This is a genomic window from Pseudomonas monteilii NBRC 103158 = DSM 14164, from assembly GCF_000730605.1.
Taxonomy (GTDB): Bacteria; Pseudomonadota; Gammaproteobacteria; order Pseudomonadales; family Pseudomonadaceae; genus Aquipseudomonas; species Aquipseudomonas monteilii.
In genome coordinates, this window is record NZ_BBIS01000044.1 from 1 (window position 1) to 55,709 (window position 55,709).

Here is a 55,709-nt window from a genome sequence, read left to right on the forward strand (position 1 = left end):
TCGTTAGCGGTCATTCATACCTGACTGCGTTCCCCCCAGACGTATGCATCAATCATCTTCTGACCATAAATAGGTATGAAGCCACTGCAAATTAATGCGACATGCCTGAGGGCTCTTGCGCGGCGTTACGTTGGGATCGAATTTGCTGCCATGCAATAGCTCCAATTGGAGGCTCACATTCTCTGGAAGGTTCGGCAGGCACACCGGCAGCGCCCGGCCCACCTGTCTTCAAATTCGCTGTGGTTGATAGTTTGCCAGGTACCTTCATGCGGGATCAGCAAGATCTGAGTATATTACTGACCAGGCTCAGCGAATCCACATTAAGCACGAGATTCATAAGCAACACCGTTCTCATGAGCATGGATACGACGCCCATACTCGTTAATGGTACGCCTACTCAGCTCGTCTAGGATCAAACCAGGCATAGCTGGTTCAAAGCTCGAAGTCAGGAAAAACTCCTCCTTTTGACTCCAAATAACCTGGCCATCCCAGTCTCCAGCTGTCACAACTACTGTTTTTTCCACCCTGAATCCAGCCCCTCCTTCTCGCGCAAATATTTCACACTTGAAAAACGCCATCTCCCCTTCGCGCTCGTAATTCTCAGTAACGCAAGACGTCCCACAAGCGAGAAGCCCTTCTGCATCACCTTCTGCTACTCCATCAAGCTCACCTACACTCACTTGAATAAGCGAATGATCAAATTGGTCAGAATCCCACATATACGCCTCAGCTAATAATTAAAAATTCACCCAATTAATCCATACAAATAAGCACCGGTCAAGAACATTCAAATAAAGCAGCCCTGCTCAATCGCTACTGTCAATTACATTTACATCAAATAATATATTGTTCAACCAATTACTCAGCCTATAACCATGACACGTCGACCTCACAGATAGGTCAGCCATTAATGGTGACTCCAGCCACCCAAATCCTATAATTTATTTGGCAGAGATGTAGCGAACTGTGGGTTTCAAGGTAGGATTAGCTATAGCCATCAATCGCCAGGTGAACTCATGGAATGGTCTCTCCCAAAAGCTGGCTTTCTCAGCACTGACGTTGAAGACGCTGTACCTGCCATTTTGCAAGCAAACGATGAGCTTTTCGGTTTCGCCAGAGACGTAAACCACCTCATAATGGCGATTGCTCAAGAGGCGGTGAATACCGTGCACACTAGCTCAATGAGTGAGGAAGCTGTTCTGGTACGGCTACTTATGCGAGCAGCAGGCTTTTATCAGGGGGCACTGCTGATGGCTGAGCGCGGCATGTTTGTCGAGTGCCGTGCTATGGCTCGATCAGTGATTGAAGTCAGCCTCGCTGTTTCAGCAATGGACGGCAACAAAGGCAAGTTCATACAGATGCTCAGGGATGACCATTTGAAGAGCCGGCGCAATCGATACCAAACCCTTCATACTCAAAGCACGGACCCAGAGGCACGTAAGGCCCTTCAGACGGCGATAGGCCAGCTCGAAAAGTCGCTCAGTCTCATCAGTCCGAAGGAGTTAGCGGCGCTTGGTCCTCTGGAGGCCTCTTACTTCGTTTATCAGGTTCTGTCTGACAACGCCGGTCACGTTTCCGCCTCATCCCTGGATCACTACATAGAACCCCAAGAGGGCCGACAATATTGGGATTATAAGGTTGGCGCAGGAACCCCAGACGAAGTTGCCACCTCACTCTACTACTGCCTATACGGTGTAATTCCCGTAGTCGTAGGTGTGGCCGATCTCCTCGGCCTTGAGCAATTCGCCGCCCAGATACACGAGGTGGTCGACCGTTTCGACAAAACCCCCGCCCCATTACTGGCATAACGCTAAAACCTTGGCTTGCCTTGAGGATGGCCTGCGGGCGGACGGATCGTCCCACCCGAAATTCGGATGCTGCCCAGGGAAGGCCGGAGTTTCCGGCAGCCCTGAGCAGGAAATGCTGGAATCTATAATCACTCTATAATCGTCTATAAAAGCGTATAAATCCCAGATCTCGCGCCCCACAGACGATTAGAGTACAAATGTACTCCGCCGTACTCATGGTCATTCGGAAGCCTCCAGCCGAGTCATCTTCCAAACTCCATCATTGAAGGGCGATGGTGTCTGCGTATTTTCAAGCGGGCTCGATCATCCTCATCGTCAGGATTACCGTGCGACAACGAAGCTCTGGGCCTGTCCCGTGACAACCTCCAAGAAATGATCCAAGTATCGCCTCCTGGCGTCCGCCGTCACGGAACAGGCCCACTATCGACCCCGACGTCACCGAAACAAACATCATCTGCGACCAGACCGAGATTATCGGTGAGATCCTGGCCATCCTCGCTGAAAAGATGCTGAGTTCGCCGCTCCTGCTTGAGATAAGCCAATGTTTTGAAGAAGCAATGCTCACATAGATGTAGTTCATCGCGCTCCCCATCATGGGCAGTGTCACAGGCCCAATGTGCTTGTAAGGTCCCAAACTGATGCGCGCCAATATTCGTGCGCGTGGAGCAACGGCATATATCACACACGACGTCTGTAACGGCCTCGACTTCGACTCTTCCAATTATTTTCATTGCTGACTCCTACAAACGCATCTGACCTTCGCTACCAGCACAAGCCTCCATCACAGATGCTGGCGCGCCGGCCTTCGTCATCCAGCGGTACAAGAATGAGGCTGAAGAGATTTTCCAAGCCATTTCTGACTACTACCAACGCTCGATGGGTCGCCCCTCCGGCACGCTTCACTGACCTGAGAACTGAGCCCCCATCTGGGCCCTTCCGCGGCAAGCGGTATGCGCATTTTTGGGGAATTCTTAGGCGCCAGGACATGGATCGATTTTGTAGTCCATCAGTAGGTCCTCCACTGCACCGCAGAAATGATCAATCAGGAGTCATAAGTTCTTCGCTCCCAATAAAATTCAACTCTATATTCTGAGAGCAAATTACTCAGTGCTCCGCACAACCGTGGTTCCTCCAGCAGCTCTGAGTCGGTGTAGCTCACCGCAACGGCAAGCCTCATCTGCTCGGGAGATAAACCACGAGGATCATAGGGCCAAACTTGAACTTTACTTACACTTGCATCCCTGAAATGGAATGAGTCGACCTCCACATATAGCTCACGCACCACTTCCCAATCGCTCAGCGTGATTGCATATGTTTTCTGAAGTGAGTCAGCGAGATTTGTATGAAGATCGAGGAATGAGTCTCCCGCCAAGATTGCCTCGCTACCTACAAAGTCTTTCAGGTAGACATCGAAAAGCCTTGGAGAGGAAATAAAAGACTTCAGCTCGTGAATTGGAACGCTTTTTCCAGCCTCGTAAAATGAAAAAAGCTGTTGTGCGAGCGCAACAGAGTTTGATGAGCTAGCCATGACCATCTTAGTAGAGACAAGCAAATTCAGCATGTTGCCACCTCGCACCGCGCACTTCGCTTATAAATCAATTTTTGGGGGCCTCGCTCCCAATCCCCATCCGGTTGCGCCGAATAATAGACCCTCTCACTGTTATCAACTGTGTAAATATAATGCCGCTTTTCAGCCAATGAGCCAGAGGTCACTTCATTCATTTCGATTAAGGGAGCCATCGACCAGTCATCAGTCCCATTCATAACCGGAGGAATGACCAATACAATTTTGTAGGTGTATGAGCCGGTAAATTTTTTAGACAAAAACCGCTTCAACTTACCCACATCATCAATCAGAACTTCACCTTTTGACACATCACTACTCCCGGATCTCATGTAGTGCTGTGTAATATAAAACCAAGCTGCCTGAAGTCGTTGGGAGACGTAATCAATTTCGAGCAATTTCTCATCCGGTAGTTCAGAAGAAACCGAGAGGGCTCCTGTATGCGTTTCAAACATTGCTCCACCTATAGATCCATTAAGAAATCCGCTTTAGAGCCTGAGCTTCGCAAGGCTCACATAAGGTCTTAACCCAGTCGGACTGCAACCTTTTTCTAGAACCTGGCTGACCACACCACTCGCATGTCTTAATTGATACTTGCAAAGCCCTGCTTACTAACGAAGAGACATATTCATCCGCACAAATACAGGAAACCCTCAACTCTCCGAATTTTTCTTTCACGTAAGAAAACCGAACCTGCTCGATATTTTGTTCATCAATATATGATTGAATCTCAGAGCACAGCGCGCTCAAAATCTCTGCCCATCCGTCATCGCATCCGATGCCCCACACCGCTGCATCACGACGACGCCCCTCGCTACCGAACAGAAGCGGGTATTTAATAATCAAATCGCGTTCTGCGGCGTCATTCATATTTACGCTCCAAATTTACGGGTACGAGGTGGCTGAGCGGCAGCAAACAAAGGCCCTACCTCACGTAGCTATCTTAAGATATATCTTAGCATCGCCTATCGTTGATTCCAATCTAACGCCATGCTTCGTCTAATGCCAGCTGTTTTCTACAGCAGGCATCAGCATGGGGTTCGAAGCGGCGCTGGGCGCGGTCTTGAGGGAAATGCGGCTTCAGCGAGGCTGGACACAGGCGCATTTTGACGGAGTGGTTTCACCCCAATATCTCAGTGACATCGAGTTCGGAAAGAGGAGCCCATCGCTGGCGGTACTGCGAGGGATATGCGATCACCTGGGTGTCGAGCTGAGCAGCGTGCTTGTCCTTACCGCGCTGTCGCTGGAAGAGTTGAGCGATTCCAAAAGCATCCTTCAGCGCGTTGAGAAGGAGGTGCAGAGTTTTACAACCTGGCGCATTTCTGGTCGGGTCACACCCTAATCCAGCTCGCGCCTACATCTAGTGCCGAACGGTTATTAGGCTAGAGGGGTGGACAACGGCAGTTGACCCAGCAGGCGTGGACACCTCCTAGCCCTTCGGAGCTTCGCCAAATAAATCATCTCTAGCATTGAGCCCAATATTGACTCCGATTACTGCGGCTGCGAGCCCGTCGCAAGTAAGCAGACTCTGCGTACGTGGCTCCCCCTTGAGATTGGCAACCGTCTGAAAATTGTACAAGCGTTCTGCCCACCCCTTATTGATAATATATCTATCCCGAGTGACTACTTTGGCGCTCCTCAAGAAATCCCCTATAGCATAGCTCTGCCCTTTTAATCGCCAGCGCTCTACCACGCCACTTAAATAGCCCGCAACCTCCAGCTGTAGCCCGCAAGAAGGACAGGGAAAGCTGTATATACCTCATCTATCCAGCCACCAAAGACTCCACAATTACGTGCCCATCCTCAACTCTACGAGCTAGACGTCGTAGTTCCGCCAACCCTACTTCGACGCAGAGGCGCACGTCGACATCCGGAAATATAGGATCCTGCTTAGTACTGCACTCCTCAATTCTAAAGCTCCCTCCTAGCAGCCCTAAGTAACTGCACACATCACTTATACACTCCGCCCTAAATGAATACAAAGCCATAACACCATCTCTATTTATTAATTTGAAATTGACCACCCCAACATTATACGCACACTAATTCATCTTAGTTTTGTGCGAGATTAAGTTCCTAGGCACGAACAGTAAAATAAAAAGCTGGCCCATAACACTAAAAGCTGCGGAGCGCTCAATGGGCTTTTTCTTCCAGAGTTAGCTTTTGCACTGAAGGTGCATGACTGGGCTCGATGTCTGGATGTCGCGCTGGCAGTCAGACCGTGACCTTAGGATGGGGGGAGCCTGGTGGGGGACTTGGAGCTAACGGGTGCATCCGTTCATCAGGATCGTTACCTACCTTGAAAAACTGTTAGGAAGCCTACGACCCAGGATTTACGGGGCCTCTATCACTTCTAACTGTTAGCAGGTATCCATAAATGATGTACAGCGGGTCACCAGCATCCAGTTCGACCGGGGCGACCGGCGTGGCGCCGGCCAAGGCCGCCTGCCAGTCCAGGTCGCGGCCTGGTTGCAGTTCAGCTTGTGCCTGCGGCCGTTGCAGCACCAGCACATTGCGCGGCTGGTGCCGGGCCAGTTGCAGGGCACGGTCGACCAGCGGCTTGTAGGCAATTACCCGGTCGAACTCCAGCCCGCAGGATGCCGTGAGCAACAGGGCCGGCCGGGCGTCATCGATACGCAGCGCCAGCTCGTTGGCGGCAAAGCCACCGAACACCACCGAGTGCACCGCACCAATGCGCGCGCAGGCCAGCATGGCCATGGCCGCCTGCGGCACCATGGGCATGTAGATGATCACACCATCGCCCTTGTTTACCCCTAGCTGGCGCAGCAAGCCGGCCAGGCGCGCCACTTCGTCGCGCAACTGGTTGTAGGTATAGGCCTGCTGCACGTCCGTCACCGGCGAGTCGTAAATCAGTGCCAGCTGCTCGCCACGGCCCTGCTCGATCTGGTGATCGAGGGCCAGGTAGCAACTGTTCAGGCGGCCATCGGCGAACCAGCGGTGGGTACCGTCGGCGTTGCCTTGAAGGGTAAGGGCAGGCTTGCGGTGCCAGGCCAGGTGCGCGGCCTGTTCCGCCCAGAATGCGGCAGGGTCGGAAATGGAATGGGCGTAGCTGTGCTGATAGCTCATAGCGAAAGGAACCCGGTACTTGTTGTTATTGAAGGGCGAACCTTGAGTATGGACCGCTACAACGGCGCCGCCATGGGACTAAAGTCACAACCGACCTGCAAATTTGCAGACAACGCTAAAGCGCCCCATAACGGTGCAAAGCCTCTAGAATAGGCCACCCTTCAGCCACCGAGCAGCCCATGGACATCGAACAGGCCCGAACCTTTCTGGAAATCGTGCGTTGCGGCAGCCTGGTCGCCGCCGCCGAACGCCTGTTCGTGTCACAGACGGCCATTACCGCCCGGGTGCAGCGCCTGGAGCAGCAATTGGGCTGCCAGCTGTTCGTGCGCAGCCGCAACGGTGCCAGCCTGACCAGCGACGGCGAGGCCTTTGTCAGTTATGCCAACCAGCTGGTGCAAACCTGGGAAGCAGCGCGGCGCGACCTGCCGCTGCCTGAAGGCTGCCAGCAAGTGCTGCATGTAGGGGCAGAAGTCAGCCTGGGTAACCCGATGTTGCTTGACTGGGTCACTGCCCTGCACCGTGAACTGGCCAGCCACGCCATACGCAGCGAAGTGAGCGACGGCGAGTCGCTGCTGCGCAAGGTCGAGATGGGCCTGCTGGACGCTGCGCTGGTGTACCAGCCGACCTACGGGCCGGGCTTGCAGGTGGAACAGTTGATGGAAGAGAAACTGATCCGCGTGCGCCGCGTCGACCAACCCGAACCGTATATCTACATCGACTGGGGCGAGGCCTTCCGCCGTCGGCACGATGCCGCCCTGCCCGATTGCGCGCGCCCGGCGTTAAGCTTCAACCTCGGCCCGTTGGCTTTGCAGTTCATTCTCGACCAGGGTGGCAGCGGTTACTTCCGCACGCGGGTGGTGCAGGCATACCTGGACAGCGGTGTGTTCGAGCGGGTACCGCAGGCCCCGGAGTTCACTTACCCAACCTTCCTGGTGTATCCACGTGAACGCGACAGCGAAGCCCTTCAACAGGCCTTCGCCATCTTGCGCCGGCTGGTGGCTGCAGGCGCCAGCGACTGGTCACAGCGCTGGGACCCGGTTATCTGAAGCCTCGGCTTTGCTGAGCAACTGGCGCTTGAGGCCGGCAATCAGGTCAGTCTGGGTAATCACCCCCACCAGCTGGTCGGCGTCGAGCACCGGCAGGCAGTGCAAGCCTTGTTCGCACAACAGCGGCAGCAGGCGCTCCAACGGGTGCTGGCTGCTGACACTCACCACCCGCCGGCTCATCACCTGCTCCATGCGCACCGCCTTGCGGCCAAACAGCCCGCGCCAGTTGAAACGGCCGCGCTGCATGGCCGGGCCAACCAGGTCGCTGAGGCTGACGATGCCCACCAGCTTGCCATGCTGTAATACCGGCAGGGTTTTCAGGTGGTGGCTGGCGAGCATTTTCCAGGCCTGCTCAAGGGTGGTATCGGGCGTGGCGAACTGCACGTCGCGGGACATCACCGAGGCCGCCGTAATACCGCCGAGACTGCGCTGCAGGGCGTGTTGCTCGGTGGCGAGGATGATGCGTTCCAGCTCGTCACGGGTGACGTCGACGAACTCGCCCAGCTCTTCCAGGGCCTGGTCCAAGTCTTCACTGCGGATGCCAACCCGCTCGCCGGGCAGCGGGTCATGGGTGTGGTGCAGGTCTTTGCGCGGCACCGCGCCTTTCGGGTAGCGCACGCCCGTCAGGCGGTTGTAGACAATCGCCACTGTTACCAGGATCAACGCATTGAGCAGCACCGGCTCCAGCAGGTGGTCGCCCATGGCGGTCAGCCCTGAGTCAGCCAGCACTGCACTCACCGCCACCCCGCCACCCGGCGGGTGCAGGCAGCGCAGCAGGCACATCACCAGCAGCGAGATGCCCAGGGCGGCAGCGGCTACCCACAGCTCGGGGCCGAAGCCTTCGCGCATGGCCAGGCCGACCGCGCCCGCCAGGGCATAGCTACCCAGCACCGGCCAGGGTTGGGCCAGTGGGCCGGAATGCACGGCAAACACCAGCACAGCCGAGGCGGCAAGCGGGCCAAGCAGATGCAGGGCGATACCGGGGCCATAGGCGATGCTGGTCAGCCAGCCGGCAAGGAACAGGCCGAGCAACGCACCGATAGCGGCACGCAGCCATTCTTTTGGGGGAATATTCAGGGGCGCCGGCAACAGCCGCTGCAGACGACTTTCGGAACGCGAGGCAGGCATTTGAGTAGTCGGAATCTTTGGTTTTTCTGATTAAAAAGAAAGCCCAGCCGAGGTGGCCTGGGCCTCGTATTGCGCGTGCAATAGCACAAGGGGCTCCGTCCGTGGAGAGATGAAAACCGCAGGGTTTCGTGAACGGGATTTTGCCGGGCGGGGGGAGATTGGGCTAATTCAAAAAAATGCGGCTGTACTGCAATTTTTTTGCAGTACTGATATTTCTCAAGCGAGCCACTGAACCCGCTCCCACAAGAGATTGCAGTCCCGGCACTACCGAGTCTTGCGCGGCAACTCGATACTCACCCGCAGCCCGCCCAGAGGGCTTTCCAGCAGCGACAATTGCCCGCCCCAGGCCTCGACGATATCGCGCACGATGCCCAACCCCAGGCCGTGCCCGTCCACCTGCTCATCCAGCCGCGAACCACGCTCCAGCACCTGCTGCCGCTGACCCTCGGGAATCCCCGGGCCGTCATCATCGATCCATACCTGATAGCCCTCGGCATTCGACCCAATGCCGAGGCGCACTTCGCTGTCGGCCCACTTGCAGGCGTTGTCCAGCAGGTTGCCCAACAACTCCAGGAAGTCCTCACGGTCCCATGGCAACAGCAACCCGGGGGGCACATCGCTGGCCAGCAGCAACCCTTCTCCATGGATCATGCCCAACGTGCTCAGCAACCCCGGCAGTTCGGCCTCGCAATCGAATTGCGCACCGGGCAAGGCATCACCCGCCAACCGCGCGCGATTCAGTTCGCGCGCCAACCGCTGCTGAATCTGCTCCAGCTGCTCACGCATCTGCGCCCGCACCTCGGGCAAGTCCTTCAGGCGCTCACTGGACGCCAGGCTCAGCAGCACCGCCAACGGTGTCTTCAGTGCATGCCCCAGGTTACCCAAGGCATTGCGCGAACGGCGCAGGCTGTCTTCGGTATGGCTAAGCAAGTGGTTGATCTGTCCCACCAACGGGGCCAGCTCGCTGGGCACCTCGGCATCCAGTTGTGACCGCTGGCCCTGCTGCAGTTGGGCGATCTGCTGGCGCGCCCGCTCCAACGGCCGTAGCGAGCGCGTTACGGTCATGCGCTGCAGCACCAACACCAAAATCAGTGCCACCAGGCCCATGCCAAGGCCGATCTGCTGCATGCGCCGAAAGCCCTCACGCACCGGTGAGTAATCCTGTGCGACGCTGATCGAGATGTCTTGTCCCAGGCGACGGTAGTCAGCGCGCAGGGCTAGCAGTTGCTGCCCTTCCGGACCGAGCTCATGGCTGTCGGAAAGGCCTGGCGCAGCAGGCTTGGGCATGTCCAGGTCCCACAGCGAGCGTGAACGCCAGGTGCCTTTGTCGAAATCGATACGGAAGTAATAACCGGAAAAAGGCCGCTGATACGCCGCCGAGATGCGCCGCTCATCCAGCTGCAGGCCGGATGGCCCGCGCACCAGTGCCACCAGCAGGTTCTCGCTTTCCTTGCGCAGGCCGTTTTCCAGGTAACGCTGCAGGCCGGCTTCGAACAACCACAAGGTCAGTTGCGCCAGGACCACGCCGACTACCACCAGCACCGCGACCAGGCCAAGGCTCAAACGCGCCTGGATCGACTTCACTCGGTGCTCCCCGCGTAGATATAGCCTTGCCCGCGTCGGGTCTCGATCACGCTGCGGCCCAGCTTGCGGCGCAAGTGGTTGACGTGTACTTCCAGCACGTTCGAATCCCGCTCGGTCTCACCGTCGTAGAGGTGCTCGGCCAGGTGGCTCTTGGACAGGATCTGCTGCGGGTGCAGCATGAAGTAGCGCAGCAGGCGGAACTCGGCGGCGGTCAGTTGCACATCCACGCCATCACGGCTCACGCACTGGCGGCTTTCATCCAGGTGCAGGCCGGCAGCTTCCAGGGTTGGCTGATTGGCCAGGCCGCGCGCACGGCGCAGCAGCGACTGGATGCGCAGTTGCAACTCTTCCGGGTGGAACGGTTTGCTCAGGTAGTCATCAGCCCCGGCTTTCAGCCCTTCGATACGCTCGGCCCACGAGCCACGGGCGGTAAGGATCAATACCGGAGTGGCCAGACCAGCGGCACGCCACCGGGCAAGCACGTCCAGGCCCGGCAAGCCCGGCAAGCCAAGGTCGAGGATGATCAGGTCGTAGGGCTCGCTCTGGCCCTGGTACACCGCATCACGGCCGTCAGCCAGCCAGTCCACGGCATAACCCTGGCGCTGCAGGCCGGTGGTCAGCTCGTCGGCCAGTGGTACATTGTCCTCGACAAGCAACAGGCGCATTCAGTCGTCTTCCTCGTCTTTGAGCAGGGCGCCGGTGCTGGCATCGAGCTTGATCTCGCGCACCACACCGTCCGCCGTCAGCAGTTCGACTTCATATTCGTAGCGATCGTCGTCCTCTTCCAGCTCGGCCTCCAGCAAACGCGCCCCGGGGTAACGCCCCAGGGCGGCTTCCAGCAATTGCTCGAGCGGCAGGATGACGCCCTTCTGGCGCAGCTTCAGGGCTTCGTCCTGGTCAAGGTCGCGGGCGGCGGCCAGCGAACACACGGCCAGCAGCGCCAGCGCGAGGCAGCGCGCTGGCCGCGGTAAGTGAATCATCAGTTGTCCCGCTCGTCCTTCAGCACTTCACCGGTCTTGGCGTCCAGCGCCACGTCCCATTCTACGTTCTGCGTGTCACGCAGTTCGACCTTGTAGATGTAGCGACCGTACTCGTCTTCCAGCTCCGAATCGGTGACGGTGGCGCCCGGGTGCTTGGCCACGGCGGTGGCTTTCAGCTCGTCGAGCGACTTGATGGTCTTGGCGTTGACCAGTTTGACCACTTCGTCAGGCTGTACGTCCTTGGCGAAGGCGGCATTGGCGCCCAGGGCAAGGGCGGCGGCGGTGAACAGGGCAGTCAAGGTTTTCATCGTGCTTCTCTCCTGAGAACTGTGCAAGTTGTCTACGGGGTTAAGATTAACCACCGGTCCTTAATTCAACCTGAAAAAAGCTGGCAGCATGATAGCGCAGGTCAAGACCGCACCACCGGGCGGTTGCATGAACACCTGCAAGCCTTGTAACGGGCATGCTGGTAGACTGCGCGCATTATTGATTCACACAGAGTTATGACAGCGTGGAAATCTTCAAGGAATTTACATTCGAATCGGCTCACCGCCTGCCCCACGTCCCTGAAGGGCACAAATGCGGCCGCCTGCATGGCCATTCGTTCAAGGTCGGCCTGCACCTGACCGGCCCGCTGGACCCGCACACTGGCTGGATTCGAGACTTCGCCGAGGTCAAGGCGATCTTCAAGCCAATCTATGACCAGCTGGACCACAACTACCTGAACGACATCCCGGGCCTTGAAAACCCCACCAGCGAAGTGATCGCCAAGTGGATCTGGGACCAGGTCAAGCCGCTGATGCCAGAGCTGTCGAAGGTGCGCATCCACGAAACCTGCACCAGCGGGTGTGAATACACCGGCGACTGATTCGCCCGGCTCACTGCCCCTGCGTGCTGCCCATGGCATCGCGCAGGAAGCTGGGGGCGATGTAGCGCTGGTAATGCGCTTCTGAAAGCAGGAAGAATTCGCGGTCGATGGCATCGCGCAGTTGCGGCAGTTCCCAGTCGCGGAACTCCGGCAGCAAGACCATGCCGTAGGCCTCAAGGTCCCGGATCATCCGCGCCCCACGGGCAATCAGCTGGTACGCCCAGCAATACGCCGACTGCTGCTCGACAAACCGGATGGAGCGCTGTTCCAGCTGCTGGCGCAGCAAGCCTTTGTCGAACACCTCCAGCTTGGCCATCATCACCTGCACCAGCAACTGCTCAAGGCGCAGCCATACCGCGCGCTTCTGCGCGTCGTCGTAGCCGTTCCAGTTGATCACTTCGTGGTGGAAGCGCTTGCAGCCACGGCACACCGTGTCTCCGTACACCGTGGAGCACAGGCCGACGCAAGGGGTCTTGATGGACTTGTTGGACATGAAAAACAACAGCTTGGCGGTGGAACACGGCCCCATGTTAGCCCTTTGTCTAACCAGGGTCACTCGTTAAAGTCATCTTCTGCGCCTTACCTTCGGGCTTTTTTTGCCGTAGAATCATCCCGCCTTTTCAAAGGCAACAATGTCCGTTGGAAGCTGTTTTCAAAGCGTCACGAGCACAGTTAATCCGGTAGAACGGCGTTGGCCCGGGCCATGCACCCCTCGCATGCCCGCGCCAGCCCTCATCAGCTCCCCGTTCTGCAGGCGTAAAACTTTGAAAGCAGCTTCTGTAAGGATTCTTTGCGACCCTGGCTGGGCGGCCCACAAAGCCGTAGCAGCGCATGGGTGCATGGAATGCTGGATGAGCGTCCCGGACCCCCTTTAGGGACCACTGATGAGGGAAATAACTGTGCTTGAAGCCTACCGCAAACACATCGAAGAGCGTGCCGCCCTGGGTATCGTGCCCCAGCCGCTGAACGCCGAACAAACTGCAGGCCTGGTCGAGCTGCTGAAAAACCCGCCGGCCGGCGAAGAAGCCTTCCTCGTAGACCTGATCACCAACCGCGTACCGCCAGGGGTCGACGAAGCTGCCTACGTCAAGGCTGCTTTCCTCTCCGCCGTCGCCAAGGGCGAAGCCAAGTCGCCACTGATCGACCGCAAGCACGCCACCGAACTGCTGGGCACCATGCAGGGCGGCTACAACATCGAAACGCTGGTCGCACTGCTGGATGACGCCGAACTGGGCGCCGTCGCGGCCGAACAGCTCAAGCACACCCTGCTGATGTTCGATGCCTTCCACGACGTGGCCGAAAAAGCCAAGGCGGGCAACGTCCACGCCAAGGCCGTGCTGGAGTCCTGGGCTGCCGGCGAGTGGTTCACCTCGCGCCCGGCCATCGCCGACAAGTACACCCTGACCGTGTTCAAGGTGCCTGGCGAGACCAACACCGACGACCTGTCCCCTGCCCCGGACGCCTGGTCGCGCCCTGACATCCCGCTGCACGCCCTGGCCATGCTGAAAATGGCCCGTGACGGCATCGAGCCGTCGCAGCCAGGTTCGGTCGGCCCGCTGGCCCAGATCGAAGCCGTCAAGGCCAAAGGCTTCCCGGTTGCCTACGTCGGTGACGTGGTCGGTACCGGTTCGTCGCGTAAATCCGCCACCAACTCGGTGCTGTGGTTCTTCGGTGACGACATCCCGTACGTGCCGAACAAGCGCGCCGGTGGCTTCTGCTTCGGCACCAAGATCGCCCCGATCTTCTACAACACCATGGAAGACGCCGGCGCCCTGCCGATCGAATTCGACTGCACCAACCTGGCCATGGGCGACGTCATCGACGTGTACCCGTTCAAAGGCGAAGTGCGCCGTCACGGCAGCGACGAGCTGGTTACCGAATTCGCGCTGAAAACCGAAGTATTGCTGGATGAAGTCCGCGCTGGCGGCCGTATCCCGCTGATCGTCGGCCGTGGCCTGACCGAAAAAGCCCGCGCCGAGCTGGGCCAGGGCCCATCGGACCTGTTCAAGAAGCCAGAGCAGCCAGCCGACACCGGCAAGGGCTTCACCCTGGCGCAGAAGATGGTCGGCCGTGCCTGTGGCCTGCCAGAAGGCCAGGGCGTGCGCCCAGGTGCCTACTGCGAGCCGAAGATGACCACCGTCGGTTCCCAGGACACCACTGGCCCGATGACCCGTGACGAGCTGAAAGACCTGGCCTGCCTGGGCTTCTCCGCTGACCTGGTCATGCAGTCGTTCTGTCACACCGCGGCTTATCCGAAGCCGATCGACGTCACCACCCACCACACCCTGCCAGACTTCATCCGCACCCGTGGCGGCGTGTCGCTGCGCCCGGGCGACGGCATCATCCACAGCTGGCTGAACCGCATGCTGATGCCTGACACCGTGGGTACCGGTGGCGACTCGCACACCCGCTTCCCGATCGGCATCTCGTTCCCGGCCGGTTCCGGCCTGGTAGCCTTCGCCGCTGCCACCGGCGTCATGCCGCTGGACATGCCAGAATCGATCCTGGTGCGCTTCAAGGGCAAACTGCAACCTGGCATCACCTTGCGTGACCTGGTGCATGCGATCCCTTACTACGCCATCCAGAAGGGCCTGCTGACCGTCGAGAAGAAAGGCAAGAAAAACGCCTTCTCCGGCCGCATCCTGGAAATCGAAGGCCTGGACGAACTGACCGTCGAGCAAGCCTTCGAGCTGTCCGACGCCTCGGCTGAGCGTTCTGCTGCCGGTTGCACCATCAAGCTGCCAGAGAAGGCCATCGCCGAGTACCTGCAGTCCAACATTACCCTGCTGCGCTGGATGATCGGCGAAGGCTACGGCGATGCCCGCACCCTGGAGCGCCGCGCCCAGGCCATGGAAGCCTGGCTGGCCAAGCCTGAGCTGCTGTCGGCCGACGCCGATGCCGAATACGCCGAAATCATCGAAATCGACCTGGCCGACGTGAAAGAGCCTGTGCTCTGCGCGCCGAACGACCCGGACGATGCCCGCCTGCTGTCTTCGGTACAGGGCGAGAAGATCGACGAAGTGTTCATCGGTTCGTGCATGACCAACATCGGTCACTTCCGCGCTGCCGGCAAGCTGCTGGAAAAGGTCAAGGGCGGTATTCCGACCCGTCTGTGGCTGGCCCCGCCAACCAAGATGGACGCCCACCAGCTGACCGAAGAAGGCTACTACGGCATCTACGGCAAGGCCGGTGCGCGCATGGAAATGCCAGGCTGCTCGCTGTGCATGGGTAACCAGGCACGTGTGCAGACCGGCTCGACCGTGGTCTCCACCTCGACCCGTAACTTCCCGAACCGTCTGGGCGACGCCACCAACGTGTACCTGGCATCGGCCGAGCTGGCTGCTGTCGCTTCGATCATCGGCAAGCTGCCGACCGTCGAAGAGTACATGCAGTACGCGAAAGACATCGACAGCATGGCTGCCGACGTATACCGCTACCTGAGCTTCGATCAGATCGCCGAGTTCCGCGAAGCGGCAGCCAACGCCAAGATCCCGGTGGTTCAGGCGTAAGCTGAGTTACACGCTGTAAAAGAAAGCCCCGGCAGCGATGCCGGGGCTTTTCATTTGCCTGCTCTCACCTGCTCAGATCACGAACAAATCCACAAACCGGTGCACCGCCATCCCTTCCAGCGTTTGCTGGTCCTTGCACACCTCCAGTACCTCCCCACACCGCTGGCGCGCAAACCGCGTTGCCAGGTTGGCCCTGAACTTGGCCTCCAGCAGGGGTATGCCCTCCCCTCGCCGCCGCCGGTGCCCGATAGGGTATTCCACCACCACCTGCTCGGTACTGCTGCCATCCTTGAAGAACACCTGCAGCGCATTGGCGATGGAGCGCTTGTCCGGCTCCAAGTACTCGCGGCTGAAGCGCGGGTCTTCCACCACTTCCATCTTCTCGCGCAGGCGGTCGATGCTGGGGTGGTTGGCATGGAAGGTGTCTTCATAGTGCTCCGCCACCAGATGCCCGAAGATCAACGGCACTGCCACCATGTACTGCAGACAGTGGTCACGGTCAGCGGCATTGGCCAGCGGGCCGCTCTTGGAAATGATGCGGATTGCCGACTCCTGGGTGGTGATGACGATGCGGTCGATTTCATGCAGGCGGTTACGTACCCGAGGGTGCAGGGTAACTGCCGCTTCGCAGGCAGTCTGGGCGTGAAATTCGGCAGGAAAGCTGACCTTGAACAGCACGTTTTCCATCACGTAGCTGCCCAAGGCCTGAGGCAGACGCAGTTCGTACTGCCCGGCGGGCTTGAGCGCCAGATCCTTGTTGGTATGGCTGAACGATACGTCGTAGAAGCCCCATTGTGGCGCCGTGAGCACACCCGGCACGCCCATCTCACCGCGCAGGGCGATATCGGCCAGGCGCACGCCACGGCTGGACGCATCACCTGCGGCCCAGGACTTGCGTGAGCCAGCATTGGGCGCGTGCCGATAGGTACGCAGGGCCTGGCCATCGACGAAGGCATGGGACAACGCCGAGAGCATCTGTTCGCGGTTGGCGCCCATCAACCTGGCGCACACGGCAGTCGAGGCCACTTTTACTAAAATGACGTGATCGAGACCGACGCGGTTGAACGAGTTTTCCAGTGCCAGCACGCCCTGGATCTCATGGGCCATGACCATGGCTTCGAGCACATCACGCATCAGCAGCGGTTTTTCACCTGCGGCCACGCGCTTCTGCGACAGGTGATCGGCAACGGCCAGGATACCGCCCAGGTTGTCCGAGGGGTGAGCCCATTCGGCCGCGAGCCAGGTGTCGTTGTAATCCAGCCAGCGCACGGTGCAGCCGATGTCCCAGGCCGCCTTGACCGGGTCGAGCCGGTAGGCGGTACCGGGGACGCGGGCAGCATTGGGCACCAGCGTGCCCTCCACCTGAGGGCCGAGCAGTTTGGTACATTCGGGAAAGCGCAGGGCCAGCAGGCCGCAGCCCAGGGTGTCCATCAGGCAGTTGCGTGCGGTGTCGAGGGCTTCGGCGGAATCGACCCGGTAGCCGAGGGCGTAGTCGGCCAGGGTTTGCAGCACCCGGTCGTAGTCCGGGCGGTCGTTCAGGTCAACGTTGGCGCTCATATCCAGCTCCCTTCAGAATTGCCGGGGCTGCTATGCAGCCCCAACTAACTAAAGCCGAGCGCCAGTGGTGCGTTAGAAGCTATCGCCAGGCACGCGAACCCAGCCCTCCATCAGCACGCGAGCACTGCGGCTCATGATTGCCTTGGTCACTGTCCACTCACCATTCACCTGACGCGCCTCGGCCCCGACCCGCAAGGTGCCCGAGGGGTGGCCGAAACGCACGGCGCTACGCTCACCCCCGCCAGCCGCGAGGTTGACCAGCGTGCCCGGAATGGCCGCCGCAGTGCCAATCGCCACCGCAGCCGTCCCCATCATCGCATGGTGCAGCTTACCCATGGACAAAGCGCGCACCAGCAGGTCGATATCACCCGCTTGCACCGCCTTGCCACTGGACGCAGTGTAGGTGCTCGGCGGCGCAACGAACGCCACTTTTGGCGTGTGCTGACGTCCGGCTGCCTGGTCGACGTTTTCAATCAGGCCCATGCGCACGGCACCGTATGCACGAATGGTCTCGAAACGCAGCAGCGCCTGAGGGTCCCCGTTGATGGCGTCCTGCAGTTCTGCGCCGGTATAACCGATATCGGCCGCATTGACGAAGATGGTCGGAATGCCGGCATTGATCAGGGTGGCCTTGAACGTACCCACGCCCGGCACCTCCAGCTCATCGATCAGGTTACCGGTCGGGAACATCGAACCGCCGTCACCGTCTTCGTCGGCTGCCGGGTCGAGAAACTCCAGCTGCACCTCGGCCGCCGGGAAGGTCACCCCGTCCAGCTCGAAATCGCCGGTTTCCTGCACTTCACCTTCGGTGATCGGCACATGGGCGATGATGGTCTTGCCGATGTTGGCCTGCCAGATGCGCACCGTGGCGATGCCGTTGCGTGGAATGCGCGCCGCGTCCACCAGGCCACTGCTGATGGCGAACGAACCGACCGCCGCAGACAGGTTGCCGCAGTTGCCGCTCCAGTCGACAAACGCCTTGTCGATACTGACCTGGCCGAACAGGTAGTCCACATCATGCCCGGGCTTGATGCTTTGCGACAGGATCACGGTCTTGCTGGTGCTGGAGGTGGCACCGCCCATGCCGTCGATCTGCTTGCCGTAAGGGTCGGGGCTACCGATTACCCGCAACAGCAGCGCATCGCGGGCCGGCCCCGGGATTTGCGCCTGCTCGGGCAGGTCTTGCAGGCGGAAGAACACACCCTTGCTGGTGCCGCCACGGATGTAGGTGGCGGGGATTTTCACTTGCGGTACATGTGCCATGTTCAAGTCCTGTTCAAGCGGTTGCTTCGAGGAAGTCCTGGGCAAAACGCTGCAGCACACCGCCCGCCTCGTAGATCGACACTTCCTCGGCGGTGTCCAGGCGGCAGGTCACCGGCACTTCCAGGCGCTCGCCATTGGCGCGGGTAACCACCAACGTCAGGGTCGCCCGGGGCGTACGCGCGCCCAGCACGTCATACGTCTCGCTACCGTCCAGGCCCAGGGTCTTGCGGTCGGTGCCCGGCTTGAACTCCAGCGGCAGCACCCCCATGCCCACCAGGTTGGTGCGGTGAATGCGCTCGAAACCTTCGGCCACGATCGCCTCGACACCCGCCAACCGTACACCCTTGGCCGCCCAGTCACGGGACGAACCCTGGCCGTAGTCGGCGCCGGCCACGATGATCAGCGGCTGCTTGCGCTGCATGTAGGTTTCGATGGCTTCCCACATGCGGGTGACCTTGCCTTCCGGTTCGATACGCGCCAGCGACCCCTGCTTCACGCTGCCGTCTTCCTTGCGCACCATTTCGTTGAACAGCTTGGGGTTGGCGAAGGTGGCACGCTGGGCGGTCAGGTGGTCGCCACGGTGTGTGGCGTAGGAGTTGAAGTCTTCTTCCGGCAGGCCCATTTTCGCCAGGTACTCACCGGCGGCACTGTCCAACATGATGGCGTTGGACGGCGACAGGTGGTCGGTGGTGATGTTGTCCGGCAACACCGCCAGCGGGCGCATGCCGCGCAGGGTGCGCTCACCGGCCAGGGCACCTTCCCAATAGGGCGGGCGGCGGATGTAGGTGCTCATCGGGCGCCAGTCGTACAGCGGCGCCACCTTCGGCCCACGGTCTTCCTCGATGGCGAACATCGGGATGTACACCTTGCGGAACTGCTCTGGCTTGACCGCAGCACGCACCACGGCGTCGATCTCTTCATCGCTCGGCCAGATGTCCTTGAGGCGGATTTCCTTGCCATCGACCACACCCAGCACATCCTTCTCGATGTCGAAGCGGATGGTACCGGCAATGGCATAGGCCACCACCAGTGGCGGGGACGCCAGGAAGGCCTGCTTGGCATACGGGTGGATACGCCCATCGAAGTTGCGGTTACCCGAAAGCACGGCGGTGGCGTACAGGTCGCGGTCGATGATTTCTTGCTGGATTACCGGGTCCAGGGCGCCGGACATGCCGTTGCAAGTGGTGCAGGCGAAGGCGACGATACCAAAGCCCAGTTGCTCCAGCTCCTTCTCCAGCCCCGCCTCTTCCAGGTACAACTGCACGGCCTTGGAGCCCGGTGCCAGCGACGACTTGACCCAAGGTTTGCGGGCCAGGCCCAGCTTGTTGGCATTGCGCGCCAGCAGGCCTGCGGCAATCACGTTGCGCGGGTTGCTGGTGTTGGTGCAGCTGGTGATGGCGGCGATGATCACCGCGCCGTCAGGCATTTGCCCTGGCACGTCTTCCCAATTGCCGGCAATGCCCTTGGCAGCCAGGTCACTGGTGGCCACGCGCGCGTGTGGGTTGGACGGCCCGGCCATGTTGCGCACCACGCTCGACAGGTCGAAGCTCAGGGTGCGCTCGTAGACGGCGCCGCCCAGGCTGTCGGCCCACAGGCCGGCGGCCTTGGCGTAGGTCTCAACCAGCTTGACCTGCTGCTCTTCGCGGCCGGTCAGGCGCAGGTAGTCGATGGTCTGCTGGTCGATGGCGAACATGGCTGCGGTGGCACCGTATTCCGGGGCCATGTTGGAAATGGTGGCGCGGTCGCCCAAGGTCAGGGCGCGGGCACCCTCACCGTGAAACTCCAGATACGCGCCGACCACCTTCTGCTTGCGCAGGAATTCGGTCAGGGCCAGCACCAGGTCGGTGGCGGTGATGTTCGGTGCCAGCTTGCCAGTCAGCTCGACGCCGACGATTTCCGGCAGGCGCATCCACGAGGCGCGGCCGAGCATCACGTTTTCCGCTTCCAGGCCGCCCACGCCGATGGCGATCACGCCCAGGGCATCGACATGCGGGGTGTGGCTGTCGGTGCCGACGCAGGTGTCCGGGTAGGCCACGCCACGGTCGTTGTGAATCACTGGCGACATCTTCTCCAGGTTGATCTGGTGCATGATGCCGTTGCCCGGCTGGATCACGTCGACGTTCTTGAACGCCTTCTTGGTCCAGTTGATGAAGTGGAAGCGGTCTTCGTTGCGGCGGTCTTCGATGGCACGGTTCTTTTCGAACGCCTGCGGATCGAAGCCACCGCACTCGACGGCCAGCGAGTGGTCGACGATCAGCTGCACCGGCACCACCGGGTTGACCGCAGCCGGGTCACCGCCTTTGTCGGCAATGGCATCACGCAGGCCAGCAAGGTCGACCAGCGCGGTCTGGCCAAGGATGTCGTGGCACACCACGCGGGCCGGGAACCAGGGGAAATCGAGGTCGCGCTTGCGCTCGATCAGCTGGCTCAGCGAGGCATCGAGGGTGGCCGGGTCGCAGCGGCGCACCAGGTTTTCGGCGAGCACGCGGGAGGTGTATGGCAGGCCGTCGTAGGCGCCGGGCTTGATCGCCTCGACCGCCGCACGGGCATCGAAGAAGTCCAGGTCGGTGCCTGGCAGGTGCTTGCGGAATGCAGTGTTCATCATGGAATCAGGCTCGGTCACAGGAGTCGGAAGGCGCCTGCGCCCCGGTGAGGGGCGGGGTGCCTTTCTTTTCTAATCAGCGCTGTTCGATCGGCACGAACTGGCGCTGCTCGACGCCGACATACTCGGCACTCGGGCGGATGATGCGGTTGTTGGCGCGCTGTTCGAAGACGTGCGCCGCCCAGCCGGTCAGGCGCGAGCAGACGAAGATCGGGGTGAACAGCTTGGTCGGGATACCCATGAAGTGATACGCCGAGGCATGGTAGAAGTCGGCATTGGGGAACAGGCGTTTCTGCTCCCACATGGTCTTGTCGATGGCTTCGGAAACCGGGTACAGCACCTTGTCACCCACTTCGTCGGCCAACTGCTTCGACCAGCCCTTGATCACCTCGTTGCGCGGGTCGGACTCTTTGTAGATCGCGTGGCCAAAGCCCATGATCTTGTCCTTGCGCTCCAGCATGCGCAGCAGCTCGGCGGTGGCGTCCTGCGGGCTCTGGAAACGCTCGATCAGCTCCATCGCCGCCTCGTTGGCACCGCCGTGCAGTGGGCCGCGCAGCGAGCCGATGGCAGCGGTGACGCAGGAGTACAGGTCGGACAGGGTCGAGGCACAGACCCGGGCAGTGAAGGTCGAGGCATTGAACTCGTGCTCGGCGTAGAGGATCAGCGACACGTTCATCACCTTGACGTGCAGCTCGCTCGGCTTCTTGCCATGCAGCAGGTGCAGGAAGTGGCCACCGAGGGTGTCTTCGTCGCTGGTGCAATCGATGCGCACACCCTCATGGGTGAAGCGGTACCAGTAGCACATCACGGCCGGGAACAGTGCCAGCAAGCGGTCAGTCTTGTCGCGCTGGGCCTCGAAGGTCAGCTCGGGCTCCAGGGTGCCCAGCACGGAACAACCCGTGCGCATCACGTCCATCGGGTGAGCGTCACGCGGGATGCGCTCCAGCACCTCCTTCAGTGCTTGCGGCAGGTCACGCAGGCCCTTGAGCTTGCGCTTGTAGTCGGTCAGTTCGGCCTGGGTTGGCAGCTCACCGTACAGCAGCAGGTAGGCGACCTCTTCGAATTCGGCACCGGCCGCCAGGTCACGCACGTCGTAACCCCGGTAGGTCAGCCCGGCACAGGCCTGGCCCACGGTCGACAGTGCGGTCTGACCAGCCACTTGGCCGCGCAGGCCTGCGCCACTGAGTACTTTTGCTTCGGCCATGGTGATTCTCCTTTCTTGAATTTGTTATGGATGCTTTCTGGCTAATTCAGGGTGTTGCTCAGCCCTTCTTCTGGGCAAACAGCGCATCGAGGCTCTGCTCGAAGGCGTGGTAACCAATGGCATCGTAGAGCTCCATGCGGGTCTGCATGGTGTCGATCACGTTCTTCTGCGTGCCGTCGCGGCGCAGTGCGGTGTACACGTTCTCGGCTGCCTTGTTCATGGCACGGAACGCCGACAGCGGGTACAGCACCAGCGACACGTCGACCGAGGCCAGCTCTTCGGTGGTGTACAGCGGCGTGGCGCCGAACTCGGTGATGTTGGCCAGGATCGGTGCCTTCACCCGGTCAGCGAACGTCTTGTACATCTGCAGTTCGGTAATGGCTTCCGGGAAGATCATGTCGGCGCCAGCCTCGATACAGGCCTCGGCACGGTCCAGGGCAGCGTTCAGGCCTTCGACGGCCAGGGCATCGGTACGCGCCATGATCACGAAGCTGTCATCAGTGCGGGCATCGACGGCGGCCTTGATGCGGTCGACCATTTCCTGCTGGCTGACGATTTCCTTGTTCGGGCGGTGACCACAGCGCTTGGCGCCCACCTGATCCTCGATATGGATGGCGGCAGCACCGAACTTGCTCATCGAACGCACGGTACGGGCAACGTTGAAAGCCGAGGCCCCGAAGCCGGTGTCGACATCCACCAGCAGCGGCAGGTCGCACACGTCGGTGATGCGGCGCACGTCGGTGAGCACGTCGTCGAGGCCACTGATGCCCAGGTCCGGCAGGCCCAAGGAGCCGGCGGCCACGCCGCCACCGGACAGGTAGATGGCCTTGAAGCCGGCGCGCTTGGCCAGCAGGGCATGGTTGGCGTTGATGGTGCCAACCACCTGCAGCGGGTGTTCAGCGGCAACGGCGTCGCGGAAACGCTGACCGGGGGTGCTCTTCACAGTCATTTCTCACCTCGTGGGCTGTTGTTGTGGGCGTCCAGGTAGTGACGCTCGATATTGCGCTTGGACGCGCCGATGTGGCGGCGCATCAGGAGTTCGGCCAGTTCGCCGTCACGGTCGGCGATGGCATCGAGAATGCGGTGGTGCTCGGAAAAAGCCTGGCGTGGGCGGTTGGGCGTGGCCGAGAACTGGATGCGGTACATGCGCACCAATTGGTACAGCTCGCCACACAGCATCTTGACCAGGGTCTGGTTGCCGCTGCCCTGGATGATCCGGTAATGGAAGTCGTAGTCGCCTTCCTGCTGGTAATAACCCAGGCCGGCCTGGAACGCTGCATCGCGCTCGTGGGTGTCAAGCACCCGGCGCAGCTCGTCGATGTCTGCTTGGCTCATGCGCTCGGCGGCCAGCCGGCAGGCCATGCCTTCGAGCGATTCACGGATTTCGTACAGCTCGATCAGCTCGGCGTGGTTGAGTGACACAACCCGCGCCCCCACATGCGGCACGCGCACCAGCAGACGCTGGCCTTCGAGGCGGTGAATGGCCTCGCGCAGCGGCCCGCGGCTGATGCCATAGGTGCGCGCCAGCTCCGGCTCGGAGATCTTGCTGCCGGGGGCGATTTCACCTTTGACGATGGCCGCCTGGATGCGCCGGAAGACGTTTTCGGAAAGGGTTTCCGTTTCGTCTGCCTGCACCGGGCTGGGGGTGGAAAGGTCCTGCATATTGTCGACACCTTGAAAAACTCTTCGCCAGAAATTAACGAACAGAGCCCTCCAAGTCAAAGACAAAATGAATATTGTCGACAATCGTCTAAGAACGAACTATCACCCTCTCGATGCTGTCAGATCGCGCACCGCTGGCGTCAAGACGTCGGCGTGATAGAATGCCGCGCCTCCGATGGGGTATGGATAGCCTGTCTGTCATCCATTCATGCTTGTTGACAGATAAACGAGGAAGCTTGCGCAGTCGTTGCCAGTCGCCTTGCCCTTAACATAGCCCGAACCTTGCACTGCACCGCGCCAGGATTATGAGACTTACACCCGTTTTATTGCTGCTATGCCTCACCCTGCTACCGGCCCTTGGCCAGGCGGCGGGCAAGACCGTGTATGGTCTCAACGAATACGCCCGCCTGGGCGACCTGGACCTGGAAGTGGCCGCCAAGCTCGACACCGGTGCCAAGACCGCATCGCTCAGCGCCCGCGACATCAAGCGTTTCAAGCGCAACGGCGAAAGCTGGGTGCGCTTCTACCTGGCCATCGATGCGGCGCACTCGCACCCGATCGAACGTCCACTGGCACGCGTGAGCAAGATCAAGCGCCGGGCCGGCGACTATGATGCCGAATCGGGCAAGGCCTATACCGCCCGCCCGGTCATCGAACTCGAAATCTGCATGGGCCAGGCCATGCGCACCATCGAAGTCAACCTCACCGACCGCAGCGCGTTCCAGTTCCCGCTGCTGATCGGCTCCGAGGCGCTCAAGCACTTCGACGCGCTGGTCGACCCAAGCCTTAAATATGCGGCCGGCAAACCTGCCTGTGCCACCGACGCTCCCAAAGCAGAGTAATCCCGATGCGCTCTCTTACCCTCCATCTGAAAGTCCTGATCACCGTGCTGGTGCTGCTGGGCGTGGCGGTCACGGCTTATCAGATCTTCTTCCTCGGCATCCCGGTGACCGAGGATGAAACCGACGACCTGTGGAACATCGACGCCAAGGTCGAGTTCGTGGCCAGCACCAAGGACCCGGTCAAGGTGCAGATGTTCGTGCCACCGCTGAACCGCGACTACGTCAGCCTTAACGAGAGTTTCATCTCCAACAACTACGGGGTCAGCGTCAACCGCGCCGACGGCAACCGCAAGGTTACCTGGTCGGCCCGCCGCGCCAGCGGCAACCAGACCCTGTACTACCGTCTGGTGCTGACCAAGCGTTACAGCAACGAGAAGACCACCGTCAAAGGCCCGACCTTCCGTGACAGCCTGGCGATCGAAGGCCCCGAGAAGATTGCCGCCGAAGCCCTCATGGCGCCGATTCGCCAGCACTCCGCCGACGTCGAGACCTTCGTCAGCGAGACCATCAAGCGGGTCAACAACCTCAACGACGACAACGTCAAGCTGCTACTGGCCGGCGATACCTCGCCGATGAAAAAGGCCCAGATCATCGACCTGCTGCTGTCGATTGCCCATGTGCCTATGGAGAAGGTGCACACCATCCGCCTGGTGGCCGATACCCCGCAAACCCCGGAGCTGTGGCTGCGCAGCTTCAACGGTAACGACTGGCTGTACTTCAACCCGGACACCGGCGAGCAGGGCCTGCCCAGCGACCGCCTGCTGTGGTGGACCGGTGACGACAACCTGATCACCGTCGATGGCGGCAAGAAGGCCAACGTCACCTTCAGCATGAACAACAGCGAGATGAACGCCATCCGCTTGGCCAAGCTGACCGACGAGAACACCGACGCCGACTTCCTCGAGTACTCGCTGTACGGCTTGCCGCTGCAGACCCAGCAAACCTTCATGATCATGGTGATGATCCCGATCGGCGTGCTGGTGATCCTGGTATTGCGCAACCTGATCGGCCTGCAGACCCTTGGCACCTTCACCCCGGTACTGATCGCCCTGGCCTTCCGCGAGACCCAGCTGGGCTTCGGCATCGTGCTGTTCACGGTCATCACGGCCTTGGGCCTGTCGCTACGCTCGTACCTGGAACACCTCAAGCTGCAGATGCTGCCGCGCCTGTCGGTGGTACTCACCTTTGTCGTGGTACTGATCGCCGCCATCAGCCTGTTCAGCCACAAGCTGGGCCTTGAGCGCGGGCTGTCGGTGGCACTGTTCCCGATGGTGATCCTGACCATGACCATCGAACGCCTGTCCATTACCTGGGAAGAACGTGGCGGTGGCCATGCCATGAAAGTGGCCATCGGCACCCTGTTCGCCGCGTCGCTTGCGCACCTGCTGATGATGGTGCCGGAACTGGTGTACTTCGTGTTCACCTTCCCTGCCGTGCTGTTGATCCTGGTGGGCTTCATGCTGGCGATGGGCCGCTACCGCGGTTACCGCCTGACCGAGCTTGTGCGCTTCAAGGCATTCCTGAAGAAGGCTGACGCCTGATGTTTGGCCTGATCAAGACGTGGAAAGCCCTGGAGGCCCGGGGCATCATGGGTATCAACCGGCGCAACGCGGACTACGTGTTGAAGTACAACAAGCGCCACCTGTACCCGATTGTCGACGACAAGATCATCACCAAGGAGCGTGCCCTGGCGGCCGGCATCCATGTGCCGGAAATGTACGGCATCATCGAGACCGAAAAAGAGATCGAAAAGCTCGACCAGATCATTGGTGGGCGCAGCGACTTCGTCATCAAGCCGGCGCAGGGTGCCGGCGGTGATGGCATCCTGGTCATCGCTGACCGCTTCGAGGACCGCTACCGCACAGTGTCGGGGAAGATCATCAGCCATGAGGAAATCGAGCACCAGATTTCGAGCATCCTCACCGGCCTGTACTCGCTGGGCGGCCACCGCGACCGGGCGCTGATCGAGTACCGGGTTACCCCCGACCAGATCTTCAAGAGCATCAGCTACGAAGGCGTGCCGGACATCCGCATCATCGTGCTGATGGGCTACCCGGTCATGGCCATGCTGCGCCTGCCGACCCGCCAGTCTGGCGGCAAGGCCAACCTGCACCAGGGCGCCATCGGCGTGGGTGTCGACCTGGCCACCGGCGTGACCCTGCGCGGCACCTGGCTGAACAACATCATCAGCAAGCACCCGGACACCACCAATGCGGTGGACGGCGTGCAACTGCCGAACTGGGATGGTTTCATGAAGCTGGCGGCCGGCTGCTATGAGCTGTGCGGCCTGGGCTACATTGGCGTGGACATGGTGCTGGACCAGGACAAAGGCCCGCTGATTCTGGAACTCAACGCCCGCCCGGGCCTGAACATCCAGATTGCCAACGACTGCGGCCTGACCCAGCGCACCCATGCCATTGAGGCGCACATTGAAGCGCTGGCAAAAGATGGTATTACTGAAGATGCCGAACAGCGCGTTCGGGTAGCACAAGGGTTGTTCGGGCACGTGCCCAACCGCTGAAATATTGGGGCTGCTTTGCAGCCCCTGCATAAAACACAATGTTGAATGTCGCGCCCAGTGCTAGGCGCTTTTCCTACACAGGTCTACAATCGCCCTCCTCGCTTTTACATCGCCGTCCACACTGATGCCGACCTGTACGCTGCACCCCCTGCCCTACCAGCCCGACCCTGCTGCCTATTTCGCCCGCCTGCGCCAGGCTCCCGGCGCGATCCTGCTCGACAGTGCCCGCCCAGGCGCCGAACGCGGTCGCTTCGACCTGCTCAGCGCCTGGCCGCTGCAACAGCTGCAAGCGCAGCCCGATGAAGACGGCCGCGCCTTCCTCCAACGCCTGCGTGCCGGCCTGGCGCAACTGGGCCACGCAGGCTTGCCCAAGGGCGTTGAACTGCCCTTTGCCGGTGGCCTGATCGGCTACCTGAGCTACGACTTCGGCCGCCGGCTGGAACACCTGCCAAGCCTGGCTGTGGACGACCTCGGCCTGCCTGACGCGCAACTGGGCCTGTACGCCTGGGCACTGGTCAGCGACCACCTGCACGGTACCAGCCAGTTGGTGTTCCACCCGAGCCTGGCAAGCGACGAGCGAGAACGCCTGATCGGCCTGTTCGAAGGCAGTCGCTGCACCGAAACCGGTGACTTCCAGTTGCTCGCCCCAATGGCTGGTGACCTGCAGCCGGAACAGTACAAAGCCGCTTTCGACCAGGTCCAGCGCTACATCCAGGCCGGTGACTGCTACCAGATCAACCTGACTCAACGCTTCCGCGCCCCCTGCCAGGGTGACCCCTGGCGAGCTTACCAGGCCCTGCGCAAGGCATGCCCCACGCCGTTTTCCGGCTACCAGCAATTGGCTGACGGCAGCGCCTTGCTGAGTTTTTCGCCCGAGCGCTTCATCCGTGTCAGCCAGGGCCAGGTGGAAACCCGGCCAATCAAAGGCACCCGTCCGCGCGCCAGCGACCCAGGCGAAGACGCACGCAATGCCGAGGAGCTGCTGCGCAGCCCCAAGGACCGCTCGGAAAACCTGATGATTGTCGACCTGCTGCGCAACGACTTGGGGCGCACCTGCGAAATCGGCTCGGTGAAAGTACCAGAGCTGTTCAGCCTTGAGAGCTACCCCAACGTCCATCACCTGGTCAGCAGTGTCACCGGCCAGCTTGCCAGCGACAAGGATGCCCTGGACCTGATCGGCGACAGCTTCCCCGGCGGCTCAATCACCGGCGCGCCGAAAATTCGCGCCATGCAGATCATCGACGAGCTGGAACCCGCGCGGCGGGCGCTGTACTGCGGCTCGCTGCTGTATGTGGATGTGCGCGGCGAGATGGACAGCTCGATTGCCATTCGCAGCCTGCTGGTCAAAAACGGCCAGGTCAGCTGCTGGGGTGGCGGCGCGGTAGTGGCTGACTCCGAATGGCAGGCCGAATATGAAGAGTCGATCGCCAAAGTGCGGGTGTTGATGCAGACCTTGCAGGGCTTGTGAGTCCGTCTAGCCCGCGTTTTTTTGTTACCATCACCTTACTACGAGCGCACAGCGCCACAGCCAAGATGGAAACCGCCTGATGAGCCAACCCTTCGACGTCGCCGCCCTGGCCGCGACCTATGCCAACAAGTCCCCGCAGGACATCCTCAAGCTTGCCTTCGAGCACTTTGGTGATGACCTGTGGATCTCCTTCAGCGGCGCCGAGGACGTGGTGCTGGTCGACATGGCCTGGAAGCTGAACAAGCAGGTCAAGGTGTTCAGCCTCGACACTGGCCGACTGCACCCGGAGACCTACCGGTTCATCAACCAGGTGCGCGAGCAGTACAACCTGCCAATCGAAATCCTCAGCCCGGACCGCGACAGGCTTGACCCGTTCGTGAAAGAAAAGGGCCTGTTCAGCTTCTACAAGGACGGCCACGGCGAGTGCTGCGGCATCCGCAAGATCGAGCCGCTGCGCCGCAAGCTGGCTACCGTTAGCGCCTGGGCCACCGGCCAGCGCCGCGACCAGAGCCCGGGCACCCGCAGCCAGGTAGCGGCACTGGAAATCGACAGCGCCTTCTCCACACCCGAGCGCACCCTGTACAAGTTCAACCCGCTGGCGCAGATGAGCAGCGAGGAAGTGTGGGGTTATATCCGTATGCTTGAGCTGCCGTACAACAGCCTGCATGAGCGCGGCTTCATCAGCATTGGCTGCGAGCCTTGCACCCGGCCGGTGCTGCCGAACCAGCATGAGCGCGAGGGGCGCTGGTGGTGGGAAGAGTCGACACAGAAGGAATGCGGGTTGCACGCGGGCAACCTGATCAGCAAGGCTTGAAATAACCGGGGCTGTTTTGCAGCCCCGGCATTCTTGAATCAGTGCACCGGCAGTTCGACACCTTCGAACAGCTCTTCCAACTCCTGCTTGTTATGGCACTGAATGGCCTTGGCCATCACTTCGCGGGTCAGGTGCGGAGCGAACTTCTCGATGAAGTCGCACATGAAGCCACGCAGGAAGGTGCCACGGCGGAAGCCGATCTTCGTGATACTGGCCTCGAACAGCTCGCTGGCATCCAGCGCCACCAGGTCGCTATCGAGCTTGGCATCCACAGCCATGCCCGCGACGATACCCACGCCCAGCCCCAGGCGCACATAGGTCTTGATAACGTCAGCGTCGGCCGCGGTGAACACCACTTTCGGCGTGAGGCCGCGGTGGTTGAACGCTTCGTCCAGCTTCGAGCGCCCGGTAAAACCGAACACATAGGTAACGATCGGGTATTCGGCAACCGCTTCCAGAGTGAGTTTCGGCAGCTTGGCCAGCGGGTGACCCTGCGGCACCACCACGCAACGGTTCCACTTGTAGCACGGCATCATGATCAGGTCGCCGAACAGCTCAAGGGCCTCGGTGGCGATGGCGAAGTCTACCGTGCCGTCTGCTGCCATCTCGGCGATCTGCATGGGCGAACCCTGGTGCATATGCAGGGACACTTCCGGATACTGCTTGATGAAGCTGCTGATCACCGGCGGCAAGGCATAGCGCGCCTGGGTGTGGGTGGTGGCGATGGACAGCGTGCCCTTCTTCTCGTTAGAGAACTCCTGGGCAATCTGCTTGATGCTTTCGACTTTGCGCAGGATTTCGCCAGCGGTATTGATGATGCGCTCGCCGGCCGGCGTGACGCGGGTCAGGTGCTTGCCGCTACGCGCAAAGACTTCAACACCCAATTCGTCTTCGAGCAGGCGGATCTGCTTGCTGATACCTGGCTGGGAGGTATACAGGCTCTGCGCCGTCGCGGAGACGTTGAGGTCATGGTGCGCCACTTCCCAGATGTAGCGCAGTTGTTGAAGCTTCATAGGTTCCCCTCGGTTCAGCGATGAGTCCGCGGCAGCAGGCAGCGACGATATATAACTATATTAGTGGTTCTGGAAATAAATCTAGAACTATTTTGTTACATGCCCCCCGGAAACAGCCTACAGTCATCTTCATGCCTTCCTACGCCCCAAGTGCTGCGCCAACGGCACCATGTACACCGGCACCGGCGACAGCTGCAGCAGCCGAACCGCCGTTCGCCCCAGGGGTACATCCACGCCGGCACCGGCGCTGTGGCTGCCGAAAATCAGCAGGTCGACACTCAACCGCTGTGCCTGATCAAGGATTACCTGCGCGGGGTCACCCTGGCGTACCCGCACCGCCTTGATAACCGCGAGGTCGGCCTCCTCACCCAGCTCATCACGAAAGTTTTCCAGCACGCGCTGCTCGATGTTGGCCATCACCGTGTTCACGCCTTGGCTGTGCAACTGGTCGAGCGTCTGCTCATCAAGGTAGCTTTGCAGGAGGGATTCGGCGAACTGCCCCATGGGTTCCACCGCATGGATCACATACAACTCGGCATTGAACGTACGCGCCAGGGCCAGCGCGTGTTGCATCACAAAAGGTGCGTAGACACCGAGGTCGGTGGCGTACAGCATGGAGCGGATCATTCGACCTCCTCGACTGCCGCAGCGGCAGAGCAAGCTTCAGCTTAGCAGCGCGCCGGATGCACGCTTTGCCGTCCGGCGCGCTACTGGCGCGGGCTGAAGCGCCCAGCCGAGGTCAGTGCCGCCCTCAGTGAGGCCGGTGGTTGCTGTCGAGAAAGCTCAGCGCCTGATAGAGCATTTCCATACGCGGCAAGCAGCAGCCTGCCGCACGCGCACGTGCCAGCGGCTCGGCATAGATAGCCTGCAACTCCAGTGGGCGCTTGAACGTATGGTCGTGATACATGCTTGGCCAGTAGTCGGGCATGCGCTCGGTCACCTGGAGCAAGTGCTCGGCATAGCCCTCGGGCAACACGTGGCCACAGGCTGCAGCGCCCTGCACCACCTCGGCCATCAGTGCCTGGATGAGATCACGGCTGTGACTGTCTGCCATCAGCGGCGTGGTGCTGGCCCCCAGCAGCACCGACAGACCATTGTAAGGCACGTTCCACACCAGCTTCTGCCAGCGCGCCGAGTCGAGATTTGGCATGGCCTGCGAATCGATGCCCGCGCGTTTGAACAACGCCACCCCTTCACCGACCAGCGCAGCACCGCCGTCACTTGCCGGCCCACTGTGGTAACCCAGGTTGACAGCCCCGAGTGCCTGATGGCGGATCACACCTGGCGCATGACGGTTGACGCAGATGAAGCACAGGCCGCCCAGCAGATGCATGTCGCTACGCAAGGCAGGGCGCAATTGCTCCTCCACCCCCAGGCCGTTCTGCAGCAGTACGACCTTGGCGCCGGGTGCGGCGGCCTGCACGATCAGAGGTGCGAGCTGATCATTGCTGGTGGCCTTGGCACCGATCAGCAACCAGTCGCAAGGCGGCATGTCGGCGGCACTGGCATAGGCGTGCACCTGCATCTGCAACGCACCATGCACGTCACTGTCCAGGGTCAGCCCTTGCTCACTGACGGCCTGGTACTCGCTGCGCAACAGAAAATGCACATCGAAACCGGCCCGGGCCAGCATCAACCCATAAAAGCCGCCGATGGCGCCACTGCCGATGATACCGATGCGAGGGGTGTGCGGATGCATGCCGATCTCCGAGTATGAAGTCAGCCCTCTTTTTACACAGGTTACGCAGCGCTGGGCAGCCCATTCGCGCTCAACGCACTCGATCAGGGAAAAACCCCACAATGACTGGGCCAAACCCATTGTCGCGCCACCTGTAACGCGCTAAGGTTCGGCTCCCCGCTGCGAATATTCTTGCTGCTGGGCCGCACGGGGATAGCTGGCGGCCGGCACCCGTGACCTGACGAGTAACACGATGGCTGATTTACCGATCGATGACTTGAACGTTGCCTCCAACGAGACCCTGATCACCCCCGATCAGCTCAAGAAGGAAATCCCCCTCAGCGCCAAGGCCCTGCAGACCGTGACTGCCGGCCGTGAAGTGGTGCGCAATATTCTCGACGGCAAGGACCATCGCCTGTTCGTCGTGGTCGGCCCTTGCTCCATCCACGACATCAAGGCCGCCCACGAGTACGCCGAGCGCCTGAAGGTGCTGGCCGAAGAAGTGTCCGATACGCTGTACCTGGTCATGCGCGTGTACTTCGAAAAGCCACGCACAACCGTGGGCTGGAAAGGCCTGATCAACGACCCGTACCTGGATGATTCGTTCAAGATCCAGGACGGCCTGCACATTGGCCGTCAGCTGCTGCTGGACCTGGCCGAGATGGGCCTGCCGACCGCCACCGAGGCGCTCGACCCGATTTCCCCGCAATACCTGCAAGACCTGATCAGCTGGTCGGCCATCGGCGCCCGCACCACCGAATCGCAAACCCACCGCGAGATGGCCTCGGGCCTGTCTTCGGCGGTTGGCTTCAAGAACGGCACCGACGGCGGCCTGACCGTTGCCATCAACGCCTTGCAGTCGGTCTCCAAGCCACACCGCTTCCTCGGCATCAACCAGGAAGGCGGCGTGTCGATCGTCACCACCAAGGGCAACCCTTACGGCCACGTGGTACTTCGCGGCGGCAACGGCAAGCCGAACTACGACTCGGTCAGCGTCGCCCTGTGCGAGCAGGACCTGGCCAAGGCCAAGATCAAGGCCAACATCATGGTCGATTGCAGCCACGCCAACTCCAACAAGGACCCTGCCCTGCAACCGCTGGTGATGGAGAACGTTGCCAACCAGATCCTCGAAGGCAACCAGTCGATCATCGGCCTGATGGTCGAGAGCCACCTGAACTGGGGCTGCCAGTCGATCCCGAAAAACCTGGAAGAGTTGCAGTATGGCGTCTCGATCACCGATGCCTGCATCGACTGGTCGGCTACCGAGAAAACCCTGCGCAGCATGCGTACCAAGCTCAAGGATGTGCTACCGCAGCGTAAGCGCGGCTGAGCATTGCAATAAACAAAACGCCGGGCATTGCCCGGCGTTTTTGTATCTGATGCCTTTCGGCAGCTCAGGCCTTGCTGGAATGCCGCTGCTGGCGCTCCATGTAGCGTTCCACGTACGAGCAGGAAGGAATGACCGTGTAACCCATTTGCTCGGCGTACGCCAAGGCCTGCTCGGTCAACGCGGCGGCAATCCCGCGGCCCCGCAAGGCGTTCGGCACGAAGGTACGATAGATGTCCAGCGTCTGCTTGCCCAGATCCATGTACGTCAGGTAGGCACGATGACCGTCCACGTTGGTCTCGAACTGATGACCGGCCTGGTCATGGTGGATGGTCAGCGCTTCGCTCATCACTACTCCTCGCAGGTCTTCTCGGCAGACCCATACCTTCACCGATGGTGGTTTATCCGGCACAGAATCCTCTATGCCACCTGTTGCCCCTACGACCTCTGGACGATTGCAATCGTTCGGATTCTCTGGCACTCACAAGATAGTAGGCGCCGCAAACGGGATTGCTCAAGGTGGTAGCGGCTAAAAATGGCGAAAATGCCCGGAATGCGACTCTTCCCTGCACGTTCAACAGCCACCGGATGTTGTAGGGCTTAAGACGTCGAAGGACAGTTAAAGTCACCCTTAGTTCAACAAAAAAGTTCCTGTAGTACAACCGCTTGCGAACCCTGCACGTTTTTTTCACACACGCGCCGCAAATCTTGTCGGCACGGCGTCAAGCAACATTTTTTTTGCAGTTCTTGCGCTCAGTCAGTTTACTTACTACAAGTAATGGGTACTATGTACGCCGGCCAGTTTCTCTTTTCCTGAGAGATGGCTATTTAATAGAAAGTCCTTGAAGGGGAACACGATGAACAACGTTCTGAAATTCTCTGCTCTGGCTCTGGCCGCAGTTCTGGCTACCGGTTGCAGCAGCGTATCCAAAGAAACCGAAGCTCGTCTGACTGCGACTGAAGACGCAGCAGCTCGCGCTCAAGCTCGTGCTGACGAAGCCTACCGTAAGGCTGACGACGCACTGGCAGCCGCTCAGAAGGCTCAGCAGACCGCTGACGAAGCCAACGAGCGCGCTCTGCGTATGCTGGACAAAGCCAGCCGCAAGTAATAATCCTCACGGATTGTTATGGAGCCGACCCACTTGTGGGTCGGCTTTTTTATTGCCTGTAAACAAGCCAAACGCGCCCCGCAGATACGAAAAGGCCCGCACTAAGGCGGGCCCGGGTGTGTCGCGAATACCTTACTGCAGTTCGGGCGGTATGCTCGTCACCATCGGCGCATTGCCCTGGTTTTGCACCGGCACGGCAATTTCTACCGGCATGCCATCTTCTGCAGCCACCACGTCACGCACCATGTCCCAGTTCATGCGCAGGTTGTTGGCAAGGTCTTCCCGCTTGAGCAAGGCGTTGATAACCGCAGTGTGTTTGTCGACCACCGACGGGTTACCCTGGTCGTCCAGCGGCGTGTGCGCCTCCAGATAGACCTTGCCGCCACTGATACCGAACTTGTAGGGCTCGTTGATGATGCGTACCGGCGTACCGACCGGCACCATCTTCGACAGTTCCAGCACGTTGTTGTTGAGCATGCGGAAGCAACCGTGGCTGGTACGCATGCCGATGCCGAACTTCTTGTTCGACCCGTGGATCAGATAGCCCGGCACGCCCAAGGTGAACTTGAACGGCCCCAGCGGGTTATCCGGACCTGCTGGCACCACAGCCGGCAGGATGTCGCCGTCTGCGGCGTGTTCTTTACGGATAGAGGCAGGTGGCGTCCAGGTCGGGTTCGGCGTTTTGGCGGTGATCTTGGTGTTGGCGATCGGCGACCCCCACCCCTCACGTCCAATACCCAGCGGGAAGGTATGCACTACGTTCTGCCCTTTCGGGAAGTAATACATACGGTACTCGGCCAGGTTGATGACGATACCTTCACGCGGGCCCGGCGGCAGGATGTAGCGGGTCGGCAGTATGATCTCGGTGCCGGCGCCCGGTAGCCACGGGTCGACGCCCGGGTTGGCGGCGATCATTTCCAGATAGCCGAGGTCGTTGGCGGTGCCGATGTCGGCGAACGTGTCCTCGTATTTGGCCTTGATCGTATGCACCTGGCCGACGATGTCTTCACCGGGCGGTGGCAGTGGCAATTCCAGCGCAGCAGCGGGGCCCGCTACCAGCAGGGCGGCCAGGGACAGGCTACGGGTGACGACAGGAAAGCGCGGCAACATCCGGTAAATCCTTCGAAAGATAGGTCAAGAGGAACGATTGTACACCCGCCTCGATGCAAGCGGGAGGCATTGGCGCCCATGCAAGCGTTTCAGATGATGAAAGGTGCTTGCCGTTCAGCTGGCCTGCAGCTCTGGCCAGACTGGGCGCATGCCGCGCCGCTGGGCATCGAGGATGGCACGGCACAGGTCACACAGGCGGCTGTCACGGTAGATGGCACGCGGCACGGCCGACCAGCGCGGCTGCGCAGGCAGCAGGCCGCCGCACAAGGTGCGGTCTACCGGCACGCCCAGCTCAAGCTGGCGAGCCACCAGGTGAACGCGGATTTCCTGGCAGGCGAACAGGTCGAGCTGCTCATCGGGCTCGATCAGTTGGTAGGCATACAGGGACCAGGCAGGGCGCGGCATCGGGGGCACTCGAAACGGGGGGCGCAACATTAGCCGAAAGCTGGCCCCGTTTAAAGCGTCAGAGCAAGGGTTTTATCGCTGGCCAGGCATTTTCCAGCAAGCGCTGCTGGGCACCCTGGGCCGGGTGGATGCCATCGGCTTGCATCAACTCAGGCACGCCCCCTATTCCTTCGAGGAAAAACGGCACCAATGGCACCTGTTTATCCGCCGCCAGCTGTTCATACACCTTGGCGAATGCGGTGGTATAGCGCACGCCATAATTGGGCGGCAGGCGCATGCCCAGCAGCACCACCTTGGCGCCGGCCTGGCGCGCGCTTTCAATCATCGAGGCAAGATTTTGTTGCAATTGCGCAGGCGGCTGCCCACGCAAGCCATCGTTACCGCCCAGCTCCAGCACCACCAGGCTCGGTTTATGGGCTGCAAGCAGCGCCGGCAGCCGCGCCTGGCCACCTGCACTGGTGTCACCGCTGATCGAGGCGTTGACCACTTTATCGTCGAAACCTTCGTCTTTAAGCCGGGTCTGCAACAAAGAGACCCAACCCTGGCGGCTATCCAGGCCAAAACCGGCGCTGATACTATCGCCAACAATCAGCAGTGTTCCCGCCGCCGCGCTCTGGGCCAGGCAATACAGGGCCAGACCGGCACTCAACCACCACACTCGCATCGGATTCTCCATGGGCCCCAGCATTCTCGTTGCGCAGAACCTTAGCAAAGTGGTCCCCAGCGCGGAAGGTGACCTGACCATCCTTCACGCACTCTCCCTCGACCTGGCCCAAGGCGACAGCCTGGCCATCGTCGGCGCATCGGGCTCCGGCAAGTCGACCCTGCTCGGTTTGCTTGCCGGCCTCGATCAGCCCAGCGCCGGCAAGGTCATCCTCGCCGGCCATGACCTGGGCCCCCTGGATGAAGACCAGCGCGCCCGGGTGCGCGCCGAACATGTGGGCTTCGTGTTCCAGTCGTTCCAACTGCTCGACAGCCTCAACGCCCTGGAAAACGTGATGCTGCCGTTGGAGCTGGACGGTCGCCGGGATGCACGCGAACACGCGCGCACACTGCTGGAACGGGTCGGCCTCGGCAAGCGCCTGAGCCACACGCCCCGTCAACTGTCGGGCGGTGAGCAGCAGCGGGTTGCTATCGCCCGCGCCTTCGCGGCACAACCGGCGGTGCTGTTTGCCGACGAGCCCACAGGCAACCTCGACAGCCACACGGGCGAGCGCATCAGCGATTTACTGTTCGAGCTGAACAAGGAGCGCGGTACCACCCTGGTGCTGGTCACCCATGACGAACGCCTGGCCAGGCGCTGCCGCCGCCAGATCCGCCTGGACGCGGGGCGCCTGGTGGCCCCGGTGGAGGCCTGATGACCCACATGCCGTTGTCCCGCCTGTGCGGGCTGGCCCTGCGCCAGCTGCTGCGCGACATTCGCGCCAGCGAAGTACGCGTGTTGTTCTTTGCCCTGCTGGTGGCCGTGGCGGCCAGCACCGCCATCGGCTATTTCGGCGCCCGCCTCAACGGCGCCATGCAGCTGCGCGCCAGTGAATTCCTGGGCGCCGACCTGGTGCTGCAAGGCAGCGCCCCGGCCCGTGCGCAGCAGATCGATAGCGGCACTGCACTTGGCTTGCGCCATGCACAGGTGGTCGAATTCACCAGCGTGGTAGGCGGCGACAATGGCATCCAGCTGTCCAGCGTCAAGGCCGCCGACGGCGCTTATCCGTTGCGCGGGCAGGTACGCAGTGCGCCGGCCCCTTATGCCGAGGAGATGCCTGGCGGTGGCCCGGCACCGGGTGAAGCCTGGGTCGAACCCCGCCTGCTGGCGGCGCTGGGCCTGGCGATTGGCGACAGCATCGACGTGGGCATGAAAACCCTGCGCATGAGCCGCGTGCTGACCTACGAACCCGACCGCGCCAACAACTTCTACAGCCTTACCCCCCGGGTGATGATGAACCTGGCCGACCTCGAGGCCACCGGCGTCATTCAGCCGGGTAGCCGGGTTACCTACCGCGACCTGTGGCGTGGCGATACCGAGGTACTGGCCCAATACCGCCAGGCCGTGGAAAAAGACCTGGCCGCCAACCAGCGCCTGCGCGACACCCGCGATGGCAACCAGCAGATCGGCGGCGCCCTGGGCAAGGCCGAACGCTACCTGAACATGGCCAGCCTGGTGGCGGTGCTGCTGGCAGGCGTGGCCGTGGCCCTGTCGGCCAGCCGCTATGCCGCACGCCGCCTGGACGCCAGCGCCCTGCTGCGCTGCCTGGGTCTGTCGCGCCGCCAGGCACTGGGCCTGTATTGCCTGCAACTGGCCATGCTCGGCCTGGTCGCCGCCCTGGCCGGTGCCCTGCTCGGCTGGCTGGCCCAGCTGGGCCTGTTCCGCCTGCTGCAGGGGCTGTTGCCAAGCGTGGTGCCTGCCGGTGGCATCGTTCCGGCCCTGGCCGGCATCGGGACCGGGCTGGTGGCACTGGCCGGTTTCGCCCTGCCGCCGATCGCTGCACTGGGCCAGGTGCCCCCGCTGCGGGTGCTGCGCCGCGACCTGCTGCCGATACCGCCCAGCAGTTGGCTGGTGTATGGCGCCGCGCTGTTTGCCTTGGGCCTGATCATGTGGCGCCTGAGCCTTGACCTGCTGCTCACCTTCGCCTTGCTCGGTGGCGGCCTGGTCGCCGCATTGTTGCTCGGCGGCCTGCTGTTGCTCGGTTTGCGCAGCCTGCGCCAGTTGCTGGCCGGCGCACCGCTGACCTGGCGCCTGGGGTTGGGCCAGCTGCTACGCCACCCCACGGCCGCCGCCGGCCAGGCCCTGGCCTTCGGCCTGATCCTGCTGGCCATGGCCCTGGTCGCCCTGCTGCGCGCCGAACTGCTCGACACCTGGCAAGCCCAACTGCCCAAGGATGCACCCAACCATTTCGCCCTGAACATCCTGCCGGATGACCGCGAACCGTTCGCGCAACGCCTGCACCAGGTCAATGCAGCCTCGGCGCCGCTTTACCCGGTTACGCCCGGGCGCCTGGTGCAAATCAACGAGCAGCCGGTGCAGCAAGTTGTCAGCAAAGACTCGGCGGGTGAACGCGCCGTGCAGCGAGACCTTAGCCTGACCTGGGCCGCCGAACTGCCCGAAGGCAATCAACTCACTGCCGGCAGTTGGTGGCAAGCCTTGCCGGCCGACAGCGAAATACCCGGCGTTTCGGTGGAAGCGGAGCTGGCCACCAGCCTGAAACTGCACATGGGCGACCTGCTGACCTTCGACATCGGCGGCCAGCAGCGCCAGGCCCGGGTCAGCAGCCTGCGCAGCGTGCACTGGGACAGCTTCCAGCCAAACTTCTACATGATCTTCCAGCCCGGCACGCTGCAGGGGTTGCCGACCACTTACCTGACCAGTTTCTACCTGGCACCCGGCCACGACCTGGATGTGGTGGCGCTGTCGCGGGCATTTCCGGCGGTGACCATCCTGCAGGTGGACGCCTTGCTCGACCAGCTGCGCAGCATCCTCGCCCAGGTGACCCTGGCGGTGGAGTATGTGCTGTTGTTCGTGCTGGCGGCCGGGCTGGCGGTGCTGTTCGCCGGCTTGCAGGCAACGCTGGACGAACGCATTCGCCAAGGTGCCTTGCTACGTGCGCTAGGGGCAGCGCGGCCATTGCTGGTGAAGGCGAGGCGTATCGAGTTCGGTCTGCTGGGTGCGGCCAGTGGGCTGTTGGCGGCAGTGGGTTGTGAACTGATTACCCTGGTGCTGTATCGCTATGCCTTCGATTTGCAGTGGAGCCCACACCCGTGGCTGCTGGTGTTGCCACTGGCAGGGGCGCTGCTGGTGGGCGGTGCAGGTGTGCTGGGGACGCGGCGGGCGTTGAATGCCAGCCCTTTGGCGGTGTTGCGGGAAACTTGAGTGTTACATGTGCCGGCCTCTTCGCGGGCTCGCCCGCGAAGAGGCCGGCACAAACAACATCAATCTATTGCCCGTACGAGATGCTGTTCACATACCAGGTCGCTTCACCGGTAGGCGTATGCACCAACACCTCATCGCCCTCCTCCTTTTTGAGCAAGGCACGGGCCATGGGCGAATCGATCGAGATGTAGTCGTTGCGCCCGTAGATTTCGTCATAACCGACAATGCGAAACTTCATGGTCTCGCCATCATCATTCTCGATCTCGACCCAGGCGCCGAAAAACACCTTGCCTTCCTGCTGCGGCGAATAAGCCACCACCTTCACATCTTCAAGACGCTTTCGCAGATAACGCACCCTGCGGTCGATTTCGCGCAGCAGCTTCTTGTTGTACTGGTAGTCGGCGTTTTCGCTGCGATCCCCCAGGGATGCCGCCCAGGCAACCTTCTGAGTGATCTCCGGGCGATACACCCGCCACAGGTGGTCCAGCTCTTTCTTCAGCGCGTCGTGGCCTTCCGTGGTAATGATGTTGGTGCTCAACAGCGCACTCCTTAGCGGCGGGTAATCAGGCCTTGGCGCGCGATACGGGTGAGGTGACCAATAACGTCTGCGGCCTCATCCTGCGGCGGAGCCTGGATGACGGCCAGGTCAAAACGGTCATTGCCGTACTGCGCCAGGTGGCAGCCGGTATCTGCGAACTGAATCAGAAATGCGCGCGCCTGGCCCTTGCGTCGAGACAGGCCTTCGAGGTGACGCAAAAGGGTGGGCTGATGCTGGCCGCCGAGCAGAATGCGCGGTGTGCGGGACGCCTGGTTGGCAGGCAATGGGCTTAAACAGACACTGGTACGTGGGCAACTCATGGAGCTTCTCTCCGCCTCGCGAATCCCGCTGGGCAGCGGTGGGAGGCGTCACCGAACCAGCGCTTTAGCGGTATTTCGGATAACCCGGATGGGGGCTTTCCTGCGCCCCGCAAGTAGCTGTTTAAATCGGCGCAGGCGGTATGCTAGAGCTACAAGCGGCAAGATACAAGCCTCAAACCGAAAGTGATCGGCCTGAGGCTTGGATCTTGCCGCATGGGTGGTATCAGCGGGCGATCAGGCGGTCCAGCGAGAAGCGGCCAGCGCCTTCGATCATGACGGCGACAGTGCCCGCCAGCAGGGCCAGGGCGAACTCATAGCCGTTATTGGACATGAACAGGCCGTTGCCGATATGCACCGAGAAGATCGCCACCACCAGGGTCACGGTCAGCGCCAGCGCCGCCGGGCGGGCCAGCAGGCCGATCACCAGGGCCAGGCCGCCGAAGAATTCTGCGCTGCCGGACAGCAAGGCCATCAGGTAACCCGGCGCCAGGCCGATGCTTTCCATCCACTGGCCGGTACCTTCCAGGCCATAACCGCCAAACAGGCCGAAGAGTTTTTGCGCGCCATGCGCCATGAAGATGATGCCAACCAGGATGCGGATCACGCTGAGGCCAGCGCCGGCGCGGGTGGAGAACAGGGCGTTGAGGGTCGTGTTGTTCATGTCGAAGCGTCCTTGAAGCGGAGAAGTTGTGTTGGGATGGGCGCCATCATAATCAATTCAGTAGATATGAAAATCGCAAAAAACCCAACATAACAATCGATAAAATCGATTTCTCAACGCTTCGCTACGCGCTCCAGCACTGCACGCTCGCGGTTGAACGCCAGGAAGTACTTGTTGACGCTATTGACGAAGTTGACCGGCCCCATGCCGACCTGCTCCATGGCGATGCGCTCGGTCTGGAAGAACCACTGGTTGCCATTGAGGCCACGCCGCCGGGCCTCGGCACGCATGGCCTGGACCCGCTCGGGGCCAAGGTTGTAGGCCGCCAGCACAAAGGCCATGCGTTCACGCTCGTTGATCTTGGGGCTGGCAAAGAACTTGCGACGGATCAGCGCCAGGTAACGGGCACTGGCTTGTACATTGCCATCTACCGTGGCGGTGTTGCTCACCCCTACCCGCTGGGCCGCCAAAGGCGTTATCTGCATCAGGCCGTGGGCACCGCCAGTGCCACGCGCGGCCGGGTTGAGGGTGGACTCCTTGAAGGCCAGCGCGGCCAGGTTGAGCCAATCGATCTGCTGCGCCTGGCCATGCTTCTGCAGCACTGCACGCACCGAGGCCAGGCGCTGACGGTCCTTGCTGGCCAACGGGTTGTGCACCCTGTACTGGCGGCGGTAGATGCGCTCGAAGGCGGCATCCTGGTTGTCCGGTGCACGGTAGCCCTGCAGGAAACGATCGACCGTGGCCAGCAATTGCGGTGCATCGCGCCCTACATACCAACGCATGGCCTGCGGAGCCCCCAGGTGCACCCGGGTGTCCAGGCGCAGGCGTGGCATCACCCGCGCCCAGCGCCGGGCAATGGGTTGCTCGACCACCGTCAGGTGATAGATGCCCGCCTGCACCATCTCCAGCACATCCTCTACCGCCAGCGTTGAGTCGACCCATTCCACCTTGATCGGCGGCCGTTTGCGCAGCGCCAGTTGCTGGTTGACCTGCTGGATCAGCGGCCCGGCAGCACTGGCGCTGGTCAAAGCCACGGTGCGCCCGGAAAGCTGTTCGACCTTACTGAAGCTTCGCTCGCCTTTGCGCCCAACCAGCATCAGCGGCACCTGGTCGAGAATTGGCGCACTGCTGCTGACACCGCGCACCGTGCCGGGGTCAAGCAGCTCGCCCGGCGCTGCCAGGTCACCCTCGCCGCGGGCCAGTGCGCCTAGCAGTTGTTCCTTGGCCCGTGGGATGAGCTTGAGTTGAATCTCCTGGCCATCGGCGGCACGGGCATTGAGGTAATGCTCCAGGGCGCGCAGGCGGTAGTATTCGATGCCGACCGGCTCACCTTTGACCTCGCCTGAGCTGTTACGGCTTTGATTGACCAGCACCCGCAACACCTGGCTGGAGCGAATCTGTTGCAGGTCGCGCACCTTGGCTGGTGGGATATTCTGCTGCGGCCCCGGCGCGCGCGCATGGGCGGCACCGGGCAGGGTCAGCCCAATCGTCAGCCCGAGCGTGAACAGGAAGGTGAGCCAGCATCGCAGCATGCAAAACGTGTCCGTGGTCGGTGGGCGGCATCCATGGGTTGCACCGCCAAGTGAGAAATGGCGGTAAAAGACCACGGCAACAGCATGAAGTTCTTGGTTTTTTCAGAAAAACGCGGTTTTTGCTATGCTGGCCGCCCCGCGGCACGAGATAGCACCATGCAACTGATCGATATCGGCGTCAACCTGACCAACAGCAGTTTCCACGACCAGCAGGCAGCCATTGTCGAGCGCGCACGTGAAGCCGGTGTAGCGCAAATGGTGCTGACTGGCACCAGCCTGGCAGTCAGCGAGCAGGCACTGGAGCTGTGCCAGCAGCTGGATAACAGCGGCGCGCACCTGTTCGCCACGGCAGGCGTACACCCTCACGATGCCAAGGCCTGGGATGCCGGTAGTGAGCGCCGTTTGCGCCAACTGCTGAATGAGCAACGCGTGCGTGCGGTGGGCGAATGCGGCCTGGATTTCAACCGCGACTTCTCCCCTCGCCCGCTGCAGGAAAAAGCCCTGGAAGCCCAGCTGGCCCTGGCTGCGGAACTGCGCCTGCCGGTGTTCCTGCATGAGCGCGACGCCAGCGAGCGTTTGCTGGCGATCCTGAAGGATTATCGCGACCACCTGACCGGCGCGGTGGTGCACTGCTTTACCGGCGAACGCGAGGCACTGTTCGCCTACCTGGACATGGACCTGCACATCGGCATTACCGGCTGGATCTGCGACGAACGCCGTGGCACTCATCTGCACCCGCTGGTAGGCAACATTGCCGAAGGCCGGCTGATGCTGGAAAGCGACGCCCCCTACCTGCTGCCACGCAGCCTGCGTCCCAAGCCGAAGAACGGGCGCAACGAGCCGGCGTTTTTGCCAGAGGTGCTGCGTGAAGTCGCCTTGCACCGGGCCGAATCAGCCGAGCATACGGCTGCCCACACCACCGCAACGGCGCGGGCATTTTTCCAGCTTCCGTGAGCCCTGCGTGCGGGCTGTTGATATGTATCAACATCTTGCTGAGTAGATACAGGCACAATGATGGCACCTTGCCAATATTGTTTCCGCTCAACTCAGAGAAGACCTGCCCATGGGTGCCTGGCTTAGCAATGTTTCCCTGAAGTACAAATTCTGGGCCGTCAACGCGGTGGCCTTTGTCACGACCTTGCTGCTGGTGCTCTACGCCGTGCACCTGGAGCAACGCGCCCGCGCCGAGGCAGCGCAGGCCCAGGCGGCCGCACAAGCCCAGCTGATAGCCGCCTGGCCGGCTGGGCAAGCACTGCCCCGCCTTGCCAATGTCATCAGCTGGCCTGCGGGGCAAACGCCGACGTTCGCCGGTGAGGCGCTCGACCCCCTGCGCAACGCCCAAGGCTGGGTCGAACTGCCAGGCGCCTGGGTCCTCGGAGAAAACCCGCTGCGCGGCGCACAGGTACTGCGCAACGGCGACCAGCAAGTGGCCGTGGTGGCACAGTCGCCAAGCCTGCGCCAGGTGTTCTTTGACCGCTTCAGTAACTACGCCGCGTGCGTGCTGATCCTGATGCTGGCCATGCTTGGCGCTTCGCAGTTGCTGATCCGCTTCCTGCTCAGCCAGCTCAACACCTTGAAAGACGTGATGCTGCATGTGGAGAAAACCGGTGACCTGGCTGCCCGCGTGCCGCTGGCCTGCGGCGACGAGGTCGGCCAGATGGCCGGGGCCTTCAATGCGATGCAGGCCACCTACCACCGGGTCGTCAGCACTGTTGCCCACACGGCGGCACAACTGGACTCGGGCGCCGCACGCCTGGCCGCCAGCATGAGCGACGTGCGACACGGCATGCTCGGCCAGCAAAGCGAAACCGACCAGGCCGCCACCGCCATCAATGAAATGTCGGCGACGGTACACCACATCGCCGAGCATGCCGGTGCCACCCGCGACCTGTCGCAAACCGCCGACACGTTGGCCGGCAGTGGCAAAGAGGTGGTCAGCCGGGTACAGGACTCGATTTCCGGGCTTTCCAGCGGCGTGCAGCAAACTGCCGAAATGATTCGCCAACTGGCCGACGACAGCCAGAAGATCAACGGCGTGGTCAGCGTGATCCACAGCATCGCCGAGCAAACCAACCTGCTGGCGCTCAACGCTGCCATCGAAGCAGCCCGTGCTGGCGACCTAGGGCGCGGCTTTGCCGTGGTGGCCGATGAGGTGCGCAACCTGGCCAAGCGTGTGCAAACCTCTACCGACGAAATCACCACCATGGTCTCGGCCCTGCAATCGGGCACCCGCGATGCGGTGGAGTTCATGCAGGAAAGCTCTTACAAAGCCGACGACTGCGTGCGACAAGCCCAGGAGGCCGGCGAAGCGCTGGCCGAGATTACCGATGCAGTGGCGCAGATGCGCGAAAGCAACACCCAGATCGCCGTGGCCGCCGAGCAACAAAGCCAGGTGGCCGAGGAAATGAACCGCGCCGTGGTGAGCATCCGCGATGTCACCGAGCAGACCGTGCAGCAGACGGTGGGCTCGGCCACCACCAGCAGCGAACTGGCGACCCTGGCCGGCGAACTCAGCAAAGCCATTGGCCAGCTCAAGCTATAGTCACCATAGCCAGCCTCGATTGGCCCCCATACGGAGGCCGCACTAAGCTTTGGGCATGACCGTGAGGAAATGCCCATGAGCAAGCGTCTGCCCAACCTGCCCGCCTGGCAATGGCGTGGCTACCACCACAACCACCGCCACCCAACCAACCTCGTGCTGCACCTGATTGCCGTGCCGCTGTTCATTCTGGGTGCGCTGTTGGTTCTGTCCGGCCTGTTCGCCCTGGTTCTGGGGCAGATTGCCGTCGGCGTGATCGCCCTGATTGCGGGGCTTGGTTTGCAGCGCCAGGGGCACCGGTTGGAAGCCGAGCAGCCTGAGCCGTTCGCCAATCGTCAGGACGCGGTGCAGCGATTGCTGACCGAGCAGTTCATTACCTTTCCACGCTTTGTGCTGAGCGGGGCGTGGTGGAAGGCCTGGCGGGAGCGACACAAGCACCGGCATTGATGCCAAGGGGCTGTTTGCGCTCCCAGGATTGATCAGGCAAATACGGTCACGGTCTGCCGGCTCAGGGCCAGCAATTCGCCCTCTGCCGTCCAAAGGGCGGCCGCAGCATGCCCATAGCCATCCCGCGCATGTTCGGTTTCCACGCAATAGCGGCACCAGTCAAAGGTCGACAATTTCGCCGTAGGCTGGATGAACTCGATGGTCCAGGTCAGCGTACTGCCAGCAGCCGGTTGTTTGAGAAACGGCATCAGGCTCGGCGGCCAGGCATCGACCAGCGCCAGCAGGTGTGCTTCATTGACCTGTTCTTCTGCCACATCCCGCAACCGTACCCAACCGCCCATCTTGCGCGACTGATTGCCACTGAACGGCAAACCGCCCAACGCCCAGCGCAAGGCGACATGGCGCATGAACTCGGGTGTGACGCCCTTGATATAGGGCAGTTCGGGTGCGGCGTCTTCAAGCGCTTTCATTTCCATGGCCGGTAATGCCGGTACATCGACGACAGATGGGCGCCCCGCGCCGAAATTGCCTTGCACCAAGGTCACCACCTGGCCATCCTGGACCGCGCGGCCCAGCAAGGTGCTGACAGCCTTGCCTTCGCGCAGCACCTCCACCTCGAAGCGAATGGGCACGTCCGCGGCCGCAGGCGCTACGAAGCTGATGGCCAGCGAGCGTACCGGCCGGCTGTCGGTGAGTTTCAGGCGCATGGCCTCATAGACCATGGCCGCCATCAGCCCGCCAAAGGCAGCGCGGCCCTGGGCCCAGCTGGGCGGGATGCTGACGGCTTCCGAGTTGGCTCGCACAGCGTCGAGCAGTTGAGTGAAATTCATGGGCCGGCTCCTGCCTGCAGAAAGGGTCTGCCCATCCTAGCCAGCAAACCCTGGGCGATCAGCCCGCATATCGGTCATTGTTCGGGCTAACGCCGCTCCAGTGCCTGCGACATGGCATCCAGCGTCACGTCCGACTGGCGCTCGGCTTCGTGCAACTCCCGCTCCCAGTCGGCCTGGCAGGGGGCAAGGTCTGCATGGTCGCGCGCCTGCAGCAGCCACTGCAGGCGGTCATGCCAGCCCCCCAGGTCGCTCTGCGCCTTTTTCAGCAAGCGCTGCAGCTTTTTCCCGGCGTGGTCGAGCTGCGGGTAGGCTTCATCGCCATAGCGCGCACGCTTGATCAGCAAGCGCAGGCGGTGACGGTCGTGAGCCGGATCCTGCAAGGCTTTGTGCAATGTACGCCACTGCTTGACCAGGCGCTTGTCGATGCGCTTGCCCAGTGACCTGGTCAGCCCCTCGCGGCCGGCTGCCCGCAGAAACAACGGAAACGCGTCGACAATCGCCAGCACACGCGCCAGCTGCGGGCTGGTAGCCACACTGGCGAAGGTCCTGTCCCGCCCTTCCAGGCGCCGCTGCCCGACCGCGACGTGGCCGCGCGCGATCAGCTCGGCTGCCAGCACCTCACGATCGCGCAGCGGCGTGGTCAGGGTACCCAAGGCCCTGGCGGCATCCTCCAGCTGTTCCACGCCTGGCAACCCGCGCAGGGGCCTCAGCAGGCTGCGTAGACGGCGCAAGGTAATACGCAGGTCATGCAGCGCCTCGCTGTCGGTATTGGCAGCCAGGCGCTCGCGACACGCCAGCAGACGTACCTGCACGGCCAGCATCTGGGCAACTACATGATCGAGCATGGCAGACATAAGACGCTCCTCGGTCAGCGCCCGGCGCGAGACTCACGAATGTAGAACCGCGCCTTCTCGGCCTTGCGGGTACAGCTTTCGTAGCCTTCGAACTGCTGCTGGGTCTTCGCGCCGGTCAGCAGCGACAAGGCTTTGGAGTAGCTCACGGCACCGGCAAAGCCTTCGGCCTTGGCCAGGTCCAGCTCCTTCCAGGCGGCATCCAGCTGGGTGGCGCAGTTGTCGCGGTAGGCCGTCTTGCCCGCGCAGCCTGCCAAGGCCAGGGCAATCAGTGGAAGGCAGATCCAGGCTTTCATCGGTATGACCTCAATGGTAAAAAAACGGTGGCTGTTCGACGCCCGGGCAACTGAAAAGTGCCCTGCCCAGCCAACTTTGCGTGGCCAGCATTATCACAGTAGCTCAGCGCGATCTACATTGAAGCACAGGCCGCCAAGGGTGCATTGTAGGACCATGGTTGCACGGCCCGAGGAATGTTCATGAGTAAACGCGTGGCACTGGTATTGGGATCGGGCGGCGCCCGAGGATATGCGCACATTGGCGTGATTGAGGAAATCGAGCGCCGGGGCTACGACATCGCCTGCATCGCCGGGTGCTCCATGGGGGCGGTGATTGGCGGCATCTACGCCGCCGGCAAGCTGGAAGACTACCGCAACTGGATCGAGAGCCTCGACTACCTGGATGTACTGCGCCTGGTGGACGTGAGCTTTCGCCTCGGCGCCATTCGTGGTGACAAGGTGTTCGGGCAGATCCGCAAGATCGTCGGCGAGATCAACATCGAACAACTGCGCATCCCCTACACGGCGGTTGCCGCCGACCTCACCAACCAGCAGGAAATCTGGTTTCAGGAGGGTTGCCTGCACCAGGCCATGCGCGCCTCGGCGGCCATCCCCAGCCTGTTCACGCCGGTGATGCAGGGCAATCGCATGCTGGTCGACGGCGGCATCCTCAACCCGCTGCCGATCGTGCCGGTGGTGTCCAGCCACTGCGACCTGATCATCGCGGTCAACCTCAACGCCACCAACCAGAAGCAGTATCAATTGCCAGTGATCGAGCGCCCGGCGGCGTTCAAGATGCGTTTTGACTCCCTGCTGAGCTCATTGGGCTCTCGCTTGCCGTTCCGGCGCAAGCCGGCGGAAGAGCTGATACGCATCGAACAGGAGATCGTTGCCGAAGGGCTGGCGCCGCCGAACCCGTGGCTGGCAGATGCCGCCAACCCGGAAGGCCAGCAACCGGCAGCGGCCCCCGAGCGCGAGGGGGCGCCCAAGTCGGCGACCGGCTCGTTCATCATTGACAACGTGGGGCCGGCTTCGCTGCTGGATTTGATCAACCAGAGCTTCGAAGTGATGCAGACCTCGCTGGCGCAGTACAAGATCGCCGGCTATCCACCGGATGTACTGATCAACGTGCCCAAGCGGGTGTGCCGGTTTTTCGAGTTTTACAAAGCGCCGGAGCTGATTGCTTTGGGGCGGGAGATTGCGCGCGATACGCTAGATAACTATGAGGGTGTAAAGCGCTAGCGCAGAAATGAAACAGGCCGCACAAGGCGGCCTGTTTCTTCATGCAATGATCACCTTAGTAACGGGTGATGTCTGCATTGGCTTCCAGCTGTTTGCGATAAGCCGCAAAGTCCTGCTGGCCAGCGCGCGACGCGAGGTAGCGGCGGATCTGCTGCTTCTCTTCGTCGGTGGCGGTGGCGCCTTCGTTAACACCCTTGAGCTGCAGCACCACCAGGCTACCGTCACGCAGCACTACGCTGCCGTAAACCGGCTTGTCCTTGGCCTGCGGCTTGCCGAGGCGGAACAGTGCCTGCAGTTCGGCCGGGTCAATACCGTCCTCGCCACGGGTAACAGCCTCATAGGCCTTCCAGCCCTGCCCTTCATGCACGCTGCCCGCTGCGATGGAGCCGTCACGCAGGCCGGCAATCAGCTTGTCTGCCTTGGCCTTGAGTTCGGCGGTCGCCTTGTCTTTGGCCAGCTGCTCGCTGATGTTCTTGGCCACGGCCTCCAGCGGCAGTTGCTCCGGCTTGCGGTGCTCCTTGACGCGCAGTACCACGGTGGTTTCCGGGTCGAGCTCGATGGCGGTGCTGTTGGCACCTTCGTCCAGCACTTCTTCGGAGAACGCAGCCTGTACCACCGAACGGTTGGCAGTGATGCCTTCGCCACCCTCGCGGCCGAAGGCTGCGGAGGTGTGCACCTTGAGGTTCAGGTCCTGGGCCGGCTGAGCCAGGTCGGAGGCCTCGTAGGCAGCATCCTGCAGCTGCTTGCTGGCGTCGACGTAACGCTGCTCGACCAACGGGATCTTCAGGTCGCGGGTCAGTTTGTCCTTCAGGCTGGCGAAGCTCGGCACTTCTGGCGCTTGCACGCCCAGCAGCTTGATCAGGTGGTAGCCGAACTCGGTGCGTACCGGGGTCGATACCTGGCCATCCTGCAGCTTGTACAGCGCGTCTTCAAAGGCCGGGTCGTACACGCCCGGGCCGGCGAAGCCGAGGTCACCACCGTTGTTGGCCGAGCCTGGGTCCTGAGAGAACTCCTTGGCCAATGCGGCAAAGTCTTCACCCTTGGCCAGACGCTGCTCAATCTCTTCAGCACGGGCCTTGGCCTGGGCGTCGGTGACTTTATCGTTGACCTCGATGAGGATGTGCGCGGCATGGCGCTGTTCCGCGAGGTTGGCGATTTCTTTCTCGTACTGGGCCTTGAGCTCTTCGTCGGTCACGTTGACCTGGTCGAAGAACGCCGACTTCTTCAGCTCGATGTAGTCGATCACCACCTGGTCAGGCGACATGAACTCCTTGGCGTGCTGGTCGTAGTGCGCCTTGACCTCTTCGTCGCTGACCTTGACCGAGGCCGGGTCGGCCTTGAAGGTCAGGGAAGCGAAGTCGCGGGTCTGCTTCTCCAGGCGGGCGAAAGCATCCACCTGCTGGTCGGTGACGAAGCTGCTGCCGGCCAGGCCGGTGCGCAGCTGGCCAATGAGCATTTCCTCGGCAAGCATGTCACGGAACTGCATGCGGCCGTAGCCCATCTGGCGGATGACCTGGTCGAAACGGTCAGCACTGAACTTGCCGTCCACCTGGAATTCCGGCGTCTGCAGGATCACCTGATCCAGCGCGGCTTCGGAGAAGGCGAACTTGGCATCTTCGGCGCCTTGCAGCAGCAGCTTGCGGCTGATCAGGCCCTTGAGGGCCTCTTCACGCAACAATTTGTCATCCAGCAGCGCCGGGTCGAAATCCTTGCCCAACTGTTGCATCAGCTGACGGCGCTGCATGTCAGCGGCCTGGCTGAGCTCGTTCTGGCTGATGGTCTGGCCGTTCACCTTGGCGGCGTCCTGGCTATGGGTGGCGGCCTGGAAAATGGCTTCAAAGCCGGTCAACGCCATCAACACGACGATAAGGCCGATGATGGTCTTGGCAATCCAACCTTGTGAATTGTCCCTGATATTTTGCAGCATGCGTCCCCCAGAAACGGCTGTACCACTGCGTCGACAACCGCGGAGCGTGGGTAGAATCCTGATAAAAGAAAGGCGCATCCGAGGATGCGCCTTTGCTTAGCAAACGTGTCAGGCGGGAACGTTTGCGCCCCGCCATCACCGTGCTCGGACCAGGCCAGGCCGGGTCCGGCTGAAAGACGACTTAGTTGACGGCGTCTTTCAGGCCTTTGCCTGCCTTGAAACCTGGAACCTTGGCGGCTTCGATCTTGATCGCCTTGCCGGTTTGCGGGTTACGGCCGGTGCGCTCGGCGCGTTCCTTGACCGAGAAGGTACCGAAGCCAACCAGTACCACATCGTCACCTTGCTTCAGGGCGCCGGTGACGGATTCGATGACTGCGTCCAGCGCACGGCCGGCTACAGCTTTCGGGATGTCAGCAGATGCGGCGATAGCGTCAATCAGTTCCGACTTGTTCACTCTAAGTCCCCTTATTTCTCTATTGAGTTTGTTTCTAAGTATGTAATGAAAAGCTTATGAAACGTGCGCTGGGTGGCCTGATGACAATAGCGTGCCGCTTTATAGCAAGGCCCCGAAAAAACTGTCAAGGAAAGCCCCCCAGCCAAAAACTACTAATGCGTGCTGATTCTTTCCTTAGCATCGCCGTCGCGCTTTTCATCTTTCGCGACAATCTCCGGAGCCACATCTGGCAAGGGCTCCGGGGCGTATTGCAGCGCAATTTGCAGGACTTCGTCAATCCATTTGACCGGTTTGATCTGCAGATCCTGTTTGATATTTTCAGGAATCTCCTTCAAATCGCGAACATTCTCCTCGGGAATGATCACCGTCTTGATCCCGCCACGGTGTGCCGCCAGCAGTTTTTCCTTCAACCCGCCAATGGCCAGCACCTGGCCACGCAGGGTGATTTCGCCGGTCATGGCCACATCGGCGCGCACCGGAATCTGCGTCAGCGCCGACACCAGCGCGGTGCACATGCCGATACCGGCACTTGGGCCATCCTTCGGCGTAGCGCCTTCCGGCATGTGGATATGCACGTCATGCTTCTCGTGGAAGTCGGCGGCAATACCCAGGCTGCGAGCGCGGCTACGCACCACGGTCTGTGCGGCAGTGATCGACTCGACCATCACATCGCCCAACGAACCGGTCTTGATCAGCTGGCCCTTGCCGGGGATGACCACGGCTTCGATTGTCAGCAGTTCGCCGCCCACCTGGGTCCATGCCAGGCCGGTGACTTGGCCGATCTGGTCCTGTTGCTCGGCCAGGCCGTAGCGGAACTTGCGCACGCCCAGCAGGTGTTCCAGCTGCTCGCTGGCCACCTTGACCTTGACCTGCTTCTGCCCGGTATGTTCCTTGACCACCTTGCGGCATACCTTGGCAATTTGCCGCTCCAGGCCCCGCACACCGGCTTCGCGGGTGTAGTAGCGGATGATGTCGCGGATCGCCGAAACGTCGACTTCCAGCTCTTCTTTCTTCAAGCCGTTGGCCTTGACCTGCTTGGGCACCAGGTACTTGACCGCGATGTTGATCTTCTCGTCCTCGGTGTAGCCCGGCAGGCGGATGACTTCCATGCGGTCGAGCAACGCCGGCGGGATGTTCATCGAGTTCGAGGTGCACAGGAACATCACGTCCGAGAGGTCGTAATCAACCTCCAGGTAGTGGTCGTTGAAGTTGTGGTTCTGCTCCGGGTCGAGTACTTCCAGCAGCGCCGAGGCCGGGTCGCCACGCATGTCGCTGCCCATTTTGTCGATTTCGTCGAGCAGGAACAGCGGGTTGCGCACGCCCACCTTGGTCATCTTCTGGATGAGACGGCCTGGCATGGAGCCAATGTAGGTGCGGCGGTGACCACGAATTTCGGCTTCGTCACGCACGCCACCCAAGGCCATGCGAACGAACTTGCGGTTGGTAGCGGCCGCGATCGACTCGGCCAGCGAGGTCTTGCCGACACCGGGAGGGCCGACCAGGCACAGCACCGGGCCACGGATTTTCTTGACGCGCTTTTGCACGGCAAGGTATTCGAGGATGCGTTCCTTGACCTCTTCCAGGCCATAGTGGTCGGCATCGAGAATTTCCTCGGCCTTGGCCAGGTCCAGGCGCACTTTGCTCTGGGCCTTCCACGGTACCTGCACGAGCCAGTCGAGGTACGAGCGCACCACGGTGGCTTCGGCCGACATCGGCGACATCTGCTTGAGCTTGTTCAGCTCGGCCTGGGCCTTGGTGAGGGCATCCTTGGGCAGGCCAGCGGCTTCGATGCGCTTTTTCAGCTCTTCGACTTCGTTGTGGCCTTCATCGCCATCGCCGAGTTCTTTCTGAATGGCCTTCATCTGCTCATTCAGGTAGTACTCGCGCTGGCTGCGCTCCATCTGCTTCTTGACCCGGCCGCGAATGCGCTTTTCGACCTGCAGCAGGTCGATTTCGGCATCCAGCAGCGCCAGCACGTGCTCGACACGGGTTGGCAGGTCGACGATTTCGAGAATTTCCTGCTTCTGTTCGATCTTCAGGGCCATGTGGGCGGCCATGGTGTCGACCAGACGCCCTGGCTCTTCGATGCTGTTCAGCGAAGACAGCACTTCGGCAGGGACCTTCTTGCCCAGTTGTACGTATTGCTCGAACTGCGACAGCAACGTGCGCACGAACACTTCCGACTCGCGCTCGGCGGCGTCGGTTTCGTCGATCAGGGAGACTTCGGCACGGATGTGCCCTTCTACTTCGGTGAAACGCTCGACAGCGCCACGCTGCTCGCCTTCGACCAGCACCTTGACGGTGCCATCAGGCAGCTTCAGCAGTTGCAGCACGGTGGCAACGGTACCGACGCGGTACAGGGCGTCCTCGCCCGGGTCGTCGTCGGCCGGGTTCTTCTGGGCCAGCAGAAGGATCTGCTTTTCGCCCGTCATCGCGGCCTCGAGGGCCTCGATGGATTTTTCGCGCCCCACGAACAGCGGGATAACCATGTGCGGGTAAACAACGACATCGCGCAATGGCAAAAGAGGCAAGTCGAGGGTGGTCTTCATGATTTCGCCTCTACAGCGGCCTTATGGCCGGAAACCGGTGGAAATGATGCTTGGACCTAATGTGGGGGTACACTTGGGAAATTACAAGCGCTAGCGCAGGAAAAGCAGAAAGGGGCCCGTAGGCCCCCTCCTTGCTTGCAACCGTGAACCGGCCTTTGCCTGAATCAGGCGTCTGGCGCGGCCTTGGCTTGCGGCTCGCTGTTTTCGTAGATCATCAGCGGCTGCGAGGTACCCTCGATGACGCTCTCATCGATCACCACCTTGCTGACATCCTTCTTGGAAGGGATCTCGTACATGGTGTCGAGCAGCACGCCTTCGAGGATCGAACGCAGGCCACGGGCGCCAGTCTTGCGCTCCAGAGCCTTGCGGGCAACGGCCTTGAGTGCATCACTGCGGAACTCGAGGTCGACGCTTTCCATCTCGAACAGCTTGGCATACTGCTTGGTCAGGGCATTCTTCGGCTCGGTGAGAATCTGCATCAGCGCAGCCTCGTCCAGCTCGTCGAGGGTCGCCAGCACCGGCAGACGGCCGACGAATTCCGGAATCAGGCCAAACTTGACCAGATCGTCCGGCTCGACCTCACGCAGGGACTCGCCAACCTTCTTGCCCTCTTCCTTGCTGCGCACTTCGGCGCCAAAACCGATACCACCTTTGGTGGAGCGGTTCTGGATAACCTTTTCCAGGCCCGAGAACGCACCACCACAGATGAACAGGATGTTGCGGGTATCAACCTGCAGGAATTCCTGTTGCGGGTGTTTACGGCCACCTTGCGGCGGAACCGAAGCCACGGTGCCTTCGATCAGTTTCAACAACGCCTGCTGCACGCCCTCGCCCGAAACGTCACGGGTGATGGACGGGTTGTCCGACTTGCGCGAGATCTTGTCGATCTCGTCGATGTAGACAATGCCCATCTGGGCCTTTTCCACGTCGTAGTCGCACTTCTGCAACAGCTTCTGGATGATGTTCTCGACGTCCTCACCCACATAACCGGCTTCGGTCAGGGTGGTGGCGTCGGCAATGGTGAACGGTACGTTCAACAGGCGTGCCAGGGTTTCGGCGAGCAGGGTCTTGCCCGAGCCGGTCGGCCCGATGAGCAGGATGTTGCTCTTGCCCAGTTCGACTTCGTCACCCTTCTTGTCACGCTGGTTCAGGCGCTTGTAGTGGTTGTACACCGCTACGGCCAGCACCTTCTTCGCGCGCTCCTGACCAATGACGTACTGGTCCAGGATGCCGCTGATTTCTTTCGGCGAAGGTAATTTGTGCGCGCTGCTCTCGGCCTGGGCTTCCTGCACCTCCTCACGGATGATGTCATTGCACAGGTCGACGCACTCGTCGCAGATAAATACCGAGGGCCCGGCAATCAGTTTGCGCACTTCGTGCTGGCTTTTGCCGCAGAAGGAGCAATAAAGCAATTTGCCGCTGTCCTCGCCGTTACGGGTGTCAGTCATTCGATCGATCCAATCCGGTAGGCTTGCAACACAAGATGAAGGCAATTGCGGGCTTTTTCAAGTCCGCAGGTAGGCGCTTTGC

Annotated in this window: 53 protein-coding genes and 1 pseudogene; 18 read left to right on the forward strand and 36 right to left on the reverse strand. The window is 61.3% G+C overall.

The window, feature by feature from the left end:
- Positions 1 to 320: 320 nt before the first annotated feature.
- Positions 321 to 719, reverse strand: a complete 399-nt coding sequence (locus tag PM2_RS30815) for a hypothetical protein (protein WP_028699630.1) — start codon at positions 717 to 719, stop codon at positions 321 to 323.
- Between the two features lie 297 nt (positions 720 to 1,016).
- On the opposite strand from PM2_RS30815, the gene PM2_RS21860 reads away from it, so the two are divergent.
- Complete coding sequence (locus PM2_RS21860; RefSeq protein WP_028699631.1) at positions 1,017 to 1,808, forward strand: DUF5677 domain-containing protein; 792 nt, start codon at positions 1,017 to 1,019, stop codon at positions 1,806 to 1,808.
- Positions 1,809 to 2,212: 404 nt separating this feature from the next.
- Here the strand turns inward: PM2_RS21860 and PM2_RS21865 are convergent, their stop codons facing one another.
- From PM2_RS21865 to PM2_RS30825, 4 genes are all read right to left on the reverse strand, one after another.
- Positions 2,213 to 2,539 carry a hypothetical protein gene (locus PM2_RS21865; RefSeq protein ID WP_028699632.1) on the reverse strand — a complete coding sequence of 109 codons (327 nt, stop codon included), beginning with the start codon at positions 2,537 to 2,539 and terminating at the stop codon, positions 2,213 to 2,215.
- Between the two features lie 311 nt (positions 2,540 to 2,850).
- Positions 2,851 to 3,369 carry a hypothetical protein gene (locus PM2_RS21870; protein ID WP_051564709.1) on the reverse strand — a complete coding sequence of 173 codons (519 nt, stop codon included), beginning with the start codon at positions 3,367 to 3,369 and terminating at the stop codon, positions 2,851 to 2,853.
- A complete protein-coding gene (locus PM2_RS30820; RefSeq protein ID WP_028699633.1) occupies positions 3,363 to 3,827 on the reverse strand; it encodes a hypothetical protein in 465 nt (154 codons plus the stop codon). The genes PM2_RS21870 and PM2_RS30820 overlap by 7 nt, the downstream gene beginning before the upstream one ends.
- 19 nt (positions 3,828 to 3,846) lie before the next feature.
- Positions 3,847 to 4,242, reverse strand: coding sequence for a hypothetical protein (locus PM2_RS30825; protein ID WP_125855459.1), 396 nt, complete (start codon positions 4,240 to 4,242; stop codon positions 3,847 to 3,849).
- A gap of 163 nt (positions 4,243 to 4,405) precedes the next feature.
- On the opposite strand from PM2_RS30825, the gene PM2_RS21875 reads away from it, so the two are divergent.
- Positions 4,406 to 4,714, forward strand: coding sequence for a helix-turn-helix domain-containing protein (locus tag PM2_RS21875; RefSeq protein WP_033740654.1), 309 nt, complete (start codon positions 4,406 to 4,408; stop codon positions 4,712 to 4,714).
- A 1,031-nt stretch (positions 4,715 to 5,745) separates the two neighbouring features.
- On the opposite strand, the pseudogene PM2_RS21880 reads toward PM2_RS21875, so the two are convergent.
- Positions 5,746 to 6,459: pseudogene (locus PM2_RS21880) on the reverse strand (AMP-binding protein); the annotation flags it as partial.
- Between the two features lie 179 nt (positions 6,460 to 6,638).
- Between PM2_RS21880 and PM2_RS21885 the strand changes: the two are divergent.
- Positions 6,639 to 7,505 (forward strand): LysR family transcriptional regulator, encoded by an 867-nt coding sequence (locus tag PM2_RS21885; RefSeq protein WP_028699634.1) that lies wholly within the window; start codon positions 6,639 to 6,641, stop codon positions 7,503 to 7,505.
- On the opposite strand, the gene PM2_RS21890 is transcribed toward PM2_RS21885, so the two are convergent.
- The 5 genes from PM2_RS21890 to PM2_RS21910 form a co-directional block, all read right to left on the reverse strand.
- Positions 7,479 to 8,633, reverse strand: coding sequence for an HPP family protein (locus PM2_RS21890; protein ID WP_028699635.1), 1,155 nt, complete (start codon positions 8,631 to 8,633; stop codon positions 7,479 to 7,481). The genes PM2_RS21885 and PM2_RS21890 overlap by 27 nt on opposite strands.
- A gap of 264 nt (positions 8,634 to 8,897) precedes the next feature.
- Positions 8,898 to 10,217, reverse strand: a complete 1,320-nt coding sequence (locus PM2_RS21895) for an ATP-binding protein (RefSeq protein ID WP_016714733.1) — start codon at positions 10,215 to 10,217, stop codon at positions 8,898 to 8,900.
- Positions 10,214 to 10,882, reverse strand: coding sequence for a response regulator transcription factor (locus PM2_RS21900; RefSeq protein WP_016714734.1), 669 nt, complete (start codon positions 10,880 to 10,882; stop codon positions 10,214 to 10,216). Before PM2_RS21900 ends, PM2_RS21895 begins: the two co-directional genes overlap by 4 nt.
- Entirely contained in the window at positions 10,883 to 11,197 is a 315-nt protein-coding gene (locus PM2_RS21905) for a PepSY domain-containing protein (RefSeq protein WP_028699636.1), read from the reverse strand.
- Positions 11,197 to 11,505 (reverse strand): PepSY domain-containing protein, encoded by a 309-nt coding sequence (locus PM2_RS21910; RefSeq protein WP_016714736.1) that lies wholly within the window; start codon positions 11,503 to 11,505, stop codon positions 11,197 to 11,199. The genes PM2_RS21905 and PM2_RS21910 overlap by 1 nt, the downstream gene beginning before the upstream one ends.
- 203 nt (positions 11,506 to 11,708) lie before the next feature.
- Between PM2_RS21910 and queD the strand changes: the two genes are divergently transcribed.
- Entirely contained in the window at positions 11,709 to 12,065 is a 357-nt protein-coding gene (gene queD / locus PM2_RS21915; protein ID WP_003250327.1) for a 6-carboxytetrahydropterin synthase QueD, read from the forward strand.
- Between the two features lie 10 nt (positions 12,066 to 12,075).
- On the opposite strand, the gene PM2_RS21920 is transcribed toward queD, so the two are convergent.
- Positions 12,076 to 12,558 (reverse strand): DUF1289 domain-containing protein, encoded by a 483-nt coding sequence (locus tag PM2_RS21920; RefSeq protein WP_161775526.1) that lies wholly within the window; start codon positions 12,556 to 12,558, stop codon positions 12,076 to 12,078.
- A gap of 406 nt (positions 12,559 to 12,964) precedes the next feature.
- Between PM2_RS21920 and acnB the strand changes: the two genes are divergently transcribed.
- Complete coding sequence (gene acnB / locus PM2_RS21925) at positions 12,965 to 15,574, forward strand: bifunctional aconitate hydratase 2/2-methylisocitrate dehydratase (protein WP_016714738.1); 2,610 nt, start codon at positions 12,965 to 12,967, stop codon at positions 15,572 to 15,574.
- A gap of 72 nt (positions 15,575 to 15,646) precedes the next feature.
- Here acnB and prpD read toward each other — a convergent pair whose 3' ends face one another.
- From prpD to PM2_RS21955, 6 genes are all read right to left on the reverse strand, one after another.
- A complete protein-coding gene (gene prpD / locus PM2_RS21930) occupies positions 15,647 to 17,131 on the reverse strand; it encodes a 2-methylcitrate dehydratase (RefSeq protein WP_028699637.1) in 1,485 nt (494 codons plus the stop codon).
- A 72-nt stretch (positions 17,132 to 17,203) separates the two neighbouring features.
- Complete coding sequence (prpF, locus tag PM2_RS21935; protein WP_016714740.1) at positions 17,204 to 18,394, reverse strand: 2-methylaconitate cis-trans isomerase PrpF; 1,191 nt, start codon at positions 18,392 to 18,394, stop codon at positions 17,204 to 17,206.
- Between the two features lie 13 nt (positions 18,395 to 18,407).
- Positions 18,408 to 20,996: a Fe/S-dependent 2-methylisocitrate dehydratase AcnD gene (gene acnD / locus PM2_RS21940; protein ID WP_028699638.1), complete on the reverse strand. Its 2,589-nt coding sequence runs from the start codon at positions 20,994 to 20,996 to the stop codon at positions 18,408 to 18,410.
- 76 nt (positions 20,997 to 21,072) lie between these two features.
- Complete coding sequence (gene prpC / locus PM2_RS21945; RefSeq protein WP_028699639.1) at positions 21,073 to 22,200, reverse strand: bifunctional 2-methylcitrate synthase/citrate synthase; 1,128 nt, start codon at positions 22,198 to 22,200, stop codon at positions 21,073 to 21,075.
- 58 nt (positions 22,201 to 22,258) lie between these two features.
- On the reverse strand, positions 22,259 to 23,149 hold the full coding sequence (gene prpB / locus PM2_RS21950; protein WP_016714743.1) for a methylisocitrate lyase: 891 nt from the start codon (positions 23,147 to 23,149) through the stop codon (positions 22,259 to 22,261).
- A complete protein-coding gene (locus PM2_RS21955) occupies positions 23,146 to 23,862 on the reverse strand; it encodes a GntR family transcriptional regulator (RefSeq protein ID WP_016714744.1) in 717 nt (238 codons plus the stop codon). Before PM2_RS21955 ends, prpB begins: the two co-directional genes overlap by 4 nt.
- A gap of 305 nt (positions 23,863 to 24,167) precedes the next feature.
- Here PM2_RS21955 and rloA point away from each other — a divergent pair, with 305 nt between their 5' ends.
- The 5 genes from rloA (at position 24,168) to PM2_RS21980 (ending at position 29,507) form a co-directional block, all read left to right on the forward strand.
- Complete coding sequence (gene rloA, locus PM2_RS21960; RefSeq protein ID WP_016485910.1) at positions 24,168 to 24,704, forward strand: retropepsin-like aspartic peptidase RloA; 537 nt, start codon at positions 24,168 to 24,170, stop codon at positions 24,702 to 24,704.
- Positions 24,705 to 24,709: 5 nt separating this feature from the next.
- Entirely contained in the window at positions 24,710 to 26,245 is a 1,536-nt protein-coding gene (rloB, locus tag PM2_RS21965) for an osmotic stress tolerance membrane protein RloB (RefSeq protein WP_016714745.1), read from the forward strand.
- On the forward strand, positions 26,245 to 27,225 hold the full coding sequence (locus PM2_RS21970) for an alpha-L-glutamate ligase-like protein (protein ID WP_016714746.1): 981 nt from the start codon (positions 26,245 to 26,247) through the stop codon (positions 27,223 to 27,225). Before rloB ends, PM2_RS21970 begins: the two co-directional genes overlap by 1 nt.
- A 124-nt stretch (positions 27,226 to 27,349) precedes the next feature.
- Positions 27,350 to 28,693: an aminodeoxychorismate synthase component I gene (pabB, locus tag PM2_RS21975; protein ID WP_028699640.1), complete on the forward strand. Its 1,344-nt coding sequence runs from the start codon at positions 27,350 to 27,352 to the stop codon at positions 28,691 to 28,693.
- Positions 28,694 to 28,772: 79 nt separating this feature from the next.
- Positions 28,773 to 29,507 carry a phosphoadenylyl-sulfate reductase gene (locus tag PM2_RS21980; protein ID WP_028699641.1) on the forward strand — a complete coding sequence of 245 codons (735 nt, stop codon included), beginning with the start codon at positions 28,773 to 28,775 and terminating at the stop codon, positions 29,505 to 29,507.
- A gap of 38 nt (positions 29,508 to 29,545) precedes the next feature.
- On the opposite strand, the gene cysB is transcribed toward PM2_RS21980, so the two are convergent.
- The 3 genes from cysB to PM2_RS21995 form a co-directional block, all read right to left on the reverse strand.
- Complete coding sequence (cysB, locus tag PM2_RS21985) at positions 29,546 to 30,520, reverse strand: HTH-type transcriptional regulator CysB (protein WP_010953293.1); 975 nt, start codon at positions 30,518 to 30,520, stop codon at positions 29,546 to 29,548.
- Positions 30,521 to 30,649: 129 nt separating this feature from the next.
- Positions 30,650 to 31,147, reverse strand: coding sequence for a universal stress protein (locus tag PM2_RS21990; protein ID WP_016714749.1), 498 nt, complete (start codon positions 31,145 to 31,147; stop codon positions 30,650 to 30,652).
- A gap of 124 nt (positions 31,148 to 31,271) precedes the next feature.
- Positions 31,272 to 32,219 carry a putative 2-dehydropantoate 2-reductase gene (locus PM2_RS21995; RefSeq protein WP_028699642.1) on the reverse strand — a complete coding sequence of 316 codons (948 nt, stop codon included), beginning with the start codon at positions 32,217 to 32,219 and terminating at the stop codon, positions 31,272 to 31,274.
- 232 nt (positions 32,220 to 32,451) lie between these two features.
- Here PM2_RS21995 and PM2_RS22000 point away from each other — a divergent pair, with 232 nt between their 5' ends.
- Positions 32,452 to 33,528 carry a 3-deoxy-7-phosphoheptulonate synthase gene (locus PM2_RS22000; RefSeq protein WP_016714751.1) on the forward strand — a complete coding sequence of 359 codons (1,077 nt, stop codon included), beginning with the start codon at positions 32,452 to 32,454 and terminating at the stop codon, positions 33,526 to 33,528.
- Positions 33,529 to 33,592: 64 nt separating this feature from the next.
- On the opposite strand, the gene PM2_RS22005 is transcribed toward PM2_RS22000, so the two are convergent.
- Positions 33,593 to 33,874: a GNAT family N-acetyltransferase gene (locus PM2_RS22005; protein WP_016714752.1), complete on the reverse strand. Its 282-nt coding sequence runs from the start codon at positions 33,872 to 33,874 to the stop codon at positions 33,593 to 33,595.
- Between the two features lie 508 nt (positions 33,875 to 34,382).
- On the opposite strand from PM2_RS22005, the gene oprI reads away from it, so the two are divergent.
- A complete protein-coding gene (oprI, locus tag PM2_RS22010) occupies positions 34,383 to 34,634 on the forward strand; it encodes an outer membrane lipoprotei OprI (protein ID WP_003259780.1) in 252 nt (83 codons plus the stop codon).
- Between the two features lie 132 nt (positions 34,635 to 34,766).
- Here the strand turns inward: oprI and PM2_RS22015 are convergent, their stop codons facing one another.
- From PM2_RS22015 to PM2_RS22025, 3 genes are all read right to left on the reverse strand, one after another.
- Positions 34,767 to 35,744, reverse strand: coding sequence for a L,D-transpeptidase family protein (locus PM2_RS22015; RefSeq protein WP_016714753.1), 978 nt, complete (start codon positions 35,742 to 35,744; stop codon positions 34,767 to 34,769).
- A gap of 114 nt (positions 35,745 to 35,858) precedes the next feature.
- Positions 35,859 to 36,149, reverse strand: coding sequence for a hypothetical protein (locus tag PM2_RS22020; RefSeq protein ID WP_016714754.1), 291 nt, complete (start codon positions 36,147 to 36,149; stop codon positions 35,859 to 35,861).
- 58 nt (positions 36,150 to 36,207) lie between these two features.
- The gene (locus tag PM2_RS22025; RefSeq protein WP_019097588.1) at positions 36,208 to 36,813 is read right to left on the reverse strand and encodes an arylesterase; all 606 of its coding nucleotides are present in this window, start codon (positions 36,811 to 36,813) and stop codon (positions 36,208 to 36,210) included.
- A gap of 10 nt (positions 36,814 to 36,823) precedes the next feature.
- Here PM2_RS22025 and PM2_RS22030 point away from each other — a divergent pair, with 10 nt between their 5' ends.
- Positions 36,824 to 37,507 (forward strand): ABC transporter ATP-binding protein, encoded by a 684-nt coding sequence (locus PM2_RS22030; protein WP_016714756.1) that lies wholly within the window; start codon positions 36,824 to 36,826, stop codon positions 37,505 to 37,507.
- Positions 37,507 to 40,014: an ABC transporter permease gene (locus tag PM2_RS22035; protein ID WP_027615736.1), complete on the forward strand. Its 2,508-nt coding sequence runs from the start codon at positions 37,507 to 37,509 to the stop codon at positions 40,012 to 40,014. The genes PM2_RS22030 and PM2_RS22035 overlap by 1 nt, the downstream gene beginning before the upstream one ends.
- Positions 40,015 to 40,078: 64 nt before the next feature.
- On the opposite strand, the gene greB is transcribed toward PM2_RS22035, so the two are convergent.
- The 4 genes from greB to PM2_RS22055 all read right to left on the reverse strand — a co-directional run bounded on the left by greB (position 40,079) and on the right by PM2_RS22055 (position 43,065).
- The gene (greB, locus tag PM2_RS22040) at positions 40,079 to 40,552 is read right to left on the reverse strand and encodes a transcription elongation factor GreB (RefSeq protein ID WP_019097174.1); all 474 of its coding nucleotides are present in this window, start codon (positions 40,550 to 40,552) and stop codon (positions 40,079 to 40,081) included.
- An 11-nt stretch (positions 40,553 to 40,563) separates the two neighbouring features.
- On the reverse strand, positions 40,564 to 40,872 hold the full coding sequence (locus PM2_RS22045; protein ID WP_028699643.1) for a hypothetical protein: 309 nt from the start codon (positions 40,870 to 40,872) through the stop codon (positions 40,564 to 40,566).
- 223 nt (positions 40,873 to 41,095) lie between these two features.
- Positions 41,096 to 41,533, reverse strand: coding sequence for a DoxX family protein (locus tag PM2_RS22050; RefSeq protein ID WP_019097176.1), 438 nt, complete (start codon positions 41,531 to 41,533; stop codon positions 41,096 to 41,098).
- A gap of 113 nt (positions 41,534 to 41,646) precedes the next feature.
- Positions 41,647 to 43,065: an MltF family protein gene (locus tag PM2_RS22055; protein WP_028699644.1), complete on the reverse strand. Its 1,419-nt coding sequence runs from the start codon at positions 43,063 to 43,065 to the stop codon at positions 41,647 to 41,649.
- Positions 43,066 to 43,221: 156 nt separating this feature from the next.
- Here PM2_RS22055 and PM2_RS22060 point away from each other — a divergent pair, with 156 nt between their 5' ends.
- The 3 genes from PM2_RS22060 to PM2_RS22070 all read left to right on the forward strand — a co-directional run bounded on the left by PM2_RS22060 (position 43,222) and on the right by PM2_RS22070 (position 46,051).
- Positions 43,222 to 44,019, forward strand: coding sequence for a TatD family hydrolase (locus PM2_RS22060; RefSeq protein WP_028699645.1), 798 nt, complete (start codon positions 43,222 to 43,224; stop codon positions 44,017 to 44,019).
- 109 nt (positions 44,020 to 44,128) lie between these two features.
- Complete coding sequence (locus PM2_RS22065) at positions 44,129 to 45,607, forward strand: methyl-accepting chemotaxis protein (protein ID WP_028699646.1); 1,479 nt, start codon at positions 44,129 to 44,131, stop codon at positions 45,605 to 45,607.
- Between the two features lie 75 nt (positions 45,608 to 45,682).
- The gene (locus PM2_RS22070) at positions 45,683 to 46,051 is read left to right on the forward strand and encodes an Mpo1-like protein (protein ID WP_028699647.1); all 369 of its coding nucleotides are present in this window, start codon (positions 45,683 to 45,685) and stop codon (positions 46,049 to 46,051) included.
- 32 nt (positions 46,052 to 46,083) lie between these two features.
- On the opposite strand, the gene PM2_RS22075 is transcribed toward PM2_RS22070, so the two are convergent.
- The 3 genes from PM2_RS22075 to PM2_RS22085 form a co-directional block, all read right to left on the reverse strand.
- The gene (locus PM2_RS22075; protein ID WP_016714765.1) at positions 46,084 to 46,881 is read right to left on the reverse strand and encodes an acyl-CoA thioesterase; all 798 of its coding nucleotides are present in this window, start codon (positions 46,879 to 46,881) and stop codon (positions 46,084 to 46,086) included.
- Between the two features lie 86 nt (positions 46,882 to 46,967).
- Positions 46,968 to 47,735, reverse strand: coding sequence for a CHAD domain-containing protein (locus PM2_RS22080; RefSeq protein ID WP_028699648.1), 768 nt, complete (start codon positions 47,733 to 47,735; stop codon positions 46,968 to 46,970).
- Between the two features lie 14 nt (positions 47,736 to 47,749).
- Entirely contained in the window at positions 47,750 to 48,028 is a 279-nt protein-coding gene (locus PM2_RS22085) for a hypothetical protein (protein ID WP_016714766.1), read from the reverse strand.
- Positions 48,029 to 48,208: 180 nt separating this feature from the next.
- Between PM2_RS22085 and PM2_RS22090 the strand changes: the two genes are divergently transcribed.
- Positions 48,209 to 49,249 carry a patatin-like phospholipase family protein gene (locus PM2_RS22090; RefSeq protein WP_016714767.1) on the forward strand — a complete coding sequence of 347 codons (1,041 nt, stop codon included), beginning with the start codon at positions 48,209 to 48,211 and terminating at the stop codon, positions 49,247 to 49,249.
- 55 nt (positions 49,250 to 49,304) lie between these two features.
- Here PM2_RS22090 and PM2_RS22095 read toward each other — a convergent pair whose 3' ends face one another.
- From PM2_RS22095 to clpX, 4 genes are all read right to left on the reverse strand, one after another.
- Entirely contained in the window at positions 49,305 to 51,176 is a 1,872-nt protein-coding gene (locus PM2_RS22095) for a SurA N-terminal domain-containing protein (RefSeq protein WP_019097183.1), read from the reverse strand.
- A 181-nt stretch (positions 51,177 to 51,357) separates the two neighbouring features.
- Positions 51,358 to 51,630, reverse strand: a complete 273-nt coding sequence (hupB, locus tag PM2_RS22100) for a nucleoid-associated protein HU-beta (RefSeq protein WP_003250246.1) — start codon at positions 51,628 to 51,630, stop codon at positions 51,358 to 51,360.
- Positions 51,631 to 51,782: 152 nt separating this feature from the next.
- The gene (gene lon / locus PM2_RS22105) at positions 51,783 to 54,179 is read right to left on the reverse strand and encodes an endopeptidase La (protein WP_025754403.1); all 2,397 of its coding nucleotides are present in this window, start codon (positions 54,177 to 54,179) and stop codon (positions 51,783 to 51,785) included.
- A gap of 164 nt (positions 54,180 to 54,343) precedes the next feature.
- Positions 54,344 to 55,627 carry an ATP-dependent Clp protease ATP-binding subunit ClpX gene (gene clpX / locus PM2_RS22110; protein ID WP_003250242.1) on the reverse strand — a complete coding sequence of 428 codons (1,284 nt, stop codon included), beginning with the start codon at positions 55,625 to 55,627 and terminating at the stop codon, positions 54,344 to 54,346.
- Positions 55,628 to 55,709: the final 82 nt, after the last annotated feature.

What these genes read in the sequence shown, in the direction of transcription:
- PM2_RS30815 (WP_028699630.1), bottom strand. Translation starts at nt 719, where the DNA reads ATGTGGGATTCTGACCAATTTGATCATTCGCTTATTCAAGTGAGTGTA.
- PM2_RS21860 (WP_028699631.1), top strand. Translation starts at nt 1,017, where the DNA reads ATGGAATGGTCTCTCCCAAAAGCTGGCTTTCTCAGCACTGACGTTGAA.
- PM2_RS21865 (WP_028699632.1), bottom strand. Translation starts at nt 2,539, where the DNA reads ATGAAAATAATTGGAAGAGTCGAAGTCGAGGCCGTTACAGACGTCGTG.
- PM2_RS21870 (WP_051564709.1), bottom strand. Translation starts at nt 3,369, where the DNA reads ATGCTGAATTTGCTTGTCTCTACTAAGATGGTCATGGCTAGCTCATCA.
- PM2_RS30820 (WP_028699633.1), bottom strand. Translation starts at nt 3,827, where the DNA reads ATGTTTGAAACGCATACAGGAGCCCTCTCGGTTTCTTCTGAACTACCG.
- PM2_RS30825 (WP_125855459.1), bottom strand. Translation starts at nt 4,242, where the DNA reads ATGAATGACGCCGCAGAACGCGATTTGATTATTAAATACCCGCTTCTG.
- PM2_RS21875 (WP_033740654.1), top strand. Translation starts at nt 4,406, where the DNA reads ATGGGGTTCGAAGCGGCGCTGGGCGCGGTCTTGAGGGAAATGCGGCTT.
- PM2_RS21885 (WP_028699634.1), top strand. Translation starts at nt 6,639, where the DNA reads ATGGACATCGAACAGGCCCGAACCTTTCTGGAAATCGTGCGTTGCGGC.
- PM2_RS21890 (WP_028699635.1), bottom strand. Translation starts at nt 8,633, where the DNA reads ATGCCTGCCTCGCGTTCCGAAAGTCGTCTGCAGCGGCTGTTGCCGGCG.
- PM2_RS21900 (WP_016714734.1), bottom strand. Translation starts at nt 10,882, where the DNA reads ATGCGCCTGTTGCTTGTCGAGGACAATGTACCACTGGCCGACGAGCTG.
- PM2_RS21905 (WP_028699636.1), bottom strand. Translation starts at nt 11,197, where the DNA reads ATGATTCACTTACCGCGGCCAGCGCGCTGCCTCGCGCTGGCGCTGCTG.
- PM2_RS21910 (WP_016714736.1), bottom strand. Translation starts at nt 11,505, where the DNA reads ATGAAAACCTTGACTGCCCTGTTCACCGCCGCCGCCCTTGCCCTGGGC.
- PM2_RS21920 (WP_161775526.1), bottom strand. Translation starts at nt 12,558, where the DNA reads ATGTCCAACAAGTCCATCAAGACCCCTTGCGTCGGCCTGTGCTCCACG.
- prpD (WP_028699637.1), bottom strand. Translation starts at nt 17,131, where the DNA reads ATGAGCGCCAACGTTGACCTGAACGACCGCCCGGACTACGACCGGGTG.
- prpF (WP_016714740.1), bottom strand. Translation starts at nt 18,394, where the DNA reads ATGGCACATGTACCGCAAGTGAAAATCCCCGCCACCTACATCCGTGGC.
- acnD (WP_028699638.1), bottom strand. Translation starts at nt 20,996, where the DNA reads ATGAACACTGCATTCCGCAAGCACCTGCCAGGCACCGACCTGGACTTC.
- prpC (WP_028699639.1), bottom strand. Translation starts at nt 22,200, where the DNA reads ATGGCCGAAGCAAAAGTACTCAGTGGCGCAGGCCTGCGCGGCCAAGTG.
- prpB (WP_016714743.1), bottom strand. Translation starts at nt 23,149, where the DNA reads ATGACTGTGAAGAGCACCCCCGGTCAGCGTTTCCGCGACGCCGTTGCC.
- PM2_RS21955 (WP_016714744.1), bottom strand. Translation starts at nt 23,862, where the DNA reads ATGCAGGACCTTTCCACCCCCAGCCCGGTGCAGGCAGACGAAACGGAA.
- rloA (WP_016485910.1), top strand. Translation starts at nt 24,168, where the DNA reads ATGAGACTTACACCCGTTTTATTGCTGCTATGCCTCACCCTGCTACCG.
- rloB (WP_016714745.1), top strand. Translation starts at nt 24,710, where the DNA reads ATGCGCTCTCTTACCCTCCATCTGAAAGTCCTGATCACCGTGCTGGTG.
- PM2_RS21970 (WP_016714746.1), top strand. Translation starts at nt 26,245, where the DNA reads ATGTTTGGCCTGATCAAGACGTGGAAAGCCCTGGAGGCCCGGGGCATC.
- pabB (WP_028699640.1), top strand. Translation starts at nt 27,350, where the DNA reads ATGCCGACCTGTACGCTGCACCCCCTGCCCTACCAGCCCGACCCTGCT.
- PM2_RS21980 (WP_028699641.1), top strand. Translation starts at nt 28,773, where the DNA reads ATGAGCCAACCCTTCGACGTCGCCGCCCTGGCCGCGACCTATGCCAAC.
- cysB (WP_010953293.1), bottom strand. Translation starts at nt 30,520, where the DNA reads ATGAAGCTTCAACAACTGCGCTACATCTGGGAAGTGGCGCACCATGAC.
- PM2_RS21990 (WP_016714749.1), bottom strand. Translation starts at nt 31,147, where the DNA reads ATGATCCGCTCCATGCTGTACGCCACCGACCTCGGTGTCTACGCACCT.
- PM2_RS21995 (WP_028699642.1), bottom strand. Translation starts at nt 32,219, where the DNA reads ATGCATCCGCACACCCCTCGCATCGGTATCATCGGCAGTGGCGCCATC.
- PM2_RS22000 (WP_016714751.1), top strand. Translation starts at nt 32,452, where the DNA reads ATGGCTGATTTACCGATCGATGACTTGAACGTTGCCTCCAACGAGACC.
- PM2_RS22005 (WP_016714752.1), bottom strand. Translation starts at nt 33,874, where the DNA reads ATGAGCGAAGCGCTGACCATCCACCATGACCAGGCCGGTCATCAGTTC.
- oprI (WP_003259780.1), top strand. Translation starts at nt 34,383, where the DNA reads ATGAACAACGTTCTGAAATTCTCTGCTCTGGCTCTGGCCGCAGTTCTG.
- PM2_RS22015 (WP_016714753.1), bottom strand. Translation starts at nt 35,744, where the DNA reads ATGTTGCCGCGCTTTCCTGTCGTCACCCGTAGCCTGTCCCTGGCCGCC.
- PM2_RS22020 (WP_016714754.1), bottom strand. Translation starts at nt 36,149, where the DNA reads ATGCCGCGCCCTGCCTGGTCCCTGTATGCCTACCAACTGATCGAGCCC.
- PM2_RS22025 (WP_019097588.1), bottom strand. Translation starts at nt 36,813, where the DNA reads ATGCGAGTGTGGTGGTTGAGTGCCGGTCTGGCCCTGTATTGCCTGGCC.
- PM2_RS22030 (WP_016714756.1), top strand. Translation starts at nt 36,824, where the DNA reads ATGGGCCCCAGCATTCTCGTTGCGCAGAACCTTAGCAAAGTGGTCCCC.
- PM2_RS22035 (WP_027615736.1), top strand. Translation starts at nt 37,507, where the DNA reads ATGACCCACATGCCGTTGTCCCGCCTGTGCGGGCTGGCCCTGCGCCAG.
- PM2_RS22045 (WP_028699643.1), bottom strand. Translation starts at nt 40,872, where the DNA reads ATGAGTTGCCCACGTACCAGTGTCTGTTTAAGCCCATTGCCTGCCAAC.
- PM2_RS22050 (WP_019097176.1), bottom strand. Translation starts at nt 41,533, where the DNA reads ATGAACAACACGACCCTCAACGCCCTGTTCTCCACCCGCGCCGGCGCT.
- PM2_RS22055 (WP_028699644.1), bottom strand. Translation starts at nt 43,065, where the DNA reads ATGCTGCGATGCTGGCTCACCTTCCTGTTCACGCTCGGGCTGACGATT.
- PM2_RS22060 (WP_028699645.1), top strand. Translation starts at nt 43,222, where the DNA reads ATGCAACTGATCGATATCGGCGTCAACCTGACCAACAGCAGTTTCCAC.
- PM2_RS22065 (WP_028699646.1), top strand. Translation starts at nt 44,129, where the DNA reads ATGGGTGCCTGGCTTAGCAATGTTTCCCTGAAGTACAAATTCTGGGCC.
- PM2_RS22070 (WP_028699647.1), top strand. Translation starts at nt 45,683, where the DNA reads ATGAGCAAGCGTCTGCCCAACCTGCCCGCCTGGCAATGGCGTGGCTAC.
- PM2_RS22075 (WP_016714765.1), bottom strand. Translation starts at nt 46,881, where the DNA reads ATGAATTTCACTCAACTGCTCGACGCTGTGCGAGCCAACTCGGAAGCC.
- PM2_RS22080 (WP_028699648.1), bottom strand. Translation starts at nt 47,735, where the DNA reads ATGTCTGCCATGCTCGATCATGTAGTTGCCCAGATGCTGGCCGTGCAG.
- PM2_RS22085 (WP_016714766.1), bottom strand. Translation starts at nt 48,028, where the DNA reads ATGAAAGCCTGGATCTGCCTTCCACTGATTGCCCTGGCCTTGGCAGGC.
- PM2_RS22090 (WP_016714767.1), top strand. Translation starts at nt 48,209, where the DNA reads ATGAGTAAACGCGTGGCACTGGTATTGGGATCGGGCGGCGCCCGAGGA.
- PM2_RS22095 (WP_019097183.1), bottom strand. Translation starts at nt 51,176, where the DNA reads ATGCTGCAAAATATCAGGGACAATTCACAAGGTTGGATTGCCAAGACC.
- lon (WP_025754403.1), bottom strand. Translation starts at nt 54,179, where the DNA reads ATGAAGACCACCCTCGACTTGCCTCTTTTGCCATTGCGCGATGTCGTT.
- clpX (WP_003250242.1), bottom strand. Translation starts at nt 55,627, where the DNA reads ATGACTGACACCCGTAACGGCGAGGACAGCGGCAAATTGCTTTATTGC.